Raw genomic sequence first — 57,671 nt, 5'->3', positions numbered from 1 at the left:
CTCTGCGCCAGAAACTCTTCTAGCAACAAAGCCCCATTAATCACGGGAATCAGAGTGCCACTTCCCAAAATAGTACAGCCAGAAATATAGTTGGGAGGAGTGATCATTGAGCCAAAGGGTTTGATCACCAGTTCTTGTTCAGCAACTAGATTGTCAACTTCTAGAACAAACATCTCTTGCTCCCGACGGATCAGCAGCAGCGGTTGAGTGCTGTTTTCTGTTGAGGAGACACTGACCGCTGGATTGCTAAAGGATTCTGGCAATGGACAGTTGTAGCCCAAAAGATCGACCAATCGATAAATAGGAATAGACTGCTCTTGCCAGGTTAAAAATTGCTGGCTATCAGCTTGGTGAGTCTGATCGGCTTGGGGAGTAATAATCCTGGCGATGCTGTCGATTGGTAGTGCTACAGTTGAGGAACCCACTGAGCAAACCAGTAATTTGGCGACCGTTAGTGTAAATGGCAGGCGTAAGGTAAAGGTTGTGCCCTGTTCAGGCGAGGAGGTTACAGTGATCGTACCTTTCAGCGATTGTAGCTCGGCCCTAACGACATCTAGCCCGACACCCCGTCCAGAAAGTTCGCTCACCCGACTTGCGGTTGAAAAACCTGGCTCGAAGATCAGTTCAAACAGCCCAGTCGTAGGAGTCACTGCCAATTGTTCTGGCGACAACAAGCCTCTTTCAAGTGCCCGAGAACAGATACGCTCCAAATTGAGACCCTGACCATCATCCCGTACTTCAACAACGGTTTGGTTGCCCTGGTGATACGCTCGAATTTCAATTTCGCCTTGCTCTGGTTTTCCTCGTTGACGCCGAATATCTGGAGGCTCAATGCCATGATCAAAGGCATTCCGAAGTAAGTGCAGAAGCGGGTCATAGAGCTTCTCCACAATGGCTTTTTCAACCTGTACTTCTGTTCCTGTTAGTTTTAAGCTGACGGGTTTGTGATAAGTGGTAGACATATCCCGCAATACTCTGGGAAAACGACTCAGCACGTTACCAATTGGCAGCATGCGAGACCACATGAGTTCATCCCGCAGTTGAGAGAGCATTTGACGCTCCTGTCGAATTGTTCGATTCGAGCGTCCACTAAATAAGGCAATATCATCCACTGCTTCTTTGAGCTGCGCTACTTCTTCCAGGACTCCCTGCAACGAGGAGTGTAGCGCTCCGTAGCGATCCATTTCCAAAGAATCAAACTCTGCCAAGGAGAATCCAGAAGCCGATAACTGAAGACTAGATGCAGAAGGATGATGTGCAGAGTCAAACGAATGAAGCCCTAATTCCCGGTTCCCGTTCCCTAACGCCACCTTCTTTCTCTGGTCAACAGATAATGATGCGACCACCATGGTGTCTGATACGTTTTGTACCTGCTTGATGAGTTCTTGAAAGCGATCAAAACGCGAGAGTAACTCTTCAATTGCTTCCTGAATTTGTTCATTTTCAAGAGCAAACATATTGCGGTTAATCGTTAATTCGCCCAAGAGATTATTCATCCGCTCTAACCGAGCGAGGTCAACCCGAACTGAAATATTGGCGGCATTGGGGGAAAACTGCTCCTGAGCCTGTTTGCGAATCTGAAATTCCTGCGTCGCAACGGGCTGAATTGAAAAAGGTTCTGTTACCTGCGAGACTACAATAGAGATCGACGGAGTAGGGCTAGCAAGATTTAGCTCGGGTAAGGTTGTAGGAGTGTCTTGAAAAGGTGGTAAGTTTGATTGCTCACAAGAGCGCGTAGGCGAAGTGATCGCAGGTGTAGCAATCGATCTGCCCACAATCTCCATGAGAGATGGTGGTTCTTCTGCTGCTTCAGGATCGTCGATGACGGTTGGGGTTACCTCTTCTATATCAGCCTCAAACAGGAAAACTGGGCTGTTCTCACTCGCTTGTGTCGCTGTAATTGGTTTCTTCCCACTTAACAAGTCCTCTAAGGAAAGGGGAAGGTCCTCTTGTGAGTGTTCAACCGCAGCTTGTGAGTTTAAGGAAGCGATGGCTGAGTCGAAGATACTTACGGGTGCTTCTTCGATAATTTCTGAGTCTAAGGAAGCGATGGCTGGGTCGAAGATACTTACGGGTGCTTCTTCGATAATTTCTGAGTCTAAGGAAGCGATAGCTGGGTCGAAGATACTTACGGGTGCTTCTTCGATAACGGTGGTTTCTGCCAAAGTCATCAGGGCGGCTGTTGGGCTACCTCCTTGGGTGCGATCGCCTGCAAGGACAGCCTCTCTGCTAGCCTGAAAATTAGCAAGTGCCAATTGGGCGATGTGCAGCGCTTGATCTGGATGAGCAAGTAGCGCAGCTAAAGTCGTTTCCGCGATTGCTTTAAACCCTGGAAGTTCTAGAAACTCAGCAAATCTGGCAAATAATTCTGCTTGTGCGCGTAATTCTCTTGCAATTTCAGAGTTTTGGGGGTTAGCAGCGATTGTGGTGGTAAGGTGCTCTAACCCATGAGCGACATCGACCTTAAAGACTGATGCGACAATGTCAACGTTTAGATCCCCAGAGTCAGGCATATAGTAGTTAGCCTGAGTGAGCGCATCTCCCAGTTGTTTTTCGATCTGAGTAAATATAGGGTCAGCAGCGGTTAGGGCTGACTCTAGGTCAAAGTAGCCGATTGTAATTTGCTCTGTTAGGGGAAGTCGGAGACAATCGTATGCTTGTAGCAGCAACCCTTCGAGATCGGCATCGATGACTACTGTCTCGTCGTAGAGTGCCCTGAAAATGTCCTCTAGTCGATGGGCAATGGTTATGATGCCCTCAAGTCCCACAATGGCAGCACCTCCTTTGAGGGAGTGAGCCGCTCGCATTAACTCGTGGAGTTTGGTTGTGCTGCGTTCAGACCTTAGGGTAAGCAGCCCTGTTTCGAGCACTTGCAGCAACTCAGGAACTTCTTCAATGAAAAATTGATAAGTTTGGTCACGAACATTGGGGGACATCGACATAATTTGCTTCTCCCTGATTCATCAGTGCAACGTTTGATGCTACTGTACTTTAAACTTGCTGACACTCCCTTGCAGCACTTTGGCGACTGCGACCAGTTCCTCAAAGGAAGCCGACACATTGGTAGCTGAAGTTGCCGTGTTTTCCGCGATTGTAGCCACCTCTGCTATCGTTTTGGTGACGATCTCAGAGTTTTGAGTTTGCTCAACTGTTGCCTGGACGATCGCTTCCACTACTTGATGGATTTGAGCATTGGCTGTGACGATTTCGTTTAACCCAAAAAGCGTTTCATCTACCAATTTGGTTCCAGACACGACCTGTTCAGTCCCGACTTCCATCGCAGCAACCACTTCACCAGTTGCCCGCTGAATGCTGGATATCAGCTTTTCGATATCATCGGTGGCTTTTGCCGATTGCTGGGCTAGATCTCGGATTTCCTCCGCAACGATCGCGAAGCCTCGACCTTCTTCGCCAGCGCGAGCAGCTTCGATGGACGCATTGAGCGCCAAAACGTTTGTTTGCTCCGCAAAATTCTTAATCAGGCTCACCACGGTAGATATCTTTTGGGAAGACTCCCCTAGGTACTTGACCTTTTTACCTGTTTCTGCTACTGTTTCTCGAATCGCCACAATCCCATCTACTGTTAAGTTCATCAGCTCATTTTCTAGTTCAACGGTTTCAGTAGCTTGTTGAACTGTTGCTTCTGCTGTTTTAGCGTTCATGGCGACTGCGTGGATTGAGTCAGACATCGCTTGAATCCGCTGCATGGCTGTCATAATTTTCTCTGACTGCTGCAAAGCGCCTTCGACTAATGTTTGAACCAGGCCCTCACTGTTGTTTGCGGTTGCTTCTACTTGGTTGGTTGCGGTTTGAACTTGCATGACAATCTTCCGCAAGCTTTCAATCACGTAGTTATAAGAGTCAGCGACCGTACCAACTTCATCGTCCGTCACATGGGCGTAGACTGTCAGATCTCCTTTACTGACAGGATCTACTTCCACCAGTAACTCGAACACCCGTTTTTGCAATAGTTCTTTCTCTTGCACGAACTGCTGTATTTGCGCTGCCATCTTATTGATGGTGCGACACAGCATGGCCAGCTCATCTTCCCCTTGTACATCCAGACGGGTATTCAAGTTTCCTTGACCCATTTTCTCCACGGCGAAGGTTGCAGCCAAGAGGGGACGGGTAGCCCGATTCGCTAGGATAGCCGCAATTGCCCCTATCAGTAGGGCTGCTGCTCCTATTCCAATGAGTAGAATGAGGCGTAGTTTCACCAAAGGAACGAAGGCTTCCTCCGTAGGGCGGGCAATACCGACTGCCCACCCTGGCTCTGGTACCCCCTTTAAGTCTGTTATGCTTGTGAAACTGACCAGGACTTCTTCCTGGTCATTCCTATCCATGGCAATTCGGCTGACTACTGAATTTCTATGTACTTCTTCCAAGACTTGTGCCCAGGACTCAGTAAATCCCTCATAATCTAGTTCAGCCGAGTGACCGAGCAAATCTGCTTCCGAAGCAGCAAAAATCTGCCCATCAGGATCAACCATCTCATATTCCCAACTGATGTCTTGAACAGATTTGAAGATTTCGCCCAGATGCTCTGATGACATTTGAACCAGAACAATGCCAAGGACTTCACCCGTTCCAACCTGTTTAATGGGTGCAGCTACTTCCAAGTGACTTCTGCCTGATGATACAGTCGTGTTCGGGTTGTTAATGGCTGGGGACTGAGTTGCGATCGCACGTTGAAAGTACTCTCGGTCACTATAGTTCTCATGGGGGTTCAAGTGCCGCGATGAATGGGACTGAAACAGTAATTTGCCCGTTATGTCAACTACGGCAATACTGTCGTATTTCCCGTTGCTAGCCTCAATAAAACTGTCCAGTAGACTTATCTTTTGCTCTTGTGTGGTTGTTCTGGTCAGATGCGATGTCACAAAAGCCGAGTCTGAAACCGTTGAGTTTAACTGTTGTGAATCTGTCAGCAAGGACGACTTAGCTATTGCTTCAGCGTCTTCAACGAATCGATTGATGGTAGCGCTAATTCCGCCTCTCACGCCAAGGATACGGCTTTCTTGCTCTGCAATAATTTGCCTTGTCAGAGAGCGACTCGCCAAGATATAAGTGATACCTCCAATGGTTGCTACCGGAATCACACCGATGGCAATTGCCAAAGCTGTTACTTTTGTTGGCAAACTCTTTGGTAGCCTCAGTTTTGGTAAACGTAACTCCTGCCACCAACTTGCTTTCCACCATTGGCGAGAAGGGTGTCGAGTCCTGAATGAGTTTCTACTGGTATTCGCTTTTTGGGAGTCACGCATCAAAGACTCAAGATATTTCTGAGCCATAGAATTTACCTCATAAGATCTGAGCATTTGGTTGCGGTTGTTTAAAGCCCAATGAAGGCAAAACAATCGTTTAGGATTTCTTCAGCTTATAACTGGGATATAGCGCTAACAATGAATTCATCATCCAAAACGGCTAACCGTTCACCATTAGATTTCAATTGGTATCCGCGCAAAAACGGCACCAACTGCGGGGCGACGACATCGGACGATGGAGATTCAAGTAGATCTGGGTCGCACCACTCGATCATTTCTGCTCGGTTTATCACCAGCCCTATCATCTGCTGGTTTCCAGCATTGGTGTCTAGTGTATTCCTAGAACAGACACGCAGTACAACTGCGGTATAGGTTGCACTCATGCCCTGTTGATGCCAGGGAGTGAACCCTATTAAGTGAGGCAGATCAATCATCCAGAGCACTTCACCCCGCCAGTTATAAGCGCCCATCACCCAAGCAGGGATCTGAGGAATTGGTGTAATCTGACCCACAGGGATTGTCAGCACCTCAATGAGCTGAGAAATTGGCAGCAATGCCGCTATTTCAGGCACAAGCTGAAACCGTAAAAACTGCTCTGCTGCCTTTGCGGAGGATAGGACGGTTGATGATGCTAAAGAGTCTGTTGTGAGTATAGACTCAGACGCCATTGGTGCATCTCCTTAACTATCGGACTTAACAGCCAAACAATTCTTGATAGCGCTGAGCAGTTCTTCCTCAGCGATTGGCTTAGATAAGTAGGCATCTGCTCCCTGCTTTAATCCCCAGAATCGATCAGCACTTGTTTTTTTTATTGAGCATAGGATAATGGGAATGTTAGTTGTCTCGGCAGTCGCCTTGAAATCTCGACAAAGGGCAAAACCGCTTCGACCCGGTAGTACAACATCTAGAATGATAATATTAGGTTTATATTTACTGATTTGTTCTATTGCTTCTTCCCCGTTACTAGCTGTCAAAACACGAAAACCGGATTGATGCAAATACTGCGTAATCACTTCTCGTGCAGGTGGGGAATCATCAACTACCAAGGCAACAGTTTGATCGCTCGAGGAATCCTCAGTAGCCGGGGCAATATTCATAGGCTTCTACCTCCAACAAATAACGGACAACCCAAAATTCAAAAATTTTTCTTTTCCTAAGTATAGGGGATCTTTCGCTGGTTCATAAATGTAAAAGTAAGGGTGAGTTTCACTGATTCATGAATGCAAGCTGCATTAAGCTTCTGCGAGACCTACACCCTCATAACTGAACATTTTTTAACTGGCTTTTTCCGATTTGATTCACAACAGGGTTAAGCCAGATGAATCTGTTTGAGGTGTTTATTGATGACACCCATGACTTGTTTGGTATCAACTGTTTCTTTACTGAGAAAATCTGAAGAGCCAACCATCTTAGCTCTAACTCGGTCGATGACCCCATCATTTCCCGTCAAAATAATAATTGGCGTATGGCGGAAGCAAGAAAGTTTGCGTAACTTGCCGCAAATTTCATATCCGTTTGTATTCGGCATCATCAAATCGAGAAAGACAAGATCCGGCTTAAGCGCCAACAAAACGCCGATCGCCCGCAGAGGATCGTTCAGACCAACAAACCGATAGTTGGCTGCTGTGAGAATTTTTTCCATCTCTTGGCAAACCCAAGGATTGTCATCCAAACAGGCAATTAAGGGTTCGCGAATCTCTGGTTGCGTCGGTGATGCAAAAATTGGACCCGGTAGGTCGGTAATAGTTCTTAATTCAACTAACCCTGATTGAAGATAGGGCAACAGTGAACGAGTGAGGGTCAACACGTCCTGCTTCATCTCCAGTGCCATTTCACGCAGGGTCTGCTGTTGCTCGAAAAGTTGGTTTAGCGTTTGGTAGACCGAGCTGGAGATTCGCTGTTGCAGTTCCCCCGCTTGACTGATGGCAGGCATCTTATTGGGGAAGCAATCAGCAACTTTTGCAGCCTTCCAAACTTGCCAAAGCCGATCCGCTTCTGCAACAGCTTGCCCTGCATCTATCAAAACAAGTCTCTTAGGCAACGAAATATTCGGTCTAAGTTCACAAGTCACCTGGTTTACTTGCGTGATATCAAACAACACCTCAACAATGGTAGACCAAACGACCCTGCCAGCTTGCTCGGTGGTGATTTTTTGTTGCTCTACCCACAAACACAATAGTTGGTACTGCCAACAGTCACCAAAATCTTCACAATCCGTATTAGCTAATTCATATTGTAGTGCTGAAATAGCACTAGGTTGCTCAGGCAGATAGATTGCTGAATTTCTCTTCCATCGCCTCACTGGATGATCTCCACCCGCAACATATACAATAAAACCGCGATGCAGATAGAAAACCCATCCTCGTCCCATGACATCGGTCAACACAAGTTGACCGCTGAACTGAAGCTGCTTCAATGTTACAAACAGTTCAGCCTGCTTTGAAGCGTCAAAATCCCTAATTAGGGGAGTGTCATTTCTCCGAGCAAGTAGGGCATCAACTGATTGGTAGAGACTGCTATTCATAGCACCTTTATGAAATTTGTCGCCATTTCTTGATCTGGTATCCATGAAGCATGACTAGAATCTGCTGTGCGAGTGAGCGAAATGTTTGCATCCGTTTTGCCTTTCTCCAGATGCCCCTTGCTGCAATGACGAAAGGAGGGATAAGGGAGGAGCGATCGCACCTGGTCTCTTTTCGTTTAAATTGTAGAGATGCACGCACGTAGACATAGTTGTTGTTAGGGTAAGCGTGTTCTGAAAAAGTTCCCTGTTCTCTCTTGAGCTAGCTCGCGGATTTAAGTTTTAATTGCAGCTTAGAGCCGCATATAAGCAAGAAAAAAGAACATCCACCTTTTAAGAACAATCTGTTTATATTTAAGTTAAGCAGCAGAAGCTAGACAAACTCGGGACAAAAAGGTGACAAAACCGGGACAAATTTTGGGGCAAGTGCTTCCACATGCCGCCAATTTTGCCGAAATAGATATTAGCCATAGTCTTATCCACCCATGACCATACTTCGGAGCGCTTGTCAACCCACATTTGCTGAATGATTTGCCTTAAATAAGTGTCATTCAATCCTACAGCTTATATACTCTCTCTGGCAACTGTTAGAGGTGCTACCCGAAACCACACAATTTATCTACGTCGCGTTCGCCCAGTGTGCCGCAGGCATAGGCGTAGCGTGTCCGTAAGGACTCAGGGACTTAGATTCATTTAATACTCAAACAACTTGCGTAACTCTCACAAATTTTCAGGCATCTTCTCAAAGAAAATTGGTCAAGCTAAAGTAGCAGCTATTTTTTCTATGCTGACGGGCTTAATATCTTATAGTTATTACTTTAATTAGAAGATTTAAAAACAACAACTCAGAGGGCTGTCGTTAATTTTCTAAGTTATGTTTGCTACAATTGCGGTCAAATTGACAATTGATAGGTCTTGTTGAGAATACAAGACCTATCTTTAATTTTACCATAATTAGGTTAAACCTTTACACCATAAGGGTTGTGGGTATCTTGTCGCCTTCTGGACCATTGAACCCTCAGGATTTTCTTCTTCGACAACCCTTACTTTATTATTTTTGCCAATATTAATTATCCCTTTTCAATTGATTCAATCATCCTAATTCCTGAGGATCGTAATTCCCTAATAATGGTGCTTTAACCCAAGAGGAATTTTGCCTTTCAAAAGTGATTAACTCCTCAACATTACGGAGCATCGTAGCGCAAATTAGATCCAAAGGTAAGTCATTTGGGTCGTGACCGAAAGGCTCTTCGATTTCAGCCCCAATCTCATCAATACCAAGCAAGATGAAGCTTATAAAGGCTACTATCGGACCTGTCCACCAACTCAAACCGCCGACCATTTGTAAGGGCAATAACAAGAAATAAATTGTCAGCAATAGCTTAAGGGTAATGGTGTATATCAAGGGCATTGGTGTTTTTAGAATTCGCTCACAACCGCCTAAAATATCTACCATATCGTCGAGCAACTCTTGTAAGGAATTCATCTGGAAAATATTTATGTTGTTCTGCTCATACTGAGCTTGTAAGAAATCCCCAATCCAGAAGGCAATCTCTAGTGGAGGATGATTAGTTTGTTTAAGCTTGGAGTATTGCTCTGGCGACATCAATGATGCTAACTCATAGCTGACAGGTTCCCGTCGCAGATGCAACTTCATTGCAAATGTAAAAGCCACTACTAGTCCCAGTACTGCCTCTTTGTATGCTTTATCTTTCGGCCCATCCTCACTAACTATGATCCAGATCCCACGGGTTAAGTTACGGACAGTATTGACTAAAGCTCCCCACAATTTCCGACCTTCCCAAAATCGGTCGTGTGCTGAATTCGTTCTAAAAGCTAATAGCAAACTCAGGACTATATTGAGAGTCAAAAGAACCTGGGGAAAGACTTTGCTGAAGTCAATTGAGGCAAAGAATCCGAAATAGTACAACAGTGAAACTAAAAAACCATATCCACCGCATAGGAGTATCCAAGGCAAAATTGCCCTTATAACTGAGATCTTAAGTCTAAAAATTACTTGAAGCCAGTGTAATTGCTCACCTGTGTAGATGTGGAACTTACCTTTAAATGACCTCGGAATAATTTTCTTGGACGGATCTTTTGTTTGAGCCATTTTACTAAATAACATTGGCTACTTCCTTGAGCGTTTAAACAAATCAACTATGGAGAATCTAATCAATATTTTAAGCCTATATGGCTGTGGGGCTGGCATCTCTTTCAGGGGTTTTTGATGCTACACCTGAACGTGCTGCCCCACGACGTAAAAGTACGATTTCGATCTCAAAAATTACCTTGCTGACTATCAGCAATAGATTGTTACATCCTCACCACATTCATCTGCAAGATAAGATAGACACCGGAAGCGAAGACCAACTAGCTGGTCGTAGAGAGGGTTGATATGGCACAGGGGTGGAATGTGAAATACAACGTGGCTAAAAAGTTTGATGTTCCGCTCAAAAGGACATTGAGCAGGGATGATTTTGCACAGCAACCGAGCCACGTTGGGATTTTGAATCTCTCGGGTATCAAGCCACTGTTGCACCAGAGTGAGTGGACGGCTCACAAAATGAATCTGATTTAAGCTTGACATATATGTCAAATTCCTCCTGGACGATTAATTTGCGAATTTGGAGAAAAAGGCGGGTTGGGGTACTTTGAGCCAAACCGACATTATCTTTGTTTGTGTTTTCACATTGACAGCGGCAAAGTCTACATCCACAGATAGAGGTTATTTAAACCTGCTCTATGATATGTTAACTAGAAATGATTAATTTGCGAATTTGTTGAACAATCCGGGTTGGACTACTTTAAGCCAACCCGAATTTTTTTCTTTGTGTTTTCACATTCAGAGCAACAAACTTTATCACCACATATGATGTGGTTGGAAATTGCGAGGTTATCCAATCCATCACCTAGTGTTCTCCTTCTTTGTGGTTTCCTAGGAAAGTAGACGAGATTACACTGCTTGGGGTATCGCTACTGACCACTCCTCGTTGTTAGAAATGACTTCCAATGCTTTTTGCCGATAGCCGTTAGCCAACTGGACATTGACGTGTACTACTGCATGATTAAGCCCTTTGAGGGCGTAATCGGGGGTAATCAGAGGCAAATTATCTGCGTCTTCTTGGGTTCTGATCACAGAACCAGCAGGAACGTATCGCCCATCGGGAACATTCACGCCCATCACTAAGGCTTTTGGCTCTAAAACACAGTTCTTGCCAATCTCAGCGCGGAAAACTAGTGCTTGCATACCAATAAAGGTGTCAGTACCAATTTTCGCTGGACCATGCACTTGACACTGATGGGCTAGGGAAACGCGATCGCTGATGTAAACACCGTAGAGATTACCTTCGACTTCGACAACAGCCTCCGGCACCAACTCACCGTTTACATGAGTTTCCAAGGCATGAATGACAACGCCATCTTGAACATTCACACCATTACCCACCCAGATGGGTTGCCCTTCATCGCCGCGTACAGAAGCTGCTGGGGCAACCATCACCTCTTTGCCTAGATGGACATTGCCAATGACAGCTGCTAGGGGGTGAATATACGCCGTTGGGTCAATTTCAGGTATCGCTTCTGTTTGATTAAAAGTTGCGAGAATGTTGGAGTGAATATTTTGCATGAAAGTCTCCTTCCTTTTCTTCTCAACACTGAGTTTGCTGGGGGCAGCGCACATGTGTGTGTTCTAATGGTCAACTACCACCCGTGTTATATCTGGAAGACTACACATATATGTTTTCCAGATATTTGTTATAAACAGTATATAAATTGGAAGGTGACAAACTCGGTCTGAAAAAGTGACAAAGTTGAGACAAATGAGACAATTTGGTAAAAAACTCGGTCTGAACAAAGTGACAAAGTTGAGCGGACTTTGGAATTCTTAGCCTGTGGAGCCAGACTGATACCAATTTTATGTGAGCTTGCGCTTTATTCACCGATTCGTGACAAGTTAAGATTGTGCCCCATTTATTAACAAGTAATATCGCTTAAGTATTTACTCTTGATTGGTCGAGAACCTACAATTGGGGACAGGGTTCGCATGATACAGCAGAATACAGAATACACAAGTAAAACAAGCTTTATCCCTGGTTTTGAGACTTAGATTGTGTACTTCACCAAATTGAAATCCGCTGTAACTTCTTGCGATCACCTACGGTCGGCGCTTCGCGCCATCGCAACTGACAAAGAATGGTTTGTAAAAGGCTGAAACGACCTATTTACCTAATACACAAGATGATTCGTTTGTACAGTGCGTCAGTCCTAGTTGCATAGAGCTAGGATTGAAGCCCTTACTACAAGCGAATCATGCTGGAAAAATGAATGACGATTAGCTTATAAGGGGAACACAAAGATGGAGACAGGAGCGAAGGTGGTTATCTTGGATGTCGCAATTCATCTCACCGTTACAGGCTTCGCCTTAACGGTGAGATGAATTGCGACCAATAAAAAACATGGCTTCGCAATACCTTGGTGTAGTAGAATATACTTGCCACCAAAAAAAGTTAGGGTTAGGCAAGATTGGTGTTTCTCCACCAGACAACTCGCATCACCAAAAAGAAATACCTGATTAACAGGGGGGTCGAATGTTGTGAATCAGACAAACGATACATAAGAATAAGTATTTTGTGACTGCGGTCGGGCAGCCCGTGGTGTAAAACAGATGCTTGTGGAGGGGAATCTGTCGGGGTCAGTGCCTGTGGGAGAGTTTTTAACTCGTTATACCACAGTGGGCTAGAAAAACCTGTTGAAGCAAGAATCTCCCTTCACAGGCGAAGCCTTGAAGGTGAGAGTGTCAAAAGTCCTCTGTCATTTTGATCGACACTACATATTTGTTTGTAAGTCAACTCATCAGAAGCTGGCAATCTTGAGCTAAAAAAGTGACAAACCTGAGAAAAAATGCTGTACCACTTTATGTATCAATTAATTGGCTCAACCACAGCTTTTAAACCGTTATTATTGAGTATTTTTAATATGCTATCGGCGTTATAGCGAGTGCTGAAGACACCTACTTGCATCACTCCCTTACCACGCCAGACAGTACGAAAAGCACTAGGGGCAAGGAATTGGACTAACTCCTGCTCCCTTTCATTTTCCACTTCTACCATCACTCGATAACGTAAATTGATTTGACCAACTCCCGCAGGCGATTGGGATGGACTTCCGATATATGCTGTAGTCGGAGAACTTTGAGTTACTGGCACTTGTCGCATATTGCCAGTATTGCCCAAGGGGATATTGGAATTGGGAACGGGCAAAAGAGCTGCGTCACCGACGGGAGCAGCTTCTAGTGTTGGTAAAGACGACTGTCCTTGACTTTGCGCTCTTTGTACGGGTACTGGTGCGACTTGGTCATATGAAGTTGCATTCCGTTGTGGTACTTGACGCCCAGATGCGAAGAGGGGAGGACGTGGAGAAAGTTGCTGTGAATTCACCGCGTCCCTGCGTCCCTGGGTTCTTGTATCAAGAGTGTTACCTGCTGCTTGGGGTGCAGTAAATTCTATAGTATTAGAAGAAATACTCACATAGTTTGCTTGTTGTGATGTATTAGATGTATCTACTGGTGGTTGAATTGACCTTGCACTTGGGGGATTTTGCCGAGTCGTTGGTCTTCTCGTAAAAGATTGTCCGCCATATCCTATTGATCTGTTAGGAGTTGGCAACCCAGGATTGCGAGGGAAGGGTTGTTTTTGATTAACCGTAGTTGCAGAAAGTGATGAAGTGACAGGCAATAATGGCTGCAGTTGGCTGTTCAATTGTCCAGAAGCATTGCTGGGAGACGCAGTCAGGTTTGCTAAAGAGTTTCCACGTCTTCGTGTCCCTAAGTCCTCGCCTCCGAGTCCCCCCGTTCCTGCGTCCGCTATTGCGGTTGTACCAGTAAAATCTACCTTGCCATTGATGCGGTTATTGGCAAGGGTGTTGCCAAAAGCAGGAAAGACTTGCTTGGCAGCGCTGGCGTTAATGTCGTAGCGAGCATTGTTGCGAAACTGATTACCGCCCGGGTTCGAGGCAATGCCTAAATTTGGCATCGCTTGGGAAATGGCCACCAACCCATCTTCTTTGCTACCCTGAATTAAATTGTTTCGTAATATTGGACGAGCATTGGCTTGTACGACAATACCACTTCTGTTATATTGGATAGAATTGCCAATCACCATCGGCTGGGCATTTTGGGTAATATTAATGCCAAAGCCCGTTTGTTGAAATACATTTTCCCGCACCTCAGGTCGGGAATTCCCGGAAATTGTGATTCCATTCGCCCCATTCTGATAAAAGAAATTACTACGGATGGTGGGCGCACTGTTGCCAGTGACGGCAATCCCATCTTGGGTACTGCCAGTAAAAATATTTTCCACAACCACTGGATGAGAGTGTTCAATCCATAAACCGTAACCACGAGGGTTGGTATTAGTCACCGTTACACCACTCAACTTCGCTTGGTTTGCGCCCACAATAGTGACATTCTGACCGCCAAAGATGCGACTGAGGTAAGCACCTCCTCCTTGGATCACAATACCACGACCTTTACTGCGCGATTCCCCTTGAATTGAAACAGTGGGCTTGAGTATCAAAGGAAAATTCTCCCCAGTTTCGGCACTGTAAGTGCCGCTTGAGAGCATAATAACTGTGTTGGAACCAGCGATTTGTAGCGCCTGAGTGATGGTTTTAAAAGGAGTGCCTTCATCACCATTGCCTACTTTGTCATCTCCGACACTTGGGTTGACAAAAAGTACGTTAACCTGAGACATTGTTTTGACACCGAGCTGCCCTGCATCTGTTGTTCTGGGCATCTGAGCAATGGCGGCATCAGGGCTTGCGCCAAGCACTGCCATGTATGCCACTCCTATGCCAGTGGTAAAAAACAAAACCAAGAAACGAAATACTGATAAAATTGTTACATTAAGGAATAAAGATGATTTGTGGTGTTTGGCAATTAGCTTTACTGGTAGATTGTACGCAAAATAAGACTTAGGAAAAACGTGGCGGTGAATCACTTTTACTGCACTCCTTCAATTAAAAAAAACTTTTTATACTCTCGTAGACGTAAATATGACGATAAGGTTACTTACATATTGACCTGTTCGCTCTTTTTGATACAAAGTTAAATTAGTTAAGAATCAATCGAGATGCGAAGAACATTGCCAATATGAAAGAGGCTGGCTGTTACGATGAAAGCACTAATGGGGTTGTTGTAATGGTCGAGCCATACAGCCAAAGAGCGCAAATACAGCAAGTTGTTTACCGCATTTTAGATGCCAATTTAGACCGCGCTCGTGAGGGGTTGCGAATTATTGAGGAATGGTGTCGCTTTGGGTTGAATAACTCACAGTTGGCGGCAGAATGCAAAAAAGAGCGACAAGAGTTAGCTCATTGGCATACTGCTGAACTGCGAGCGGCGCGGAATACACCTGGTGATCCTGGGACTGAGTTAACCCATCCTCAGGAAGAACAACGTACGAATATTAAATCGTTGTTGCAAGCTAACTTCTGCCGAGTGCAAGAAGCTGTGCGGGTGCTGGAAGAATATAGCAAGCTTTACAACCCAAACATGGGGAAAGCTTGTAAGCAGATGCGTTATCGCATTTATACCCTAGAAAGTAATTTAATGGGTTATCATCGGCAGCAACTTCTGGTGCGATCGCGTCTGTATCTTGTCACCTCCCCAACTGATAAATTGGTGGAAACTATCGAAGCTGCCCTCAAAGGAGGATTAACACTGGTACAGTACCGCGACAAAAAAGCCGATGATACTGTGCGTATAGAACAAGCTAAAAAACTGCGGCAGTTATGCCACGCCTATGGCGCTATTTTTATTATCAATGATCGGGTGGATTTGGCATTGGCTGTAGATGCTGATGGGGTGCATTTGGGGCAACAAGATTTGCCGATTGCTATTGCCCGACAATTACTTGGTCCTCACCGTTTGATAGGTCGCTCTACCACAAACTCCGAAGAAATGCAAGCAGCGATCGCTGAAGGTGCAGATTATGTTGGTGTCGGACCAGTATATGCAACTCCTACAAAAGAGGGTAAGCCAGCTGCTGGCTTAGAATACGTCAGCTATGCGGCTAAAAATTGTCCCATACCTTGGTTTGCCATTGGGGGAATAGATCCAAACAACATTAATGAGGTCATTAACGCGGGAGCAAACCGTGTGGCTGTAGTGCGTAGTCTCATGCAAGCCGAACAACCCACCCTCGTGACACAATTTTTCCTCTCACAGCTAATAAGTCGCATTCAACCAGAACCTGATATGTTTTATGTCTGACAGGATTACACTTGTTGTTAATGGGGAAGCTCGTAACTGCTTACCCCAAACACCTTTACCCGACTTACTCCAACAATTGGGTTTCAATCCCCGCTTGGTAGCAGTAGAGTATAACGGCGAGATTTTACACCGTCAGTTTTGGTCGCAAACAACAGTACAGCAGGGCGATCGCTTGGAAATAGTCACCATAGTTGGTGGTGGTTAAGTTAATAAACATGAGTCGCGATCAGCAACGTAAATTGAGCGGTGTAAGGTTTTGCGTTTTGCTAATTGTTTTCCTTGACGACCGAGTTGTTCGCGCAGCTTTTGGTCTTGACACAATCGCTTGAAAGCATGAAAAACCTCATAGCCGGAATTGGGATTAACGAGTATGCCATTTTCCTCGTGGTGAACTGTATCTACTACATTCCCCAAGCGAGATGCAATCACAGGTTTACCAAAGTAACCGGCTTCTAAACAGACGATACCAAAACCCCCAACTTTGGGAGCTTTATTGTCTCCCAAACTCAGCATTGCAAGTATGTCACATGCTGCATAGTATCCGGCTAATTCTCGGTCAGGGACATATCCAGCAAAATGAACTCGTCCCTGCACCCGCAAGCGACTGGCTAGATTTCTCAGTGCGGACTCATAAGGACCTTGCCCACAAAGTATATAGTGAACATCCATCCCCAGAGTCAACAGGAGTGTTAAATTCTCAATCACGCGATCAGAACCTTTCGACTTCACCAACCTTCCTACTGAGAGAATTACGACGGCTTTTTCCGGAATGTTGTATGCACTCCGAATTCGGACACGCAAATCATCCAGATCATCTTGATGAGATGAAACGCCAAATTTTTCTACTCTGACAGCGGGGTTAATCACATGGGTTGGCGTCTCAACATGGAAATGGGTAGTCAGGTAATCTTGAGTAAAGGAACTGTTACAAACAATCCCTTCAGCTCGTTTTAACGTGAATTCAAATAGAGAACACAGTATGGGGTTGCGTGACAACCCAAGAATATCCTTTCCGTGTAAATAGATAAAAAAGCGAATAGGTAGGAGGTAACTTAAGAGCAAAACAGAAAGAAAATGATAGCTGTGACCCCATTCAATATACCGATAGTGATAGCGAAAATAGAGTTGAATTGCGAGCACACATGAGCAAACCGTATTCAGGAAAGCTTGCAGCATAGCTCCCACAAAACTACCACGCCAGTGTCGAGAGAGAGGCCAGCGGTAGACCGGAAACTTTTGCCATTTGTCAAATAGTTTATCTCCTGAGCAACTAGCTGCCAAAACAATCACCCGCTCCGGATCTTGCAAACATCGATTATAGATATATTCTTCGATGCCACCTCCTTTTGGCTGGAAGGTTCGAGATATCACCAGGATATCTGGGTATGATGCGGTTTTGTCTCGTATTGTTGCTCTTATGCGTGAAATATTTTCCATCAGACATTTGATAACTAAACGTCAAAACAGCATAAAAAATCTACATGAATTTTTGTAACTTTTGCAATTTAGACTTTAAAATAAATTGAAGAAGTTACAAAAATTTTGTTCCAGGTTATGAGGAGCAAACAACAACATGACAAACTTTATTTTATACAATACTTACTAAATAATTAGTAAGTTGTAATGTGTTATTTACAATAATAACTGTGAATGACAAATTATCAATTTCTAATTAATCTAATTTACTTCTGTCAGTAACGTAACGTGTAAAGTATTTATCTTTTTAGAAAGCATTTTAGTTTGGAATTTTGAATGTTTCACGTCAGTTGCTAAAAACCAGAAAGCTCTCAACCTAACACCCTGATGACTTAAAAATGAAGCAAAAAAAGGAGAGAACAAAAGCTGAAGTTTAAAGAATGTATAAACCTGCTAGGTTAACTTAACGACAAGCTTTGATGAAAAAAATATACTTCATACTTCATACTTCAAATCACTCCTGTTGAGATTTCTACATCTGACTGCTGTTAGTAGATTATCTGAATCCCACTTAAAATGTTATGCCAAAATGGCAAAATTTTTTCTTTCTTTATTATCTCTTTTTAAAAAACTTAAAATTAACTTCTCACTAGGAGATGAGATAACTTTTGTTAAATAAGATACAGAAATTTAGAGTTTTTTTTGTAATTTATTAAAAATTATAAAAAGCTATTAAAAATAATTTATCTTGATATAAAAAATACTAAAACAGAAAAATTACTTGTATTATTTCAGACGTAAAAGCTGTGTTTCTCTTCTGTGCATACTTAATTTACATACAGGATTCAGGCAGAATAATTGGAGGAACTGGGTTGCCAAATTTTCAATTTGGAAGTTTCAATTGCTTATGAGGTACGGTTATCTACTCCAGAAATCCCCCCAAAGCGTGCTGCCCGTCGAAAATAAGAGACGATACATTTGAAATGTAGCCTGATACAAAAAAGCTACTGCCAATCAACCACTGTGTGGGGCTACGGGCTGGCGTCATTGACCAAGCACAAAACTCCTAAGCGCATTAGGAGATAAAGATAACCAATACTATTTTTCAGGCGACTGTGTCATGGGTAAAAAACTACAACAAGCTATCAAACCCCTGTTAAAATCTCTGTTCCTCCTATGCCTTGTTTTTACATTGGCATTTGGTCACACTGATGGAGCGCTAGCCGCTAGTGGCGGTAGAATCGGCGGTGGTTCCTTCAGAGTTCCCTCAAGCCGTCCTTACTCGTCTCCTCGCACCTACGCACCTCCTGGTGGAGGTTACGGTGGGGGATACTATGCTCCTTACCCTGGTGGCGGTGGTTTTGGATTTCCGTTCCTGATTCCGTTCTGGGGTATTGGGGGAGGATTTGGCGGTTTATTGGGCATTTTCGTTTTTATTGCGATCGCCAACTTCCTGGTGCAAAGCTTCCGTCGCGTTGCTTCTGGTGACAGTGGTGACAGTGAAATGGGCTACAGCAGCAATTCCCCTGTTTCCGTCACTCGTTTGCAAGTGGGCTTGTTAGCCAGCGCCCGTGATTTGCAAACCGAACTCAACCACATTGCCGAAACTGCTGATACAAACTCCCCAGAGGGTAGAGCAGAAATATTACAAGAAGCAAGCCTAGCTTTGCTACGCCATCCTGAATACTGGGTTTATGCAGGTGGTGGTACGCAACAAGCGCGTTTAAATTCAGCTGAAGCTCAGTTTAACCGTCTGTCACTGGCAGAGCGCAGCAAATTCACCGCAGAAACACTTTCTAATGTGAATAACCAGCTAAAAGCAGCCACACCCAAAAATGCTTTACCTGGGGCTGGTGAACTGGATAATCCAACCCGTTTAATCACAGAAGGACCTGGCGAATACATTATCGTCACCTTATTAGCTGCGACCTTGGGTAAATTCCAGCTACCAGAAGTTAACAACGCTGACGACTTGCGTCAAGCTCTACGTCAATTTGGTAGCATTCCTGGTGAGCAACTACTTGCGATGGAAGTTCTTTGGACTCCACAAGCTGAAGGCGACACTCTGACCTCTGATGATGTGTTGGCGGAGTATCCTGATCTGAAGCTGGTGTAAGCGATCGCACAGTAAAAGGATAACTCTTGTGAGGTGGGCTCGAAAGCCTGTTACTACGAGAAGAAAAATGTAGAGACGCACCATGATGCGTCTCTACAGCGTTTTTGTGTATGATTTCAAATAGAGCAACTCGCTACAACTCGAAAGCCACATATCCTAAGTCCGCCATCCGGTTCGTTCCAGCTACGACTAGCGCTACGGCAAAGCACAGAACTGAAACTCCAAGAACCACCGCGAAGCACGCGACGATTATTGTCGCCGCCAACTTCCCAAACTGATCCATCTGTGGGTGCGCCATCGTAATTTTTGTGCCAAGGGTCAGCACACCATTCCCAGACTAACCCGTGCATATCATACAAGCCAAAGGTGTTTGCTACCTGAAAACTACCTACAGGTGTTGTTTCTTTTCGGTATTTGGCTTTTTGTTCCCAAACATGAGTATCGCTTCCACTACAGTTTGCTAACTCAGCGGTAATTGTTTCGCCAAAGTGGAAGGGTGTCGTAGTTCCAGCGCGACAAGCATATTCCCATTCGGCTTCACTGGGTAAGCGATACTGTCGTCCAGTTTTTTTAAATAACCTAGCACAGAATTCGACTGCTTCATGCCAAGAGACATTTTCAATTGGTCGATTTGCACCTTTGAATTTGGATGGATTAGGATTCAATGATTGTTTAACTTTGGGTAAAGCTGCGACTGCTTTCCATTGTGCTTGAGTGACGGGAAACTTTCCCATAAAAAAAGGTTTGATAGTCACTTCATGTTGTGGACGTTCATCACCATCTCCCTCATTGTCTTTTGAACCCATCATAAAAGTACCGTCAGGAATTGCTACCATTTCCAGCGTGACTTCGTTACCCAAGTTTTCTGCATAAAACTTTGCACTGCGACAGTGACGGTTCTTTTCATGAGCCTCTGCGTCTACTATCACAACGTCAAATTCAAAAATCTGTAAGGAGGGGAATTCTGAGGAAGCTTCTAGTTCAGGAATTGGTGTTGTCACTTCATGTTGTTGAGGCGGTGACTTCGGTTGGGAAGTCAGCAAAATAGTTGGTGTAGCAGATGTTGTTGCATTTAAGTCTTGCAAAACTTCTGTTGCTGATTGATACCTGTCTTTTGCCAAGTGTTTTAGCAATTTATCCAGAATTTGCCCTAAGTCGTCGCGGATAATCACCCCTTTTTCTTGTAAATACTCTCGCCACAACCATTTACCGTTCATCGGGTCGTAAAGGGTATCTTGAATCTGTCCATGAGGGTCTTGTATGGGCAAACATTGAGTGAGAAGACGCACACAAGTCACTCCCAAGGAGTATAAATCACTTGCTTGACAGGCAAATCCAGCCATTTGCTCGCTTGGTGCATAACCGATTGTATATAGCACCGTGGCTTGTCTTGATAGACTAGTTTGCGTCACCTGTTTAGCACCACCAAAGTCAATTAAGACGAGTTTGCTATCACTTTGGCGGCGGATAATGTTCTCTGGTTTAATATCTCGATGAATGACGTTACGCTCGTGAATGAATTGGAGAACAGGTAACAAATCAACTAAAAGTTCGCGAATTTGCTCTTGAGTAAAGTTTTGTTGCTGAAGTTCTTGTAACAAAGTTTGCCCTTGAATAAATTCTTGCACCAGATAGAGGCTAGAACCTTGTTCAAAGTAAGCAAGTAATCTGGGAATTTGCCAGTGATTTTCTCCCAGTTCATAAAGTCGCTTTGCCTCTTGCTTGAACAATTCTGCGGCTTTGGTACGTTCTGAAGTCCCCTGAACTTGTGGGAAGAATTGTTTGATGACGCAAGGAGCATCGAGTCTATCAACATCTTCCGCTGCATATGTTCTGCTAAACCCGCCTTCGCCTAATAATCTTAAAACACGATAGCGGTTTCTCAGGAGGTTGCCAAAGTTGCTTTGTCCGCAACTGGTGCAAAATCTATTGCTGTCAAGGTTGAGGGGATTGGAGCAATTGGGATTTTGACAGATTTGCATAGTGAGCCATGTATCGCATCTTGTCCAAAGTTGGCTCTAATCTGAGCTATTTAAATACAGATATATGTATATTTACCTGCATATAAAATTTTATTCATCTGCTTACACACATGACACGAGCAAATACAGATGAAAAAATTCTGTGTTTCCGTTTACGTGGGGTTAGAAGTTTCTAAATTAGAAGTTTCTAAATATGAGTACCTATGAGCGCACAGATTCCCATTATAGATTTAATAATATGATGAAGCTGCTCATGTTGTCAAGTGCCTTGGAAGAGTGGAGTTGGGGGAGTGGAGCAGCAATCACCAATGACTAATGACTATTCATTTTCTGTCCTGAAGCGCGAATTAATTCAGCGACAAAAGCAACGATCGCCGAGACTAAAATCAAGATAACACTAAGAGCATTGATATCTGGTTTTACTCCTGTCCTGATGCGGCTAAAAATCTCCATTGGTAACGTGTTAGAACCACTACCAGCAGTGAAACTGGCAATGAGAAAGTCATCTAAGCTGAGGACAAAAGCTAGCAGACAACCCGCTACAATACCAGGCATTAACTGAGGTAATAAGACTTTGATAAAAGCTTGTACTGGTGTTGCGCCTAAATCTAGTGCTGCTTCTTCTAAGTGGGGATCTAAGTTGGTCAGTCGAGAAGACACAACAAGACCAACGTATGCTAGACAAAACACGACATGAGCTGCAACAATTGTCCAGATGCTTAAGGGAATGGCAAATGCTGCGAGAAAAACTAGCGTAGCTACGGCGATCGCAATATCGGGAATAATCAATGGTAGGTAAGAAATACCGAGATACAATGTCTTACCTGGAAATTGAAAACGTGTCAACCCCACCGCCATCAAAGTTCCCAATACTGCTGAAATCCCTACTGCACAAAAGGCTACTATCAAACTGTTTTGTAAAGCCGATAAAATACGCTCATCGCTGAACAATTGGCGATACCATTCTAGGGTAAACCCTTGCCAAGTTGCACTGTAGGGCGATTGGTTAAAACTATAAAAGGTAAGTACCAGTATGGGCAGGTACATGAAAACAAACATTAGCACCGAGAAAACCGCTTGCCATCTAAAGACACGCGGTTTTTTACGGGATAGATTTATATTCACGTTATTTTTTTCCTTATCTTATATAGAAGATCATTAGGCGTTGCATAATCTAGAAAAGAAATATCTCACAATCGAATCATCCCGCAAATATACAACACCGCTAATTGCACCATTACAGCGCTTCTTCTGATGATTAAACCACAACTCGTAGGGTGGGCATTGCCTATAAAAGCTCATGTGATAGACATTTGAGATGTTAGTACGCAATGCCCACCTTACAGAAAAGCGCTGTAACAATTAGTAAATAACTAGCAATTTTATTTGGCAAATTCCGTACGGAATTGATTCACCACTCTATCTAGTCCTACTGAATGCGCTGCCTTGAAAAGGATTCTATCTCCCTCTTGGACAAAACTCTTTAAAGAGGCAACTAAATCTGCATGAGTTGTAAAGAACTCAGACGGAATACCCTTGGCACTGTTGGCTATCGCTTTTGCGTCTTCTCCATCAACCAAAACCAATAAAGCATCTAAATTCAACTTTTGCACCGTTTCCCCCACTCGCTGATGCAACTGGTGCGATCGCTCTCCCAATTCCTTCATTGCACCCAACACCGCAATACGTCGCTTTCCAGGCGTGTCTGCTAACAATTGCAACGCCGCCTCCATAGCTTCTGGTGCAGCATTATAAGTCTCATCTAAGATTACCACATCATTGGGCAAAGTAAAACGCTGCGCTCGTCCTCCTGGCATATCGACAATCACACCCGATTTGAGGCATGACCAATCAATGCCCAACACCTGCGCCACAGCTAAAGCAGCCAAGAAGTTAGTTGCATTATGTCGTCCTGATAAGGGTAAAGGCAATTGCACTCCTGCCACTTCCAACGTGTCACTATCAATCAACTTTCCTTGGATATCGCCACCAGACAAGCCGTAAGTCAAAACTTTCCCTTGCCAGACTTTTGCCGCTGTTTCAATCAATAGCTGATTATCATGATTGAGAATTGCCACGCCATCAACAGGCATTTGTGCTAATAATTCACATTTTGCTTGGGCAATAGCTTCTTCTGAACCCAATAACTCTATATGCGCCGTTCCCACATTGGTAATCACGCCAATTGTCGGACGGGCTATTTGCGTTAATTCGGCAATTTGCCCTTTCCCCCGCATCGCCATTTCAATGACGGCGAAATCGTGTTCTGCACTCAATTGTAGCAGAGTTTTCGGCACTCCTATTTCGTTATTGTAATTTCCATAAGTCTTGAGGACTCTTCCTTGTGTTGCCAAAACTGCAGCAATGAGTTCCTTGGTTGTGGTTTTGCCCACAGAACCCGTGACTCCAATCACTGGAATCTGAAACTGATTACGCCACCACCTGCCAATTTTTTGATATGCTTCTAGCGTGTCTTTTACCTGCAACACAGGAAATTCAGAATAGTCGTATTCAAAATCTACTATCGCAGCCATTGCACCTTTTTCTATTGCCATTCGGACAAAATCGTGTCCATTAAACTTTTCACCGCGTAAAGCCACAAACACTTCACCCGGCTTAAGGATACGGGAATCGGTCTGTATACCGCTGCTCAAACTTGCTAGCGCAGCTTCAGATAAGTTTGCTGCTCTTGCACACAGAACTTCAACCAGTTGGCTTAGGGTGGCAGAATAAGGCATAAGACTAGAGTTTTTGGATTCCAAAATTTGTTCTTGGATTTAAGGAAATACCTCGTCTGTAAGTGCGGCGAGGACAAAATTCCTTAAATGCTATATTCCTTTTGCTGGCAAAATAAAGTGATGAGTTTAATATTTTTACATATATTGCAATCTTATGTAAGACACTCCTCACTCCACTTAACAGCATTTTTCTCCCAAATTGGGAGAGAGGCAAGATTAAAGGTAAAAAATGATACTTATAAACTAAGATCTTTCAGGTAAGATAATTTGCCTATCAATAATATGTGTAGAGACGTTGCATTGCAACGTCTCTACATACCAGAAAATCCCACCAATAGCTATAAATGAATGATATTGCCCCAGACTCCAAACCTGATGTTCCCAGGAGGGGCTTTTGATAATTGGCAAGTGCTATCCTCGATTTTTGATCAACATCACTTGCACAATTTTTATGGCAATATCACCAGAAATTCCCAAGGCTTGATACAAATCGGTTAAGAAGTCTTGCTCCTCTTGAGTCAAAATACCATCAGCTAAAACCAAATCCGTGGCTACCGCAAAAGCAGCTTCCCGTAACTCGTAGGGTAAGGACTCTTTAGCTAAATTAAACAAAGCATCTATACCTTGCCGCCTCAGAATAATCAGGAGTTTATCAAACATCCTGTTCATCACATCATTAGAATAACTTCTGAAAAGCTTCATACGAGACAGCGCAGACGAAATACCACGCGCCTGCCCTTCAGAAAGATACCCGTCTGAGGCTGTTGCCGCCAAAGTCATTGCAGCAAAAGCTTCCGCTGGACTGAGTGCTTCTTGAACTTGGCTTTGTAAGCCGAAATTTTTGTCGAATAGACCCATTGTAGTTTACTCCTTCGCTTGCATCTCAGCAGCGGTACACTCTCTCGTGCCTAGGTCACTTTCAGGTCTTTGTACAACGCTGTGAGATTTCTCAGCTTTAGTGTTCCCAAGATTTTTCGCTAGTGAACACCTAAACTCCATGGTCTTCGACAATATGCAAAGTTTCGGTTTGAAGTGGGCAGAACTTTTACCCTACGGTCAGCCCCCGTATCATATATCGAGTGTCGCAGAGGCTAGGCTTAGTCAAGACGCTTCGCGTCTACGCGAAGACCTGTTTTGTCAATGGTTTCGATGACTGCCAGACCTAAGCCAGAACAGGCAATGAGCAGCAATACTGAAACCAAGAAAGCTTTTACAAGCATCCGGAGGGCGTCGTCAAATAAAATGTAACTGGTCATGGTTTTGTTTACTCAACTCAATAGTGCTAGTACTCATTTATTTCTCCACACCCTGATTGGCACTTTTCGTCGATGGAATACCAGCATTTGCATCTTAACAAAACTTTAGGTGTTTCATGACAAAACTTAGATGTTTTCTTGTTGAAGTTCAGATAAACTTGTACCACAGTTTTGTCAAATAAAATACTCAATCTCTTTTTAAATAAAAAATAATCTCAATAAACTCTCATATTAGTATTGATTTAATTGGTAAACTTGGTTATATATCAATACCGTTCAGTTAAGGGGTACTTGTGACAAATGTATAGGTGTTGTGCCTAAAAATAATCTTATCTCAACCGTATTTGCTTATCTATTTCCAGAGAATTACAGACTATGGAACTGTCTCAGATAGAAATACATACAAATCGGCTTTTGTTGCTGCCAATATCACAGAAATACAAAGAAGATATTTTTAGAGAATTTACCAAAGAAATTACTCTTTATATGTATCCTCGTCCACCTAAAGATATTACTGAGACAGAAGAATTTATTAACGATTCTCTAGGCGAAATCAAAACGGGAAATCATCTTGTACTTGTTATTTTGAAAAAAGACTCCCAAGAATTTTTAGGATGTACTGGAATCCACGAAATTCGCAGTATAAATCCAGAAATAGGTATTTGGCTAAAAAAATATGCACAAGGAAAAGGCTATGGATTAGAGACTATTACTGCACTTAAAATATGGGCTGATGTGAACTTAGATTACGATTTTCTTATCTATGACGCTGATAAGGCAAATATCCCCAGCCGAAGAATCCCAGAAAAACTTGGTGGGCAAATTGTTAGAGAGTATGATAAGACGAACTTAAGTGGAAGAGTTTTGCATATAGTAGAATATAGAATTTCAAGAAAAGAAAACTTGCTTGAAACTCGTTACAAGTGAGTTATTGATGTCTCTAAATAAGAGAGACTGGAAAAAAACAGTAGACCACAAAAAAGGGCTGAATGTCATGTCGCCTGAAACTATCGGACTCACAAAGAAGCAGTTCCCGTAAACGTCTTGCAGATCGTTTAGGGGAACTGGGAGAAAATCCATAGCTACTGTAACTGAAGACTGTTAACAAAGAGCATTCAATTAATAATATTTCCTATTAATCATTTAGTATCATAGTAAACCAAAAAAAATAGGTGGAACAAAGATGCAGTTAGCATCAGACAATTCCACCCGTCATACTGTAAATTGAAACTTAACGCTTTTCGGTTCCCTGATTGCCAGCGCCTTCAGTCAACTGGTCGCTGTTGCCGGATTCTGGTACAGCAGATGGCTTTGCATCAGTTCCGGTAGTCATGCCAGTATGGCGTTTCTCTTCATCAACGGGGGTTTGATAGTCACCGGAAGCAGCAGCGTTTTGTTCGTCGGATTGTCGGTCTTGTACTTGGTCGTTTTCTGGATAAGCCATAACTAAAACTCCGTTTTTAACACTGGCATCATTCTAGGAAGTGTGGGGATGTCATTTCTTCTCTCCAGGATGTAGTTATGCTTAATCACTCCATCTGTCTTCTGGATGAATTCTCACTCAGCTATAGTGTCAAAGCTAGATGGTATCCTCTTGTGTTAGCAAGAGCGTTCTAAATAGCTGTTCCACACTAATTTTGCGCTCATTCGCAAAATTAGTGTGGCAATTGCAACCGCGATGATCGTGCTTACGGCTATGGCTAGATCTACAGTAGGGATTCATCGCTTAATTATTCGCCTAACAAGTTAAGAATTTGTTGTGCAGCACGTTGACCACTGCGAATCGCGCCCTCCATGTAACCACGATACTCCACAGGGGCAGTATGCTCGCCTGCAAAGAAAACCCGACCAGCAGGTTGCATCAGATGTGGGTCAAAACGATGCAACTCCCCCGGTCTAAAGTAGCAGTAGGCACCTCGTGTCCACTCATCAGCACTCCAGTCATATGAACGAGAGGAGATAACCCTGGGTGCATCAGGATAGAGGGTGTTTACTGCTGCCATTGCTCGGTCAGTTGCTCGGTCAGATAACTTTAAACTTGAATTGCCCCCACTGAAACAAGAAAGAATTTTTTCCGCTCCCATTTGAGCGAAGGTCGGCTCCCAGATAGCCTGATACTCGCCCTCAAGCAACACAATTCCAAAGTTAGACTTTGACCAAAAACAGTGCGGGTATTGCAATAGCGTCTTAACGACACCACCGTAAGGCAAACTAGAAATCGCCTCTCGCTGTATATCTGTCAGTGGTGCCTCTATCAAAGTGTGACGCAACACGCTCCAGGGAATCGTTACTATCACGCTGTGAGCCACTACCTCAACTAAACCGTTTGCTGTCTCTACACTGACGCTAACAGAGTTATCAGTCTGCTGGATACGGCGCACGGGAGCATTAGTATGAACTCGCTCCCCCAGATATTTAGCCAAAGCATCCACCAAACGCGAAACACCGCCTTGAACCCGCATATTGTAAGCTCTGTTGCTGATCCCTGTAAAATAAGCAAAGAAACCTATGCTAATCAGGTCTGCATCGGTAGCAAATAGTGAAGAAGCCAGCAAACGAGCAATTCGGCGTGCAAAGGGAGCGATTGGGTGTGCATCCAACCATTCATCTAAAGTCTGTTGGGGGTCTTGTTGTTCATCTAACAGACTTTGGAGCTTTACATACAGATTGTCCAAATCCGTACTTTGTTCTGCTGTCAGCGACATACCATTGCGAAGTGTTCCGTCAATGAACCAGTAGAGGTCATCAGAAAAATGGCACGCTGGGTCAAGCTGAATACCAAATTGAGTTGCATAAGTCATCAGAGCAGTATGATTATCGTCCACAAACTCGGCACCTAACTCTCCGTATTGTCCTGCACTAAGTTGAACTGTATAAGCCCGCCCACCTACACGCTCCTGTGCTTCAAATACTTGGACATCCATGCCTGCGCGTACCAGTTCATAAGCCGCACTCAGCCCCGCTAGTCCTGCACCAATGATAATAGTTTGAGATGGCATCGCTTAATTCCCTAAAAACATCAATAAGAACCAAATTATCAGGCTAAATCTGTTCCTTCATGACTGCCATTTGCCGATAAATAAGAACAACTGTGTAAAGCTTGCTTTTGTCAGCATTCTCACATTTGGATCTGCATTTTAATTCATTTGAGAAGTGCTAAGCTAATGAGCATTCAAGTTGCATAGAGCTAGGGCTGAAGCCGTTACTACAAGCGAATCATCCAGGAAAAATGAATGACGATTAGCTTATAAGTCTTCAACCGGACATGATTATGATATGAGACCCCCGCCACGGATAAATCCGGGGGCTTGTTACTCGTGTGCTACCTACTCGCCCAAAATCCATTCTGGATTCTGGCGACTGACGTCACAACTACTTTCAAAGATTAACAGAGCGCATTCTGACTGTGCCATTGATGATAGCTGCGGTCTTATCCCTCTTGTGTCACTTTCCGAGTATTGTGAATAAAAGAATCAAAAGATAAAACTCTACAAGGTAAGTAGGGCAATGAATGTAGAATTACAAATCCTGAAACATTTGGCAAGAGATGCTAACCCAACAGTTGCGATCGTAATTGAGAGCTGGTGAGCCAGCGCGTTCCGGGGGCCCCTCCGGGTATGCCTGCGGCACGCCTGACGGCGTTGGCGTACCCTGTCCGCAGGACTTACACCAGTCGCCTGGGTCGGGAAACCCTCCTGCATAGCGCTGGTTCACCGCAAGGCGCTGGCTCGTCCATCTGTGGTTCATTATTTCTTTGTGTACTTCACCCAATTGCAAACCGCTATAGTTAGCTTTATTTGTGCCGACCTACTTAGAACATTAGCAAATCTATTGTTATTTAATTAGGAGATTATGTCATGATATTTAACTACTGTGTCATGTTAGTTAACTAGTAGCTCAACGAAATATTTTGCTAAAAATTATTTTTTGTATTTTCTTTATTTAAATAACAAATTTACTTTATTCTTTATTCCGCTATAAAAAATTAGTCTCTTTAGCAAGAGATTGCATTATGATATTATCAAGCTAATATAAACTAAGGTCTGTCTTGAAAGTCCAAAATGTCATGTTGTTAGCGAAGCTTCTCTAACAACATGACAAAATGTCTAGTTTGCAGATATGCCATAGCAATCTACTTATAATTGAATTGCTATTTTCGTTAAAAATGCCTTATTCATATCTCTTCTATAGAGAATGATTCATTAAGTTTTGATTGATGAAAATTTCTATTTTTTGATTAATTTATGTGTAACAGTTACTTTTTTTCTACCTACAATGTATAATCAGGATAACGTTTATGCTGGAAAGACAATATAACCCTAATTCTTTTACCAGGCAAGCATCGTCAAATAATGTTGTTAAGTGTTTGCATAATTTGCAATGGAACATATTAGACCACATTAGTGCTTGTAGTTAGTAGGAGTCACTCTTGAAAGAGGTTGACTTGAATCACGCTTACACGTTAAATTCTTAACAAATCTACATCAGTCTGCCTAATCCACGGTTTGCCCTAAACATTCTGTTTAGTTGGGGTATGCCAGGAGCGGAGGAACCAAGTTTGGGGCTTATTTCATAAAAGAGTGAAAAATGAAGAATGAAAAAAGACAAAATTACTGAAATTTTTGCTTATATCTTCTTTGTTCCTTCTTCTCTCTTCTGTGAGGGGGACATCTCTCAGTCCTAGCCCGTCAGCTAACTTCGTCGGCATTGAGAGGAGACTGAACGAGCAGCATTCTGACAAGTAATGCCTTGTTCGCGTCAGTGTCCTTGGCTGGTATCTGTGCGCTTCGTTGTACCTGCCCTCGACCTTGAGGATGAGGATAGTATTATCTTCTCCTTGGTATATGAGGCAGGAAAAGTTGCCATATGGTGAAGTTGAACTATGTTACCGACCAAAAAACATCGCATAGCTCTGATTTCTGTTGATGGAGATCCTGCTGCAGAAATTGGACAGGAAGAGGCTGGGGGACAAAATGTCTATGTGCGTCAAGTAGGTCATGCGCTTGCTCTGCAAGGTTGGCAAGTGGATATGTTCACTCGCCGAAGTAGTGCAGAGCAGGTTGCGATTGTGCAACATGAACCTAATTGTCGAACTATTCGGTTAAAAGCTGGACCTGCTGAGTTCATAGGGCGAGATCGCTTATTCGAGCATCTGCCTGAATTCATTGCAGAGTTCCAAGCATTCCAGCAGGAGCAAGGATTCCAGTACTCTCTGATTCATAGCAACTACTGGCTGTCCTCTTGGGTAGGTATGGAACTGAAAAAGCAGCAACAGTTGATTCAGGTACATACCTATCACTCTCTAGGAGCCGTCAAGTACAGCGCTGTTGCTGATATCCCGGCAATTGCTACCAAGCGACTAGCTATTGAAAAAGCCTGTCTGGAGAGTGTGGATCGAGTTGTTGCAACTAGTCCTCAAGAGCAGGAACATATGCGAAGACTCGTTTCCACTCAAGGGCAAATAGAACTGATTCCCTGTGGGACTGATGTCGATAAATTTGGTCCAATTCCACGAGTTGCGGCACGGCAGGAGTTAAGAATTGCACCTGATGTCAAGATGGTTCTCTACGTTGGTCGCTTTGATCAGCGCAAGGGGATCGAGACACTGGTGCGAGCCATTGCAAGGTCTAGTTTGCGGGATCAAGCTAACCTACAACTAGTTATTGGGGGTGGAAGCCGTCCCGGTCACAGCGACGGGATCGAGCGCGATCGCATCGCAAGCATCGTGGCTGAACTTGGACTGGAAGATTGCACAACCTTTCCAGGTCGCTTAAATGATTCTGTTCTTCCCTTCTACTATGCAGCCGCAGATGTGTGTGTTGTACCCAGTCACTACGAACCTTTTGGTTTAGTTGCAATTGAGGCAATGGCTAGTCGGACTCCAGTCGTGGCTAGTGATGTTGGAGGGTTGCGGTTTACAGTCGTACCTGAAATCACTGGATTACTCGTTCCTCCTAAAGATGAAGTTGCTTTTGCCAATGCTATTGACCGCATTCTGACCAACCCAGATTGGCGAGAGCAATTAGGTGAGGCTGGTCGGCAACGTGTAGAAATTGCCTTCAGTTGGCATAGTGTGGCATCCCGATTGACTCAACTCTACAATCATCTGCTGGCTCAAACCATACCCACAAAGGAGACCAAATCTCAAGTGGCAGCTTAATTTCTACAGCTTTGACCAAAACAGTTCTGAGGAGCCAGCCGCGTGCGGAGGTTCCCTCTGAAGAGAGAGATTCTGCCATTTGCCACAGCCATCAGGCAGAATCGCCCCCAAACATTACAAAACAAGCCTCTACCCTTTTACATTAGGGAGTTATCAATATGCTAAATATCGGAGATTACGCACAGCATCAAATGACGGGGCAGATAGGTCAAGTTATCGGTTATGGGCATCAAATACTTCATGGAGTCTATCTAACGACCCTAAAAGTACGAGCAACCAACAACAAGGGAAGTCGTAATCGGAGCAGATTCATTGAGGATGTGCATTCCGCATGGGTGTTAGCAGAGCCAACAGAAATTTCTAACATTCTTTGCCCACAGTCAGCCGAAAGCGGATTGGCACTGCAAGCTTAATGAGCTTTTACAGCGTTTTTCATATATTTGAACCACAATCTTTGGTAGGGGCGTAAGCGCAAAGCGCAGGCTCCTTCATGTGTGCAGCGTGCCCTTTGGGCATACAGCCGTTCGCCCTTACAGTGTGGTCTTCTATTTACCCGGAAATTGCTGTAAGATACCAGCATTACTAAAATAGCAGGCAAAGCCCTTGGGCTTTGCCTGCTATTTGTATAGTTGCTATGTTAACTCTTGCACTGATGGCACTTGTCACCAAATCGGTGTTATCCCTCTTGTGTCACTTTCCGAGTATTGTGACAAGTTATTGCTGGGATTCAATCATTTAATTGCTGCAATGAATCAATTTAAACCCGGTTTTGCTTCTGGATAATTTAACTTAACGTGAGTTCGACGAACTAAAAAACGGCAGGAGGCAGAGCAGGCAAGTCTTTTGGGTAAATGTCAAGTGAGGGTTTTTTCGGTAGATAAGTATAAGCAGCCAAACCTGCCATCAAATTGACTAAGAAATTGAAGACACTACGGTGCCGAGAGCATTCTATTTGGCACAAATTGCTGTTCAAAAAGTTTTTGGGAGATATAACCTCTATCTCCAAATAGTTTACCAATCAAGTCCTTGGTCATGTCTGGAACTGGTTCTCGGTCAAAGTCCTTCGGACACGCTTCGCGAACGACATTTGCCGGAGTTAGTTTGAATGCCAGCAATTGTCCCTGGTCGTTGATAATCAAATGGAGTTTAAAGCCGAAGTGCCAACCCACCGAATTTTTGCCCCATTTAACTAATCCTTTAAAGACCTTGTGTGCATGAGCACGGCATCATTCGTCAGTAGGTTGTTAGATTTGAACAAGCTTGGGCAGTGTGATACACTTTTAAGTACTTACTTAGCGTTCTTAATATTGATTAAAATTTGAGAATAATCTCTTTTACAGAACTCTATTACTTCGTGGTATATTATTGATTGATTAATCAATCAATAAGTTTGAATATGCCTCCACGTGATGAGCAAGACTTTGAGAATCGGCGACAGCAGATTATTGACGGTGCTTTGCAAGTCTTTGCTAGCAAAGGCTTCGAGAAGGCAACCAACAAGGATATTGCTGTAGCAGCGGGAATTGGCTCACCTGGTTTGATATATCACTACTTTAAGGATAAAGGCGACTTGTTTCGGCAGGTGGTTGAGCAACGCTTACCAGTGTTGCAATTGCTGACTCATAGCCAGGAGGACATAATGAGCAAACCACCACAAGATGCGCTCACTATCTTTGGACAAGCCTTTCTCAAAGTCTTGGAAAACCCTACCTCTATCGCACTGATGAAGTTACTGCTTTCTGAAGCTTTCCGGCAACCTGGGATTGCCGAGATGTTTAACACTATTGGACCAAGTCGTGCGATCGCTTTCTTAACTCGCTATCTGGCAAAGCAAATGTCGGCTGGAGTACTCAAACCAATGGACCCTGCTGCTGCAGCCCGTTGTTTCACTGGTCCTCTGATTGCGTATATGATTACCCGTGAAGTCTTTCTACAGCCTGATGCTCAACAGATCAGCTCTGGCACGATGGTAGCAACTGCTGTCGAAATTTTCCTACGAGGCATGGCTTCAATTCCTGATAGGGATTCAGGCATAATAAGCACTAGCACCTCAGATATAAGACCACATTCCACGCCGCAAGGTGTATTTGATTTGCATGAAAACGGCTACAAACAAGCTTGAAAACAAAATTTTTTAGGCATAAAGTTGATTAATCAATCAATCAATTTAAAAATTTCCAGAGTTCATCACCACCCATGGAGTCGTTATGACACAAACGCAGACAGAACCTTCCAATGACTCTAAACAGGCTAGCAGCAGTCTTGTGAAAGAGAAACAACCCTCCCAGCAAGAGCCGTCACCACAGAAGCCTCGACGACATATTCCCAAACCAGTGCTGATTTTGGGTGCGATCGCACTCCTTGGAGGAGTAGGATACGGAATTCACCGTGTCTTTTTTTATCAACCTGAGCCTAGTGGTCTGTTTTTAAGTGGGCGGATTGAAGGCTACGAAACCGATGTATCTGCCAAAATCGGTGGCAAAATTGCCAACGTAGCCGTCAGAGAAGGAGATTTGGTCAAACCCGGTCAGTTATTAGTGCAAATTGACGATGCTGAGGTGAGTGCCCAACTGCGGGAAGCCGAAGCTAAAATCCGTTCAGCCCAGGAAAGTTTGAAGCGTTACCGCCAGCAGCTACCTGTGTTGGAAGCCCAGTTGCAGCAAGCTAATTTGACCACGCAACAGGTCAAGCTAGAAAGTCAGGGTAAAGTGACGGAGGCTGCGAACTCTCTAGCTGCATCTCGTGCTGACCTAGTTCAAGCCCAAGCTAACCTGAAGCTGGCACAAGCAAGACAAAGACGGTACAGCGACTTATATGCCCAAGGCGCGGTATCAGCAGATACACGAGATGAGTATAACAATAGCGCGGCAACAGCCCAAGCCAGCGTTAATGCTGCTCGTCAGAAAGTTCAGTCCGCACAGGGAACACTGACTCAAGCTCAAGCGACCCTAGCCAATACACCGATTAAAGCTGCCGCAGCATTAGAGATTGAGAAACAGATTGTCCAAGCCCGCACTGATATTGCCAAAGCGCAGGAAGATGTCAACGATTACCAAGCACAAAAACAAGAGATTCAAGCAAAATTGAATTACTTGGTCATTAATAGTCCACTGGCTGGTAGCGTCATCACTCGTTCTGTCGAACCAGGCGAAGTGGTTGCAGATGGCGCGGCGTTGCTGACAATAGTGAATCTCAACAATCTTTACCTGCGTGGCTTTATCCCAGAAGGAGAAATTGGTAAAGTCAGACTTGGTCAGCGCAGCTTGGTTTATTTGGATGCCTTTCCCAAGCAGCCCCTAGAGGCAACAGTAACTCGGGTAGACCCCAAAGCCAGTTTCACTCCAGAAAACACTTATTTTAAAAAAGACAGGGTAACTCAGGTCTTTGGCGTAGAAGTTACCCTGAAAAATCCCCAAGGTTTTGCAAAACCGGGAATGCCTGCTGATGGTCAGATTCTCCTACCAGAAACACAGCAAAAGCGTACTTCTAATCCGTTACCTCTGGCGTGGAAATTCCAGAAATAAGCCCACGCATATCTAATTTGCATATTGCAAATGACATATTCTCCTCTTTTTGTGTGTGCCTAGTTAGTTAAAAAAGTCTTAAATACCCTCCCAATAAACTTATGACAGCAACTCTCCAGGCAGGTAATAAACAACAGCATACCAATGCCCCTGTCATTTCCATCCGGGATCTACGGCATTGCTACGGCAAGGAAATTGAAGCTGTAGCAGGCATCAATTTAGACATTTATAAAGGAGAGATTTTTGGACTCATTGGTCCTGATGGAGCAGGCAAAACCACAACATTTCAGATTCTCTCTGGTGTAATGCAACAAACAAGCGGCATTGTCGAAGTCTTGGGTTCAAATCCCAGGGATGCGCGCTTGCAAATGGGCTATCTCACCCAGCGCTTCAGTCTTTACTTAGATATGAGTATTGCTGAAAATTTGCGATATGCTGCGGGTTTGCGCGAGGTGAGTGACGCGGCGTTCAAAACCCGCAGCGAACACTACCTAAAATCGCTGGATTTGGCACAGTTCAAAGAGCGTTTAGCGGGACGACTCTCAGGGGGAATGAAGCAGAAACTTGGTTTGTGCTGTGCCCTAATTCATCAGCCGCAAATCTTGCTATTAGATGAGCCAACAACAGGTGTAGATCCAGTTTCGCGGCGTGAGTTCTGGGATATATTAGCAGAACTCGCTGTGACTGAAGGGATGACAACAGTCGTTGCCACACCCTACCTAGATGAAGCAGAGCGCTGTTCGCGCATTGCTTTGATGTATGAAGGCAAAATTCAGCAGTGTGACACACCTACTCAAGTGAAAGCAAGTTTGGGTGTACAACGCTTAGAAGTTTACTTGCCTGTAGCAGAGCTTGACAAAGCAGCAGACATACTGAATAGTCATGCCGATATACGGGATTTAGTTTCTGACGTGCAACGCTTCGGCGATCGTTTGGACGTGCTGACGGCACAGCCGAAAGAAACCACTAACAGAATTCGACGCATCTTAGAGCAGCAACAGATTCAGGTTGCAAATTTTGCAACCGATAGCCCAACTCTAGAGAACACCTTTGTTGCCCGCCTGCGGGAACTCAAAGGTGAAAATTCTATAGATGACTACCCGCAGATTTACAACACAGGAAAATCATCACAGACGGCAATTGGGGCGGAAAACCTCAATAAAGTCTTTGGGAAATTTCAGGCAGTCAAGGATGTCAATTTAGATATCAAATATGGCGAAGTCTTTGGTCTATTAGGGGCGAATGGTGCTGGGAAGACAACCACAATCAAAATACTTTGTGGTTTGCTGCCAGCCAGTTCTGGAAAAGTAAGCCTAGCAGGGGAAACAGGTCAGTTGCGTAGTGCCGAAGTTCGTCAAAAAATCGGCTATATGTCCCAAAAGTTCACCCTCTATGACGACCTAACGATTGGACAAAACCTGGAGTTTTACTGCGGTGTTTATGGCATACCCCGTCGCTATCGACGCGCAAAGAAAAACTGGGTACTGCAAATGAGTGACTTAGTGGGTCAAGAGGATAAACTGACAGGTGACTTACCAGGCGGTTGGAAGCAGCGGGTGGCTTTTGGCGCTGCGGTGATGCACGAACCGAAAGTTGTGTTTCTCGATGAGCCAACATCCGGTGTTGACCCTCTAGCACGTAGACAATTTTGGCGCTGGATTAACCAATTTGCCAGTGAAGGCATGGCGATACTGGTAACGACCCATTACTTAGAAGAAGCCGAACAGTGCCACCGCTTGGGGTTCATGGTGGCGGGAGAACTCGTGGCACAGGGAACTCCGCGCCAAGTCAAACAGCAGCAACCTGGGCAATTGGTGGAATGGGAGTGCAGTCCACTACAAAAGGCTTCGGATCTGCTCAAGCAGAAGTTGGAGCGCAGGCAGGTGTCTATTTTCGGTTCGCGTCTACATACTATCTTGGATGAGCCGCGCACAGAGATTCCTCAAGTTGAAAATTGGTTGCAAGAGGCTGGGGTAAAAGTGCAAAACCACCGAAAGATTGGGTTTTCTCTAGAGGACGTGTTCATCAATGTGGTGGAACAGGCGCGACAGCGCGGTTTAGATACACCAGCTTAGGAGAAGAGCTTATGACGGTACGACCAAAACGCATCTTTGCTCAGACTATCAAAGAACTCACCCAACTCGGACGCGATCGCCTGACATTGACACTGGCATTGGGGTTGCCATTGATACTGTTGCTTCTATTTGGCTTTGCCGTGTCGCTGGAGGTGAACAAAATTAACCTTGCCATTCAGGATCTAGACCGTACACCCAGCAGCCGCGAGTACATTGCTACCTTTGAGCGCACCAACAAGTTCAACTTGGTGGCACAAGGACCAGAGATTGATGTTCCCCGATTACTGGATCAAGGCAAAGTATCGGCTGGTTTAATTATCCCCCTAAAGTTTGCCCGCGACTTGCAGCGCTCAGGAAGCAACGTCGAAGTGCAAGTTTTGTTAGATGGTACTGATAGCAACACTGCTAATATTGTCAGGGGCTATGCCAAGTCGATCAACAATGCTTTTGTAGAAAATCTGCGCGGTACTACTTCGCAAGCCGTAAATCTTCAATCTCGGTTGTGGTACAACCCCGGTCTAGAAACTTTGGAGTATATTGGTCCAGGAGCGATAGCTATTACTGTCACGCTGTTTCCGGCACTTCTCTCTGCCTTGGCAACGGCAAAAGAGCATGAACAGGGGACTATCCTCCAGGTTTACTCATCTAGCCTAACAGGTACAGAGTACTTACTGGGGAAGGCAGCTGCATTTTGGCTAGTAGGCATGGCGGAGGTGTTGTTAGTCAATTTGGAGGCTTGGCTGTTCCTTGGTCTGTGGTTTGCTGGCGACCCCACACCTATGATCATAGGTTCAATGCTTTACATTGCTTCTGGAGTGTTTTGGGGCACCTTTGTAGGCAAGGCGACCCAAATGCAGAGTGCAGCTATCCAGGCTGTTTCTTTCACCGCCTTCTTGTTGTCACTCCAGTTATCTGGCTATATCTATCCAGTAGCTAATATTCCTATAGCCATCCGTTGGATTTCCAGCATTATCCCAGCTCGATACTACATTGAGTTAACTCGCGATGCCTATGTTCGCGGTGTAGGCTGGATGGGAGTCTGGGTTGCAGTGTTGGCTTTGGCACTCCTGACAGGTTTATTTTTCTTCTTGGCTTGGCGCAAATTTCAGAAAATGCAATTGGGGTCGTAGATGAATGGTAAGTACTTAGTACAGCTTTGCATGAATTCGTGGAGTTTTAATTTGTAGTAAGTGCTTTAGCACTCTTCGTGCTAACTACAAACGATATGCATCATCTTCATTTCGTTACTAACTTTTGCAATCTTGTACTTACTCAGGACAGCAACGGAGACTAAAAGACCGAATGACGTAGAGCAGTTTTATGATTCATTATTCAACAAAATTGATATGAGAGACAGACTTGCAGGTCTTTTCGACAAAATATTGAGCAGCCGCTTCTGGGCGTTATTCCAAAAAGAATTCGCTCAGATATTTCGTAACCGTCGGCTCGTCATTCAATTGTTGGTGCCGCCCACCGTCTTTTTGATGTTATTTGGTTTTGCTCTCAGTCCTGACTTTCAAGACCTCAGGGTTGGCATCACTAACTACAGCAATAGCAATGCTTCTCGTGAATTTATTGAAATCTTTCACCAAACGGATGCTTTTGTTATTAAACAGTACTATGCTGACCAAGAGGAGATGATTACCGATCTAGCAACAGGTAAACTAACAGTCGGCATCATTCTTCCTCCAGAATTTACTGATGACATTGCTCGTAGGCGTACAGTCGAAGTTCAAGCGCTGTTCGACGCTGTCGATGCCAACACCGCCAACGTTGCCTCTGGCTATCTTAACCAATTAGTCAATGACTATAACTCGCGTCAACGAGATCAACGTAGCGCTACTTCTACGACTTCTAGCACTGCACGAACTAAGAATCAGGTAGAGCTTCAAACAACGGTATTCTACAATCCTGGACTGGAAACTACTTGGTTCATTGTCTCGGGAATGTTCGGGGTTTTGCTAACGGTTATTGGTTCCCAAGCTGCTGCATCTTTGGTGGTACGAGAAAAAGAAGCAGGGACTATTGAGCAGCTAGTCATGACTCCAGCATCCAACATAGAAGTTATCCTAGCTAAGGTCAGTCCATTACTTATTTTGCTCACCTTTGATTTTTTCATAGCTCTTAGTATAGCGACGTTGGTTTTTGGTTTGCCACTTAGGGGTAATTTAATATTTTTCTTAATTGTTGCTGTGCTTTACTTCTTAGTAGGTATTAGCATTGGCATCTTGATTGCTTCCTACTCAAAAAGCGAACAGCAGACACAGTTAACAGCATTCTTTGTCAACCCACCACTCGTTCTCCTATGTGGAGCAACCTCCCCAATTTCTTCTATGCCCACAGTCGTGCAATGGCTCTCTTATTTAGATCCTCTACGCTATTTTGTCGAAGTTAGTCGCGGAATCTTACTTAAAGGGGTCGGCATGGAAATGCTTTGGCATCAAGTGCTAATTTTGCTGATTTTTGCGACAGTACTGATGAGCTTGAGTATCCGTCAGTTCCGACGGCAGTTAGGTTAAGGCATTAAGTATTTTTAACTCTTAGTACAGCTTTGCATTAATTCGTGGCGTTTTAATTTGCAGTAAGTGCTTTAGCACTCTTCGTGCTTACTCCATAAAGTTTGCATCATCTTTATTTTGTTACGAACTTTTGCAATCCTGTACTTAGTAAAAACACAATACGTTACTTTTGATGAGATTTGTGGCAGCATTTTTACACTCATCAGCCGCAAGGTTGAGGTTTTTTTATTCCTAAAACTCCTATAAGTTTAGGAGTTTTAGATATCACATTAAATTGAAAAGCCCTGCTTCTGTAAAAGAGGCTAGGTATTTGTTCTCTAGGGAATTCACCCAAAAAACGGGTTGAATTACCCAAAAAAATTTAATTTTCACCGCATAATTGGTTAAATTTGAGAAAATTAAATCGGAATCGAGATCACCTGATATAAGCGCTATGCCTACAACGCACACTTAAATTTTTGAGCTTCATACTGTAGGTGACTTAAACAAGGGCTTTACAGACCAGTGTTTTCACTGATGCCTGCGAGGCTCTCACGTTAGTCTATCTCTTGAAGCTGATTTCCATTTGCCAGTGCTTTACTAAGAAATATTATAAGTTTCAATCAATCTGTGGAATTTGGTTGTTTGGATGTTGTCAATCTAAGGCGCAATATTGCTACGTATCTTGTGGCATATGAGCAGTGAAGTGGCGGAACTTCCAGCAATCGGACACTCGCTTAAACAAGAATCTGGGAGTGCAAGCCACACAGCCTTTTTTAAGTAATTCTTCAGCCTAAGAACGTTCTTTGGAGGAACGTATGAAGGGAGAAAATCCGACAGCATCAGAAAGTTCCATCGCGACGCTCACATATCACGTCACGGCACTTCAAATAACGATTTATTTCAATAAAGAAGGAGATCACGATCACAACGGCCTCATCTTCGCACTCAGCGACAACGTCCCGATTCTGAAATATATCCGGGCATTGGGAAAAGCCGACTTGCTCCAGGGAGCAGGCGACCATGGCGGACACGAAGATACACCGGAAAAATGGTACGAGCAAGCGAGGGCGCGCGCCGAGAAGATCTGTGTTCCCCTGCCATCTAGCCCTCAGGAAGCGCGCCAGCCGCACCCCCTCGTGCGTCCGCTCGTGCTGCGCGCACGGAAAGGAGACCGCCTCCAGGTGGAGCTTCACAACGAGATCCAGGGACGTCGCGTGGGCATTCACCTTGTTGCAGACGGCTACGACGTGAAGACGGACGATGGCTCTCACGTCGGGAAGAACACCTCCAGCCTGGTGGCACCAGGCGATTACCGCACCTACACCTGGCAGTGCCTGCACGAGGGCGTCTTCCCCTTCCATGACGGTGGAAACTACTCCGGTGGCGAAGAGGGAACAAACGTCCACGGTCTCTTTGGCGCACTGGCGGTGGAACCGGAAGATTCCATCTGGCGCGATCCGGTGACGAACCGCTGTTCCGTAGACCAGAACGGGAGATTCCAGGAACTGGACGGACTCTACTTGGACATTCTTCCTCCAGGAATACAGGCGAACGAGACCGCCCCCTCCAACACCACTCTGGACAACCACAAATGGCCCGCGCCCGTAGAATATCCCAATTTTGATTGCGAGGCACATCGCGAGTTCGTCATCTTCTTCCATGACGAGCCGGAGTTCCAGCCGCCCCACGGGAATCTGGAAACTAGCCCGTGCGAAGAAGGCGGTTCCTTCAGGGGCGGTGGGCACGCGGGCGGTCATGGCGGGCATACTGACAACCTTCCGATTATGCCCATCTCCTACCGCTCCGAGCCAATGATCAACCGGGAGCGCATCCTTTGGCAGCTTCTGCGCGAAGGGCATTTTCTGAAGCGACCTGTCCTCAATGAGGAACAGCATCATAGTTCCTGGATGTTCGGGGACCCCGCCACACCCATCCTCAAAGCCTACATTGGCGATCCGATCCGCATCCGACTCTTGCATGCTGGGGTCAAAGAAACCCACGTCTTTCACCTTCACCTTTACGAGTGGCATGCCGTGCCGCAGGATAAGTGTTCCCCGCGCATCGACGCCATCTCCATCAGCCCCCAGACTGGGCACACTATCGAGCTAGTGTGGGGCGCGGGCAACCGCCATCAAGTAGCCGGGGACGTTATCTGGCACTGCCACCTCTACCCCCACTTCCACGAGGGAATGTGGGGCATGTTCCGCACGTTCGAGACGCTGCAGGAAGGAGAGGGCGGTGACGCTCTCCAAAGCAGCAGCCCGATCTACGCCGACCGCCGCATCGGCCGCTATCCGGACGGTACGCGAATCGAAAAGTTGTTGCCGCTGCCAGGTCGCAAACCACCACCCCGACCCACACCCACCAGACCGGGCTACCCGCTCTACATCCCCGGGGAAGTACAACAGAAGTCACCGATACCGCCGTGGCCGCTTCGTAACACGCCCATGCCAGCAGATTTCGATTACCGACCTGTGCCCACAGACCTGGAGCAGAACGCCTTCAACAATCAACCCGTACCAGGGGAAATCTTTACTCGCAACCCCTTCGCTAAACAGCAGGACGAGGAGTGGAAGGAGAATCCGAACTTCGAGTGGAACGATTCGCGCGAAGTCAGCCATGACGTCGTCGTGAAACGGAAGAGAATTGAGTACAACCGACACGACTGGCACGACCCGGACGGTCATCTTTTCTACCTGGCTGCAGAAGGAGACCCGGATACCCGCCCCGGACCGAAAGAGCCGCTCTTCTTCCGAGCGCAGCACGGCCAGATCCTAAACCTCACACTGACCAACCGACTGCCGCGAGCGATCGCGGGCACGCCGTTCGACCCGCCGTTTCCTCCTTGCCCAAGGCTACCATGGGAAGGTGAATGTGCCATGCACGTGCATATGGTTAAGTTCGACCCCATTTGCGGCGACGGCGCAAGCGTGGGCTGGAACTATATAAGTGGTCCCCGCTTTGACAAAAAGATGGTCTACCGCTGGTGGACAGATCAGGAATTCGGCACCATCTTCTTCCACGACCACCTCTTTGCCAATTACCGACAGAAGCACGGTCTCTTCGGCGCCCTGATCGTGGAGCCGAGCGGCGCAAAGTTCTATGACAACTTCTCCAACCGCGAGATCGTTAGCGGCTTGCAGGCTAGGATCAAACTCCATGAAAGCGTGCAGACCAGGGTCTCACGTGCGGAAGGACTTCCGGACACGAACTGGTTCCGCGAGTTTTGCATCGGTATCGGGGACTTCATCCCGATGTTCAACCGCGCTGGAGAGCCGCTCAACCCGCCAGACCACCCGGGTGGTCACGGGGACCAGGGGGTGATGGCACTGAACTACCGCAATGAGCCGATCCGTGAGCGCGGCGGCGACCCGGCGTTCTGGTTCAGTTCCTGGCACCACCCCGATCCAGACACCACGAGGTTCGCAACGTTTGCCAACGACCCGATCTGGATTCGGCTGGTGCAGGGTTCCCATGAAGAGCAGCACAGCTTCCAGATTCACCGGATGCGCTGGCGGCGGTTCCGCGTAAACGTCGATTCGCCTATCCGGAATCAGCAGACACTTGGCATTGCGGAGGCGTTTACCTTCATTAACCACGAACAGTTCGGTCCCGGAGACTACCTTTACAAGCTCTCTGGGGCGGACGACCTGTGGCTGGGCTGTTGGGGTCTGATTCGCGCCTTCGGGGAATCCGCACCGCCATCGGAGACCGGGGGTCTGCGTCGGTTGCAAGATGAAGATACAAGAGCAGGGGAGGAGACAGCTGCCGCTACAAAAACGGATACCGTGACAGCCGGGGCGGAGGCGTCCGATCCGGTAGCCGCCGAGGTCGAAGCTGCTCCGGAAATGGAAGTCCCGCCCGGTGCTAGTGTTCGCTCCTTCCACGTAGTTGCAGAACCCCGACGGCTGGTCTATCGGGAGCCGGATCTGGTAGACCCGTTCGGGCTGGTCTACCGACTTGTCTCAGTAACCTCTCCGGACGGAACCCAATACTCTGTCCCAACTCTAACTACTCCCGAACCCCTCGTGCTGCGCTGTCGCGAAGGGGAGTGGGTGAAGGTGAGGGTGGAGAACCGTCTTCCCGAACACCTGCGACCGGAGCCGTTTGCGCCGGAAGTTCCGGTGGAGGAGCGTGACCCCCGTACCTTCCGTCCGGAGCGCCCCGTCTCTAGCCACGTCTCCCTGCACGCGGATCTCCTGGAGTACGACGTCACCCAGGATGATGGCGCCAATGTGGGCTTTAATCCGCAGCAGACAATCGCACCAAAAGATAGCCGCACCTACACCTGGCACGCCACCCGACCCCCCGGCTCCAACGCCGATGAGCCACTCGGTCCGGTGCTGCTACAGGATATGGCGGACTTCCGCAACCACCGCCACCATGGTTTGATTGGCGCGCTCATCGTGGAGGCCAAGGACGCCACACCGTTGGCAGTGGGCGAGAACGAGGCGACCGCCGGTGAAAATGCACCGGAAGCATGGCATGGCACGCGGGCAACAATCCTTAGCGGCAAGGAGCGGAGCGAAGAGATCGTCCTCTTGCTCCAGGATGGGTTGCGTCTTTACCTGAACGGTAACATCAACTTCCCGATTCCTGATATTCCGGCAGATCCCGGCGAAGACGAACCTGACACCGAAGACCAAGGGCAGAAGGGGTTTAATTACCGCACCGAGCCTGTGGGGCCGAACGACAATCTGGGTTGTGGTTCCGGAAACTCTAGGGATTGGCTAGCGATCGCCAACCCTGCCACACCTTTGTGGCGCGTGCCTGTGGGGAAGACGATACGCTTCCATCTGGTAGGCGCGTGCGACAAGCCGCGTAACCACAGCTTCACCATCCATGGCGTCACCTGGCGAGAATGGCGGTTCCTCTCCCCTCAGAGGCAGCCGAGGGTTGCCTCTGAGTCGGCTATCAGCGGCGGCACAGTCCGCACCTTTGAGTTCATCCCCGAGTATACGGGCGACCACGCCTACCGCAGCGGCGTGCTGAAGTGGGCTGTCTCGCAAGGACTCTGGGGAATCCTACGAGTCGTAGGGGATACCGATATATCTCGATAGGATTAAAGCGCTAATTCACAATTGCTCGTTGAGAATCTCATCAAAATTATCTATTTTTTAGCTTGATTATCTATTTTTTAGGTTCTTCATCTTTAGAGAAAAAAATTCTTTCAAGCATACTAGTTATATGCAAAAATAAAGATTATTAAAAGAGATAATCTTTATTTTTGGCACTGAGATTTGAGCTAAACTCCTGTGCAGAAGCTGTTCTCAACGCCTCTAAAGATTGAAAGCTAAAACCCAATCAATAGGTTAAAAATTCTTGGGGGGAACTCAGATTTCGAGTTAGTTGGAACAGCCGATGCCCATCGCCTACGATGTCTGGACTGTCATATTCTCGATACTGCCTGCAATTGTCGCTTCTGGAGGCGCGCTTTTCCTTGCCAGTCGCCGAGTCTTGGATGTGCAGCAATTGCTTATAGGAGGTGTGTTGATGGGTCTTGGGATTGCGTCGATGCACTACATTGGCATGGCAGCAATGCGGATGGACGCAAACACCGAATATGTTTCTGTTGTCTAGTTCTTTACAACAGACTGTCGAAGTCACCCAGCAGTTGCAAGCTTCTGTTGCTGTCTTCAAAACTGAATAGGCACTGCTACAAGATGTCAGAAAAGTTGGTTAGCTGCAATCTAAAAGTATCAGATTGCGGTTTTTCCTATTAATAAATAAGAGTTCTTTTAATAAAAATTAACTAAATATAAAGCAACATTTCTTTTGTTTTTTGGAGTTATTTTCCTACTTTACCAGATTAATTGGAATAGAAGAGAGGATAAATTCTACTTTTCCTAGTTACTAGAATTCGTAACCTTTTTGATATAAAATTTATAGTTGAGAGTTCAAATGGGGATATAAGCCGTTAAACCGCAGCAAGGAGAGTTCCGGGTGCGGTTTTTTCTTATTTTAAGAATCCATGGCAAGAAAGTTTTATCAACAAAATGGATTTATGCCTAAATGATATTTAGGAAAAAAATGTCAACAATAAGCCGCAGACAAGAGCCAGTAACATTTTGCGTAAATTCTAGTAGAGGTTCAGAGAAAACACAATGGAGAAATTCAAGCCAGATTATGGGGATAATTCCTCAGATGAATTTGTTGCTGACTTAACCAAAGAATTAAGATTTTTAGGGTTTTCCTAGATGGAAAACCCATTACACTGATAATTGTTTTACATTACTAGATTAACGAGAACCCAGTAACCGACAAGCACGAGAAAAACGCTTAACCACAAAATTGGTCTGTTCATAAGCAGATGTTTTAGAGTAGATTTTTACTGCTTTGGAAAATACACGGTGTAGGAATTAGGCAATAGTGCAGAGCTTTTTCCCTACGATTCACTTGCTTGTGATATTAAAACCACAAGCTAATCGCTATTTCCGAGTTTTTATCAAAGTTTCCTCAAACACTACCAGTATCCGTAGGACTTCTAGCCTTGGGTTCTGGCTCATCAACCACAATATTCTCAGTGGGTAATACTATATTAGCGACATTAACTATATTTTGCAGGTAAAAAAAACTTTATATGTGTATATGTGTCAATAGTACAAGTTTCAAAATTCTTTAAAAAAGGTTATTGACAAAACCGTAGATAATGAAACACAAACCTTTTTCTATTTCTCTTGATGTATTCTCTTAGAAGTAGAAATCCTATTTATGGCAATATCTACTTCTCTTGGATAAACTGTAATCGTTCAATAGAAAGAAGAAGTTAAATTATTTGTTACTCATTAAAGACATAATTTCATTGGGTAGATAAGAACTTCCCTACTTAAGATAGACAGAAAACTTCTAGATAAACATATAAAGTTCTTATTGAATTCTTACTAGAATTTGTCTGCTTTGTTTGCAAAATTAGCTCTCATATTAAATAGCTGGAAATGCTTAATTAGTAAGAGAGTATCCACTTTTAATTTAAAACTTACTTGTTAGGAGGTTTTTGATGCGGATTGCCCAAGTTGCTCCACTCTGGGAAAGAGTACCACCTCCAGCTTACGGTGGTATAGAGTTAGTTGTTGGACTTTTAACTGATGAATTAGTAAGACGTGGACACGAAGTCACGCTATTTGCATCGGGAGATTCCATCAGTTTGGCAAAGCTTGAATCAGTTCATCCCTGTGCTCTACGCCTTGATCGGACTGTGAAAGAGTACAGTGTATATGAGATGCTGCATTTAGGTCGTGTGTATGAACAGGCTGAGGAGTTTGACATTATTCATTCCCACATGGGGTACACTGCATTGACCTACGCCCGTCTGGTAAAGACACCCACTGTTCATACGTTGCACGGGATTTTTACCCCTGACAATGAAAAAATGTTTAAATTTGGAAAAAATCAACCCTACATCAGTATTTCCGACGCACAGCGAGAGCAAAGGCTAGGGCTGAACTGTATAGCGACAGTTTACAACGGGATTGATGTCAGCAGCTATAAATTTTATGCCCAACCGGAAGAGCCGCCTTATTTGGCGTTTCTAGGTCGGATTTCTCCAGAGAAAGGAACGCACTTGGCAATAGAAATTGCTAAACAAGCAGGCTGGCGTCTGAAGATGGCGGGTAAGGTAGATGTCGTTGATGTGGAATACTATGAAAAAGAAATTAAACCTCTAATTGATGGCAAGCAGATTGAATATTTAGGTGAAGCCAACCATGAGCAAAAAAATGCATTAATGGGCGGTGCGGTAGCAACCCTATTCCCCATTACTTGGCGGGAACCGTTTGGATTGGTGATGGTTGAATCAATGGCATCTGGTACCCCAGTGATTGCGATGAATTTGGGGTCTACACAAGAGGTCATTACCCACGGCAAAACAGGTTTCCTCTGCAACAGCGTTGAAGAATGTGTGAGTGCTATTAGCAAGGTTGAGGAACTAGACCGTTCTACTTGTCGAGAGAATGTCTGTAACCGTTTCAGCGTTCAGAACATGACGGATGGCTATGAAGCAGTTTACCGAAAGATTCTGGCTGAACGGTTTGCTCGGAGTAACGGACATTTCCGCAAGCCAGCTATTTTAAGCAACAGCTCCCTTTAGGGGGATTGGAAGCAATAAGAGCGTACAACAAAGTCATTTTTGAGCGTTGCATATTTGTGGGGTGATTGACAGTGAGGACATTTCTTCCCTCTATCATGCAACGCTTGAGAATCAATCTTTTATCTGCCCTCTTCCATCTTCCTAATAAACAATTAAACTCGAAGCTCAGATATCTGAGCGTAGTATCTTTTAAAGAGAATTGCCCCTAAATTAGTAAGCAAACAAGTTATTGCCAGCCACAGCAAAATATAGGTGGGAGCCATCACCACACCAATCATAAACCAAGTATATACATGCAACACCATCATTAATGCAAAGATGCTAGCAATTCCGGCTGCTTGCCATATGTGATGTGACGGACGACGGAGTGCGACAAAAATTATGCTCAACAATGTGGCAAGCAAATTGGCTGGCACCAGAAATGCACAAATACTCACACAGTTGGCGCGGGAGAACTCAGCTAAGCTGTTAAGGTCAAGCATCAATTCTTGGGGATAATGTCAACATTTTGTAAGACAGTTAACACACTTATTAAATAGCGAAACATACCTTAGTATACACATTTAATAAAATAACGACTAAATTAACATAAGTTTAGACAAGTAAACTATTTTTATCGTTCAAGGCGGAGAAAGTACAGCTAAATCCGTAATACATAAGCTTTCATGAAAACTTCTCCTATAATATTTTAAGTTAAATTTCACTCTCACAAGTTTAAAAAAGTGTGAAGTAAGAAATCAAAATTCTGATCAGCTTTGATGTAGGATAAGCGCAGAAAATATGCTTGATTTCCTCCATGTCCGATCGCACATACGCCATTCTGGGAACTGGTGCATTAGGCGGATTTTACGGTGCTAGACTGCAAAAAGCTGGGTTAAATGTCCACTTTTTGCTGCGTAGCGACTACGAATACGTCAGCAAGCACGGTTTAGTTGTTGAGTCTGTTGACGGCGACTTCACCTTAGGGCAAGTCAATGCCTACTGCGATGTAGAAAAGATGCCTCAATGTGATGTCGTAGTCGTGGCGCTCAAGACAACGCAAAACCATCTGCTGCCAAAGTTGTTACCCCCTATTGTTAAGGATGATGGGGTTGTACTGGTGTTGCAGAATGGACTGGGAGTGGAGGCGGAAGTCGCCCAAATTGTCGGTAGTGATAGGCTTATTGGTGGGTTGTGCTTTCTGTGTTCAAATAAAGTAGGACCAGGACATATCCGCCACTTGGACTATGGACAAATCACCTTAGGCGAATATGCCGCTGACTATTATGCAGCTGGTATTACAGAACGGATGCGGCAAATTGGCGAAGATTTTGAAAGTGCTGGTATTCTTATTGAATTAACTGAAGACTTGCTGCTGGGGCGTTGGAAAAAACTGGTATGGAACATTCCCTACAATGGGCTTTCTGTCATTCTCAACGCTACGACAGCGGAATTAATGACAAATGTTCACACCCGCAAGTTAGTGGAACAGCTGATGTATGAAGTGCTGACAGGGGCGAAGAATTCAGGGCGCATTATCCCTGATAGCTTCATTCAAAAAATGCTCGATTACACCGTAAAGATGAAGCCCTACCGTACCAGCATGAAAATTGATTATGACGAACGCCGCCCCTTGGAGGTAGAAGCAATTTTCGGCAACCCGTTACAAATGGTACAAGCCGCAGGTGTGAATTTACCGCAAATTTCTTGTTTATATCGGCAACTCAAGTTTTTGGATGCTAAGCAAAAAGGGGAATAAAGGAGATGGAGAGAATTATCCTCACTCCAAACTCCTCAACCTTTAACGGGCGTTGCTAATGAACACTACCAATCGAGTTTCAAAGTAAAGGCGCAGAGAACTAGTGAGAGAACTAGTGTTAGTTGTTGATTTTTTTCACGACGAAAATTCTTCAGCAACGCCCTTTAACGCAATGACTCTGAAATCACAGCTACTGCTAGCAAACACATTGACACTCTCACCTTCACAGGCTTCGCCTGTGAAGGGAGATTCTTATATGACAATGAAAAAATATTTGAGACACTGAAAAGAGCACTTGAGAAGGCGACAGTGGTCATCTGTGGTGATTTTCATAAGATGAGAATAGGTAAATATGTGCTTTTTTATATGCTCAAGGGCTTGGAGGAGTCGGCATGGAGACAGTTTTTTGCCAGTCGCAACATTCTAATCCTGATTCAGCAGCGCTGTGTGAAATATGCAGCGCCTATGGAGGCAATGCCAAAGCAATGCGAATCATCAGCGGTGTCATTCGCGCAGATTTTGAATGTGATATAGATGCTTATTGGAATGTCACTCAGAATGATTTGTTGATTGAACAAGAGTTAGAAAATCTAGTTGTCAGTCAGTTTAATCGCCTGCAAGAAATTGATCCTGAAGCATATCGGCTCCTCTGTCGTTTGGAATGCTACCGTTATCAAGATGTGTCTCGTGTACCTATTGACGGGCTTGTTTGTTTGCTGTGGGATTTGCCAGAGTCGCAACGCCGGCGGGTGGTTAATAGCCTGCGCGCTCGGTCTTTAGTAGAATGCCGTCAAGGAGAATACTGGCTGCATCCAGTCATTTTGGAGGAGGCGATCGCACTTTTTCAAAAAATGCAACCCCCCAACAAGTTGAGAAAGTACAAACAGCAATGGGGTGTTTTTAGAAATCAGAATAATCACCACCAGAACCATACTTCCAGCCATCACTCCAGCGATTCCAATAATATTTTTGTATACTAGGTAAATTTTTCTTCCACGGTTCTAGTATTTGACTGAGCCAAAATAAAAAAGAGTAAATTCCTAGATTCCCGTAATGCACTATCCAATCAAGTAAAGTTGCTAAACCAACGTGCGGAATCACCTTAATAACCAATCCTGGATGTGTTAAGAAAGTTTTTATGAGTGTTTGTGTTAGTGCTGGAAACTGCACCACATCTTGCAAAAAGGGTTTGAGTACGGGTTCACCTAGTTGTTGCATTTGTTGAAACACCGCAGACAGCAGTTGGTTAATTTGATCTGGATCAATTTTTTGATTGATACCAACACTCATTGCTCTTTGAAATAGCCAAGTGGCAGCCAAACTAGGTTGATATGGTTGCAGTAATGCCAGCGCCTTTGCTGATAACTGATCCGTTTGCAGCGCCTCATGAACACCTAATGTTAAACGCTGCAAGTGACGCACCATTGCGCCAAAACCGCCAAAACTCAAGGGAGATTGGCTACCACTGCTATCTCCCACGGGTAAAATGCGACTCCAAGGTGTCTTCAGTGGATGACGATAGGAGGGAAAAAAGCCAAATAGCGCTCGTTTAAATGTCAACTGGCTCAACTCCACGCCTTGATATTTTGGCATCAAGCGCAGATATTCCTCGAAAAGAGCTTCTAAACGCAAGCGTTGTGGAGCGGTATCCATGTATGTAAACAGGTAAGTGGTTCTGCCATCTCTTGCTGGGAAAGCTTCCCAAAAGTACTGGCATTGATTTTGCACGGGTGTGAATGATAACAACAAGTCGCCTGTGTGGTTTTCCTCAAAACCTTGAGCACAAGTTCCAACCACTAAACAAAGCGCATCTGGTTTTTGTCCCTGACGTGCTTGCTGGATTATGGGAGAAAGATGTCCCATCGCATCAATTAACAATCTGCTTTTGAATTGGTTATTTACTATTACTCCATCAGGATGAACGACTGCTTCTGTAAATGGAGTGTTTTCAAATAATTTTCCGCCAGATGTCATAAATCGCTGCTTTAAAGTTTCCAGCAAATAAATTGGATCTACACCGATATTCAGGACATCGCTTACCCAAACTTCTGTACCACCAAAAAAGCTCACTCTTGCTGGATTGTATTGTGTGGGGATCGCCTGCTCTAATTCCTCTGCTGTAAGCAAGTTTAATTCCAAAAAAACTTGTAATTCTTTGCGGGAAATATTCCATTCTTGCTCTCTACCACGCAGAATTCTCCGTTCAATCAAGGCTACTCGCGCTCCCTTCAAAGCCAAGGCGCAACCAATTAAAATGCCTAATGTACCACCGCAGATAACAACATCCCAATCCACACTCCCTAAAGGCTGCTGAGTTTCTTTCACTACGATTGGCACAGCAGTGTTATCTTCTCTGAGTAATGTTAAGATGCGATCAGCCTGACGTAACCCTCCCAAAACATCGCCTGGTAATTGTGAAAGAATATTTTCAGTGAGAGACATGACGCTAAATTCCGCCAGAGTAACTAGTTTTTATCGTACTAATAGAATTTGACACTTTAAATAAATATCTAAATAAACAATTTCTGTCCCAGGATAGAGGTACAGAAAATAAAATTTTCTTAAAATATGGAACTTAAGTCACGAAAAAACTAAGCTTCTTTTTCAAAATATTCAAAACTCAAGATATTCAAAACTTATTAATAATAAGCAACTTTGTCATCTCAAAAAAAATATACATACATTAATAGTTTAGTATGTGCTATGGCAATCTTGATATAGACGTAGCACAATAGCTTTATTACAGGTAATAGTGATGAACCGTGGAAAAATAGTTGCAATTATCACTGGTGCGATTTCCATAATTTTGGCACTTGCGTACCTCCTCCTTGTACAACTGCTGGACTTTCGGGGTGAAATGAAACCTGCTCCTATTAGTCAGTTGTCGCAGTGGTTAGCAATGGTTGCATACAGCTTTCAGTGAAAATGGGCGCAGTAGGAGAAATAATTTATTAATTTAAACGAAAAACATAAGAGAGGCAATTCATTGCTTCTCTTATGTTTTCTCTTAATATACGGAGCCAGGAAACGAGAGAAGTAGCCTATATGTGAGCAACAATCTCTAGATTGAGTGTCACAACTTTTTAGGCTTGAGTAACATCTTCCTGATTTAGCTGCTGTTCAACACTACTAATGGCAGCATTCAGACCAGCCAGCCTAGTTTCTAAATCATCTCGTATTGTCCTGAGGAATCTCAGCTTACGCTCCAAACGGGTTTTGCGAGAAACAGGCTCGCTACCGTAGCAGTTGCTATCCCAAAAAGGAAACGGAAATGGAAACATAGTTTGCTTTTCTAAAAATCACCCTACTTAAATTGTGGCTAAATCCTAGGCGAGATAAGGGATAAAATAGTGGGGGATAACCGACCTAGTAAGTGGGGTACTTCACTAGTTTACGCCTTACACCCCTAGAAGTTAGCCGCTTTAACATAAGCAACTGCTAAGAGTGCTATTTTGCCTTCCACTTGTGTGACAACGGCGCGGTCAAACGCTGACCAAACTCGTTTACTCCCGAAAACACAGGGTTGCAAAATTCCCCATAGTTGACCGTTCCAGACAAGGTGGGAGTGAATTAACGCTTGATGTCCAAACTCCTTGCGCTCAAACTCCCGGTTAACAACCTCTGGACTAGCGGTTTCTACATCTTCAACATAAATAGAAGGGTCAGTTCGCAAAGCCGCAGCAAAGAGGGGGTCTTCTTCAGATAGAGATTCTGGTTCTGGTTTGCAGTCGGGGTCTATGATTTCTGGAATGTCTTGATTTCGCCGCCAGCAATAGGGGACTTGGCCCAATCTAGTTTGAGGGTTTCTCAGGTACAGGAAACAGCGATCGCACTGCAATACTTCTCCAAGCACAGGAAGCAAGGCAGTAAAGACGGCATCCGGCTGGCTGTAGGTGTCTAAGATATTTTGTATGGCTTCTGGGAGAGTTACGGCACTCATAAGCTGTTACTTACTTTAATTTATAGACACTTAGCAGGCAGGATGTTTACCAATAGTGGGTTTTCTGTTTTTCAATTTTGGATTGCTATAACGAAAATATCTGTCGTGGCTGTTCCACTAAATGTGTTTTAGTTTACTAATCTAATAAAGTTTTAACATTCTCCCATGATCACAAATCTTTAATGACTCTAATCACAGCACATATTTTCAGTTTAAAAGAATGCCATGCCCCATAGCCTCGTCCTCAACCTACTCCCTCAATCTCGCATTCCACCACAATTCCTCACCGGTAGACATCTCCACGCCCTGTTTTTAAACCTCGTCAGTTCCGTGGATAAACAACTGGGCGATCGCCTCCACGACTCTTGGGCAGACAAAGCCTTTACCATAAGTCCCTTGCTAGCTAAAGTTAACCATGCTAACAGGAGCAGAATTTTAGAGCACACCTTGCAATGGGAGCATGAAAAATCCGTCCCCGCAGGAACTCCTTGTTGGTGGCGCATTGCTCTACTAGACGACACTCTCTTTGGCAAACAAACTTACTCAATTGTGGCTAAATCTTAATCCTGATCATTCTTGGCACTTGGATCCTGCTGATTTGTATATTACCAGCATTCTCGGCGCTCCCCAGTCAACGCAACCTTGGGCAAATGCAACAACCTACACTCAATTCTACGAGCAAGCTTCTGATTCAGAACGCCAAATTGCTTTTAGTTTTTGTACTCCTACTAACTTCCGCCAAGGTCATTTTGATACTGCTTTACCAACAAGAGAATGACTATTTAATACTCTACTACAGCGGTGGAACAAATACAGTGGTATTTCTTTAGAACCCTATTTGATGGAAGTTATTTTTCCCAGTTTTTTTAATATTCGTACTGCTATAGCAGCCGACTCTCGCAGTAAATTTATCGGCTGTATTGGTGAAATTAACTATCGAATTTTGGAGCTGATTTTGCTCTCTAGTGTGGTGCAGGACGCAAAACTACGATGGGTATGGGAATAGTACGACGATTAAAAATGACCAAATAAAGTCTTGAGCGATGCTGCTCGCTGTGATTTCTGTCGAGTGCTGCTGAGAGTTTTTCCGTCAATCGGAATCACTTGCACGCCGACCATTTCAACGGGGAATTTCTTAAACTACCCCAGGCTGCCTGACGGCTGAGCTTGGGGACTGCCACGAGTGGTTCATACCAATTCTGTATGAAGATGCGCCAAAATAAGAGGAGGTGGGAGCATTTGGTAAAAGCGTTATGGGTCTTAGATTGCAACTCGAGATACAACAGAGCCAAGAAGAATTGGAAAAAGCCTTTAAACATGCCACACAGGCAAGCAGTAAAGAGCGCTTACAAATGCTCTACTGGCTTAAAAGCGGTCAACTAACAACTAGGCAAGCGATTGCCCAAGGGGCAGTGCGCTCCGCGCAATCGCACAACGTTTAGGACGTGACGAAGCAACTATAACTCGAAGGTTTACGAAAGTATAAAGATGGGGGACGAAGAGGCTTAGTGGAAGTAAAACACGCACCAGGTAAAGAACCGAGCGTCAGTGGACAAAACTTGGAACGTTTGAAGCAGCGATTGCAGGAACCACAAGGATTTCACAGCTACAATCAGATTCAAAAATGGCTTAGCAGCGAATTGGGACTTAACATTGCCTATAAAACGGTCTATCAGCTAGTTCGCTACCAACTCAAAGCCAAACTGAAAGTTCCTCGTCCTCAAAGCAGCAAACAACACCCAGAAAGTCAGTCCCACTTTAAAAAAAACTTCCCCTAGCGTTCAAATTCTTACAGGATGAATTTGGGGATGGAAAAGGATTCAGGTATATGTGTCAAGACGAGACACGTTTGGGACTCAAGACGAGAACGGGACGTTTAATCACCGCTCGTGGCGTAAAACCCGTAGGGTTAAGCCAGTGGCAACGTGATAATTTTTATTTGTACGGTGTTGTGGAACCTTTGAGTGGGTACAGCTTTTTCTACGAGTTCTCCCACCTCGATGGTGATTGTTTTCAGCGGTTCTTAGAGTTGCTATCTGCTGAACTTGGGGACGATACTGCGGTTATCCAGTTTGACCAAGGGTCATTTCACACAGTTAAAACCCTCGATTCTCCAGAAAATATTATTCCAATTTTTCAACCACCCCACTCTCCAGAACTGAACCCGATTGAGAGGTTTTGGGAGTTTCTCAAAAGCAAACTTCAATGGGAAAATTGCAAAACCCTTGCTCAACTACGTCAAAAGTTAGCTGAGGTTTTGGAAACTATTACACCTGAGGTGATAGCTTCTCTCACTTCTTACGACTTCATTCTTGAAGCTTTATTTAGCGCAGCTTCATAAAGAATTGGTATAAGTCCTGAGGATATTAGGTTCTCAAGTTTGAAAGGCGCTGACTCATGCTGCCGTGATTGAACGGCCAGAATTGCTTCAAGATGGGCAGCTTGAGCAAGAAATTAGCTAGATGTTGTTGTCTTACTCTGCTTAGTAGTGCCACAGGGGTGTGTGATTACTCCATAGCACTTTCGGTGGGCAATACTAGCACTTCGTGGATCGCTGTAGCTGCATTTCCGCCTGTTTGGGTTGCGCCACCAAAAACAAAAATTCGATTACCAACAGCCGACGCCCCCAATCCGTGTCGTGGGGTTGGCAAGGGCGGCAATGCTTCCCAGACATCGGTTTTCGGGTCGTATACCCAACTTTCGGCGAAAACTTTCTGCTCTGGAACCCACTGTTCGCCGCCAAAAACGTAAAGCTTGCCGTTGAGCGAGGTCGCAGCCAGACCACCTTGAGCTTGAGGCATAGGCGATCGCGTCTCCCAACGATCAAGCTTCGGATCGTAAGCCTCAAGATTTGGCACATTCACCTGCCGCGTAGTGCCATCAGCATTCTTGAAAAACTGGCGACCACCGACTACGTAGATCTTTTCATCAATTACAGCCGACGCTGCACTATTTCGCGGTGTCGGTGCATTGGCACGAACCGACCACCGCCTGGTCGTCGGATCAAATACTTCGTTTCGCACGCTGTCGATGTGGTCATTGAAAAGCCGAGCGTCCTCAGTGGCTCGAACGCGCCCGCCAATCAGGTATATTTTATGATTGACCACTGCGGATACGCCCTCTGCGCGAGCCACTTGCAGGTCAGTGCCTTTAGTCCAAGTATTAGAGGCAGGATTGTATACAAACATCGTAGGCTGTGCGCGCCAGTCCGGAAATCCACCTGTGAAACCGCCAATACCATAGAGCAAACCATTTACTGCCGACAGCGTGATGTGATGGCGTGCTTCAGGTAGCGGTCTCAATACTGTCCATGTATCCTTGACAGGATCGTAAGACTCGAAATGATCTGAAAACTCAGTGGCTGGATTAAGTATACCACCGACCACGTAAATTTTTCCGTTCAAAACTTCTGGATAAAGCTCTTGCCGAGCGATCGTTGGCGGTGCAGCTTTAGTCCAATACGGTAGCTGGCTTTGCACTTGACTTAGTACGGGCGAACATAGGGCAATGACCGCAAAGATCGGGATCGACAGGGAAAGCAGATATCTAGGTGGCATAATACAGACTCCATTACTCGAACATTTTTAAGCTGAGATCTTGCACCTGAGCTGAAAGCTTATTAGTTGACAGATTATAGTAGGTAAGTAGTTAGACAAAGTTAACTACATAGTTCTCGGCAAATTTCAATACCTTTTCGACATATTTGACTTAGCTGTGCCAACTTCGATAAGCACCGATCTCAATCCAAGATGAAACAAAGTTGAATGCACCAGAAACATTTCACCATCTCAACCGATTGGACGTGGATTTGGCAGGCGAACCAACCCGTTAAACTTCTTGCCAGGATACCAGGGCGTTTGGAGAAGTTTGTCAAAACCGGGTAAGCTTTCCATATGGTTGACCATCCGGGCACGCATTGAATTATCGGGTAACGATCCTCTTAATGCCCCCATATTCTCAGCAACGTGATCTGGGTTTGTGGGCGCGGGAATCGCGCAGGTTAGAGCAGGGTGAGAAATCACATACTTGAGAAAAAACTGTGCCCAGTTCTCACAGCCAATCTCGCTGGCAAAATCAGGGAG

The 57,671-nt window shown here is 44.8% G+C and carries 43 protein-coding genes, 4 pseudogenes and 1 riboswitch (2 of these 48 cut by a window edge); of the genes and pseudogenes, 21 read left to right on the top strand and 26 right to left on the bottom strand.

Annotated features, from left to right (window positions below; all coding sequences use genetic code 11):
• The 9 genes from MAS10914_RS0123815 to MAS10914_RS0123770 all read right to left on the bottom strand — a co-directional run.
• A protein-coding gene (locus MAS10914_RS0123815) for a hybrid sensor histidine kinase/response regulator (RefSeq protein WP_026082772.1) crosses the window boundary here: on the bottom strand, positions 1 to 2,942 show its 5' portion. 496 nt of this gene lie to the left of the window's left edge; 2,942 of the gene's 3,438 nt are visible here — the first part of the coding sequence; the start codon lies at positions 2,940 to 2,942; the stop codon falls past the left edge of the window.
• A gap of 39 nt (positions 2,943 to 2,981) precedes the next feature.
• Positions 2,982 to 5,291, bottom strand: coding sequence for a methyl-accepting chemotaxis protein (locus MAS10914_RS0123810; protein ID WP_017318452.1), 2,310 nt, complete (start codon positions 5,289 to 5,291; stop codon positions 2,982 to 2,984).
• Positions 5,292 to 5,377: 86 nt separating this feature from the next.
• Positions 5,378 to 5,932 carry a chemotaxis protein CheW gene (locus MAS10914_RS0123805; RefSeq protein ID WP_017318451.1) on the bottom strand — a complete coding sequence of 185 codons (555 nt, stop codon included), beginning with the start codon at positions 5,930 to 5,932 and terminating at the stop codon, positions 5,378 to 5,380.
• Positions 5,933 to 5,944: 12 nt separating this feature from the next.
• Positions 5,945 to 6,361 carry a response regulator transcription factor gene (locus MAS10914_RS0123800; protein ID WP_017318450.1) on the bottom strand — a complete coding sequence of 139 codons (417 nt, stop codon included), beginning with the start codon at positions 6,359 to 6,361 and terminating at the stop codon, positions 5,945 to 5,947.
• Positions 6,362 to 6,573: 212 nt separating this feature from the next.
• Positions 6,574 to 7,833 carry a response regulator gene (locus MAS10914_RS0123795; RefSeq protein ID WP_017318449.1) on the bottom strand — a complete coding sequence of 420 codons (1,260 nt, stop codon included), beginning with the start codon at positions 7,831 to 7,833 and terminating at the stop codon, positions 6,574 to 6,576.
• A gap of 1,045 nt (positions 7,834 to 8,878) precedes the next feature.
• Positions 8,879 to 9,835 (bottom strand): bestrophin family protein, encoded by a 957-nt coding sequence (locus MAS10914_RS0123790; protein WP_332248841.1) that lies wholly within the window; start codon positions 9,833 to 9,835, stop codon positions 8,879 to 8,881.
• Positions 9,836 to 10,087: 252 nt separating this feature from the next.
• Positions 10,088 to 10,375, bottom strand: coding sequence for a Mo-dependent nitrogenase C-terminal domain-containing protein (locus MAS10914_RS33155; protein WP_071599851.1), 288 nt, complete (start codon positions 10,373 to 10,375; stop codon positions 10,088 to 10,090).
• A gap of 366 nt (positions 10,376 to 10,741) precedes the next feature.
• Positions 10,742 to 11,413, bottom strand: a complete 672-nt coding sequence (locus MAS10914_RS30950) for a gamma carbonic anhydrase family protein (protein WP_017318445.1) — start codon at positions 11,411 to 11,413, stop codon at positions 10,742 to 10,744.
• A 1,294-nt stretch (positions 11,414 to 12,707) separates the two neighbouring features.
• Positions 12,708 to 14,621, bottom strand: coding sequence for a DUF1565 domain-containing protein (locus MAS10914_RS0123770; RefSeq protein ID WP_017318444.1), 1,914 nt, complete (start codon positions 14,619 to 14,621; stop codon positions 12,708 to 12,710).
• A 314-nt stretch (positions 14,622 to 14,935) separates the two neighbouring features.
• Here MAS10914_RS0123770 and MAS10914_RS0123760 point away from each other — a divergent pair, with 314 nt between their 5' ends.
• Both MAS10914_RS0123760 and thiS read left to right on the top strand, forming a co-directional pair.
• Positions 14,936 to 16,057 carry a thiamine phosphate synthase gene (locus MAS10914_RS0123760; RefSeq protein WP_017318443.1) on the top strand — a complete coding sequence of 374 codons (1,122 nt, stop codon included), beginning with the start codon at positions 14,936 to 14,938 and terminating at the stop codon, positions 16,055 to 16,057.
• Positions 16,050 to 16,262 carry a sulfur carrier protein ThiS gene (gene thiS, locus MAS10914_RS0123755; protein ID WP_017318442.1) on the top strand — a complete coding sequence of 71 codons (213 nt, stop codon included), beginning with the start codon at positions 16,050 to 16,052 and terminating at the stop codon, positions 16,260 to 16,262. The genes MAS10914_RS0123760 and thiS overlap by 8 nt, the downstream gene beginning before the upstream one ends.
• On the opposite strand, the gene MAS10914_RS0123750 is transcribed toward thiS, so the two are convergent.
• Positions 16,259 to 17,494 (bottom strand): glycosyltransferase family 4 protein, encoded by a 1,236-nt coding sequence (locus MAS10914_RS0123750; protein ID WP_017318441.1) that lies wholly within the window; start codon positions 17,492 to 17,494, stop codon positions 16,259 to 16,261. The two genes, thiS and MAS10914_RS0123750, sit on opposite strands and share 4 nt — an antisense overlap.
• Positions 17,495 to 18,593: 1,099 nt before the next feature.
• Between MAS10914_RS0123750 and MAS10914_RS0123745 the strand changes: the two genes are divergently transcribed.
• Positions 18,594 to 19,589: a DUF1517 domain-containing protein gene (locus tag MAS10914_RS0123745; protein ID WP_017318440.1), complete on the top strand. Its 996-nt coding sequence runs from the start codon at positions 18,594 to 18,596 to the stop codon at positions 19,587 to 19,589.
• 116 nt (positions 19,590 to 19,705) lie between these two features.
• Here the strand turns inward: MAS10914_RS0123745 and MAS10914_RS0123740 are convergent, their stop codons facing one another.
• The 5 genes from MAS10914_RS0123740 to MAS10914_RS35050 all read right to left on the bottom strand — a co-directional run bounded on the left by MAS10914_RS0123740 (position 19,706) and on the right by MAS10914_RS35050 (position 25,565).
• The gene (locus MAS10914_RS0123740) at positions 19,706 to 21,571 is read right to left on the bottom strand and encodes a bifunctional serine/threonine-protein kinase/formylglycine-generating enzyme family protein (RefSeq protein WP_017318439.1); all 1,866 of its coding nucleotides are present in this window, start codon (positions 21,569 to 21,571) and stop codon (positions 19,706 to 19,708) included.
• 312 nt (positions 21,572 to 21,883) lie between these two features.
• Positions 21,884 to 22,630 carry an ABC transporter permease gene (locus MAS10914_RS0123735; RefSeq protein WP_408605898.1) on the bottom strand — a complete coding sequence of 249 codons (747 nt, stop codon included), beginning with the start codon at positions 22,628 to 22,630 and terminating at the stop codon, positions 21,884 to 21,886.
• Between the two features lie 323 nt (positions 22,631 to 22,953).
• Positions 22,954 to 24,309, bottom strand: coding sequence for a UDP-N-acetylmuramoyl-tripeptide--D-alanyl-D-alanine ligase (locus MAS10914_RS0123730; protein ID WP_017318436.1), 1,356 nt, complete (start codon positions 24,307 to 24,309; stop codon positions 22,954 to 22,956).
• A 411-nt stretch (positions 24,310 to 24,720) separates the two neighbouring features.
• Positions 24,721 to 25,167 (bottom strand): tellurite resistance TerB family protein, encoded by a 447-nt coding sequence (locus tag MAS10914_RS0123725; RefSeq protein WP_017318435.1) that lies wholly within the window; start codon positions 25,165 to 25,167, stop codon positions 24,721 to 24,723.
• Between the two features lie 239 nt (positions 25,168 to 25,406).
• Positions 25,407 to 25,565 (bottom strand): hypothetical protein, encoded by a 159-nt coding sequence (locus MAS10914_RS35050; RefSeq protein ID WP_017318434.1) that lies wholly within the window; start codon positions 25,563 to 25,565, stop codon positions 25,407 to 25,409.
• A 375-nt stretch (positions 25,566 to 25,940) separates the two neighbouring features.
• On the opposite strand from MAS10914_RS35050, the gene MAS10914_RS0123715 reads away from it, so the two are divergent.
• Entirely contained in the window at positions 25,941 to 26,492 is a 552-nt protein-coding gene (locus MAS10914_RS0123715) for a GNAT family N-acetyltransferase (RefSeq protein ID WP_017318433.1), read from the top strand.
• A gap of 304 nt (positions 26,493 to 26,796) precedes the next feature.
• Here the strand turns inward: MAS10914_RS0123715 and MAS10914_RS0123710 are convergent, their stop codons facing one another.
• From MAS10914_RS0123710 to MAS10914_RS34615, 3 genes are all read right to left on the bottom strand, one after another.
• Entirely contained in the window at positions 26,797 to 27,009 is a 213-nt protein-coding gene (locus MAS10914_RS0123710) for a hypothetical protein (protein WP_017318432.1), read from the bottom strand.
• A 286-nt stretch (positions 27,010 to 27,295) separates the two neighbouring features.
• Positions 27,296 to 28,564, bottom strand: a complete 1,269-nt coding sequence (locus tag MAS10914_RS0123705; protein WP_017318431.1) for a flavin monoamine oxidase family protein — start codon at positions 28,562 to 28,564, stop codon at positions 27,296 to 27,298.
• 520 nt (positions 28,565 to 29,084) lie between these two features.
• Positions 29,085 to 29,312 (bottom strand): hypothetical protein, encoded by a 228-nt coding sequence (locus MAS10914_RS34615; RefSeq protein WP_156818230.1) that lies wholly within the window; start codon positions 29,310 to 29,312, stop codon positions 29,085 to 29,087.
• Between the two features lie 749 nt (positions 29,313 to 30,061).
• Positions 30,062 to 30,287: riboswitch (cyclic di-AMP (ydaO/yuaA leader) on the top strand.
• A 160-nt stretch (positions 30,288 to 30,447) separates the two neighbouring features.
• Here MAS10914_RS34615 and MAS10914_RS0123700 point away from each other — a divergent pair.
• A complete protein-coding gene (locus tag MAS10914_RS0123700; RefSeq protein WP_017318430.1) occupies positions 30,448 to 31,725 on the top strand; it encodes a glycosyltransferase family 4 protein in 1,278 nt (425 codons plus the stop codon).
• A gap of 158 nt (positions 31,726 to 31,883) precedes the next feature.
• A complete protein-coding gene (locus MAS10914_RS0123695) occupies positions 31,884 to 32,138 on the top strand; it encodes a hypothetical protein (protein WP_017318429.1) in 255 nt (84 codons plus the stop codon).
• 398 nt (positions 32,139 to 32,536) lie between these two features.
• Here the strand turns inward: MAS10914_RS0123695 and MAS10914_RS36780 are convergent.
• A pseudogene (locus MAS10914_RS36780) lies at positions 32,537 to 32,951 on the bottom strand (transposase); the annotation flags it as partial.
• A gap of 170 nt (positions 32,952 to 33,121) precedes the next feature.
• Between MAS10914_RS36780 and MAS10914_RS0123685 the strand changes: the two are divergent.
• The 8 genes from MAS10914_RS0123685 (at position 33,122) to MAS10914_RS0123645 (ending at position 47,911) form a co-directional block, all read left to right on the top strand.
• Positions 33,122 to 33,847 (top strand): TetR/AcrR family transcriptional regulator, encoded by a 726-nt coding sequence (locus MAS10914_RS0123685; RefSeq protein ID WP_017318427.1) that lies wholly within the window; start codon positions 33,122 to 33,124, stop codon positions 33,845 to 33,847.
• An 85-nt stretch (positions 33,848 to 33,932) separates the two neighbouring features.
• Positions 33,933 to 35,249 carry an HlyD family secretion protein gene (locus tag MAS10914_RS0123680; protein WP_017318426.1) on the top strand — a complete coding sequence of 439 codons (1,317 nt, stop codon included), beginning with the start codon at positions 33,933 to 33,935 and terminating at the stop codon, positions 35,247 to 35,249.
• 101 nt (positions 35,250 to 35,350) lie between these two features.
• A complete protein-coding gene (locus tag MAS10914_RS0123675; RefSeq protein WP_017318425.1) occupies positions 35,351 to 37,324 on the top strand; it encodes an ATP-binding cassette domain-containing protein in 1,974 nt (657 codons plus the stop codon).
• Between the two features lie 11 nt (positions 37,325 to 37,335).
• Positions 37,336 to 38,454 carry an ABC transporter permease gene (locus MAS10914_RS0123670; protein WP_017318424.1) on the top strand — a complete coding sequence of 373 codons (1,119 nt, stop codon included), beginning with the start codon at positions 37,336 to 37,338 and terminating at the stop codon, positions 38,452 to 38,454.
• Between the two features lie 216 nt (positions 38,455 to 38,670).
• Complete coding sequence (locus MAS10914_RS0123665) at positions 38,671 to 39,843, top strand: ABC transporter permease (RefSeq protein WP_017318423.1); 1,173 nt, start codon at positions 38,671 to 38,673, stop codon at positions 39,841 to 39,843.
• Between the two features lie 797 nt (positions 39,844 to 40,640).
• Positions 40,641 to 44,885, top strand: a complete 4,245-nt coding sequence (locus MAS10914_RS0123660; RefSeq protein ID WP_017318422.1) for a multicopper oxidase domain-containing protein — start codon at positions 40,641 to 40,643, stop codon at positions 44,883 to 44,885.
• Between the two features lie 301 nt (positions 44,886 to 45,186).
• The gene (locus tag MAS10914_RS0123655; RefSeq protein ID WP_017318421.1) at positions 45,187 to 45,405 is read left to right on the top strand and encodes an MHYT domain-containing protein; all 219 of its coding nucleotides are present in this window, start codon (positions 45,187 to 45,189) and stop codon (positions 45,403 to 45,405) included.
• A 1,417-nt stretch (positions 45,406 to 46,822) separates the two neighbouring features.
• Positions 46,823 to 47,911 (top strand): glycosyltransferase family 4 protein, encoded by a 1,089-nt coding sequence (locus MAS10914_RS0123645; protein ID WP_017318420.1) that lies wholly within the window; start codon positions 46,823 to 46,825, stop codon positions 47,909 to 47,911.
• A 152-nt stretch (positions 47,912 to 48,063) separates the two neighbouring features.
• Here MAS10914_RS0123645 and MAS10914_RS0123640 read toward each other — a convergent pair whose 3' ends face one another.
• On the bottom strand, positions 48,064 to 48,393 hold the full coding sequence (locus tag MAS10914_RS0123640; protein ID WP_017318419.1) for a hypothetical protein: 330 nt from the start codon (positions 48,391 to 48,393) through the stop codon (positions 48,064 to 48,066).
• 314 nt (positions 48,394 to 48,707) lie between these two features.
• Between MAS10914_RS0123640 and MAS10914_RS0123635 the strand changes: the two genes are divergently transcribed.
• Positions 48,708 to 49,649, top strand: a complete 942-nt coding sequence (locus MAS10914_RS0123635) for a putative 2-dehydropantoate 2-reductase (RefSeq protein ID WP_017318418.1) — start codon at positions 48,708 to 48,710, stop codon at positions 49,647 to 49,649.
• Positions 49,650 to 50,041: 392 nt separating this feature from the next.
• On the top strand, positions 50,042 to 50,629 hold the full coding sequence (locus tag MAS10914_RS34610; protein WP_156818229.1) for a hypothetical protein: 588 nt from the start codon (positions 50,042 to 50,044) through the stop codon (positions 50,627 to 50,629).
• On the opposite strand, the gene MAS10914_RS0123625 is transcribed toward MAS10914_RS34610, so the two are convergent.
• Positions 50,550 to 52,091 carry an FAD-dependent oxidoreductase gene (locus MAS10914_RS0123625; protein ID WP_017318416.1) on the bottom strand — a complete coding sequence of 514 codons (1,542 nt, stop codon included), beginning with the start codon at positions 52,089 to 52,091 and terminating at the stop codon, positions 50,550 to 50,552. The genes MAS10914_RS34610 and MAS10914_RS0123625 overlap by 80 nt on opposite strands.
• Positions 52,092 to 52,404: 313 nt before the next feature.
• Here MAS10914_RS0123625 and MAS10914_RS30940 point away from each other — a divergent pair, with 313 nt between their 5' ends.
• The gene (locus MAS10914_RS30940) at positions 52,405 to 52,572 is read left to right on the top strand and encodes a hypothetical protein (protein ID WP_017318415.1); all 168 of its coding nucleotides are present in this window, start codon (positions 52,405 to 52,407) and stop codon (positions 52,570 to 52,572) included.
• Between the two features lie 160 nt (positions 52,573 to 52,732).
• Here MAS10914_RS30940 and MAS10914_RS0123615 read toward each other — a convergent pair whose 3' ends face one another.
• Both MAS10914_RS0123615 and MAS10914_RS0123610 read right to left on the bottom strand, forming a co-directional pair.
• Positions 52,733 to 52,930, bottom strand: coding sequence for a hypothetical protein (locus tag MAS10914_RS0123615; protein WP_017318414.1), 198 nt, complete (start codon positions 52,928 to 52,930; stop codon positions 52,733 to 52,735).
• A gap of 125 nt (positions 52,931 to 53,055) precedes the next feature.
• The gene (locus MAS10914_RS0123610; protein WP_017318413.1) at positions 53,056 to 53,589 is read right to left on the bottom strand and encodes a GAF domain-containing protein; all 534 of its coding nucleotides are present in this window, start codon (positions 53,587 to 53,589) and stop codon (positions 53,056 to 53,058) included.
• A 225-nt stretch (positions 53,590 to 53,814) separates the two neighbouring features.
• On the opposite strand from MAS10914_RS0123610, the pseudogene cas6 reads away from it, so the two are divergent.
• Positions 53,815 to 54,555 (top strand): annotated as a pseudogene (gene cas6, locus MAS10914_RS31755) (CRISPR system precrRNA processing endoribonuclease RAMP protein Cas6).
• Here the strand turns inward: cas6 and MAS10914_RS36315 are convergent.
• Positions 54,552 to 54,683: a hypothetical protein gene (locus tag MAS10914_RS36315; protein ID WP_269635076.1), complete on the bottom strand. Its 132-nt coding sequence runs from the start codon at positions 54,681 to 54,683 to the stop codon at positions 54,552 to 54,554. The pseudogene cas6 and the gene MAS10914_RS36315 overlap by 4 nt on opposite strands.
• A gap of 159 nt (positions 54,684 to 54,842) precedes the next feature.
• Here MAS10914_RS36315 and MAS10914_RS34605 point away from each other — a divergent pair, with 159 nt between their 5' ends.
• The 3 genes and pseudogenes from MAS10914_RS34605 to MAS10914_RS0123595 form a co-directional block, all read left to right on the top strand.
• Entirely contained in the window at positions 54,843 to 55,031 is a 189-nt protein-coding gene (locus MAS10914_RS34605) for a hypothetical protein (protein ID WP_017318412.1), read from the top strand.
• Positions 55,032 to 55,076: 45 nt separating this feature from the next.
• Positions 55,077 to 55,367, top strand: a pseudogene (locus tag MAS10914_RS34600) (IS630-like element ISAcma28 family transposase); the annotation flags it as partial.
• A 47-nt stretch (positions 55,368 to 55,414) separates the two neighbouring features.
• Positions 55,415 to 55,930, top strand: a pseudogene (locus MAS10914_RS0123595) (IS630 family transposase); the annotation flags it as partial.
• Positions 55,931 to 56,096: 166 nt separating this feature from the next.
• Here the strand turns inward: MAS10914_RS0123595 and MAS10914_RS0123590 are convergent.
• Together MAS10914_RS0123590 and MAS10914_RS0123585 are read right to left on the bottom strand one after the other, a co-directional pair.
• Positions 56,097 to 57,146 carry a Kelch repeat-containing protein gene (locus MAS10914_RS0123590; RefSeq protein WP_017318410.1) on the bottom strand — a complete coding sequence of 350 codons (1,050 nt, stop codon included), beginning with the start codon at positions 57,144 to 57,146 and terminating at the stop codon, positions 56,097 to 56,099.
• Between the two features lie 231 nt (positions 57,147 to 57,377).
• Positions 57,378 to 57,671 carry the end of an aldo/keto reductase gene (locus MAS10914_RS0123585; RefSeq protein ID WP_017318409.1) on the bottom strand. It continues 894 nt past the right edge of the window, so only the last 294 of its 1,188 coding nucleotides appear in the window; its start codon lies off the right edge, out of view — the gene reads right to left on this strand; the stop codon is at positions 57,378 to 57,380.

The sequence above is a fragment of the Mastigocladopsis repens PCC 10914 genome (genome assembly GCF_000315565.1).
Lineage (GTDB): Bacteria > Cyanobacteriota > Cyanobacteriia > Cyanobacteriales > Nostocaceae > Mastigocladopsis > Mastigocladopsis repens.
The sequence above is the reverse complement of the archived record's forward strand: the minus strand, read 5'-3'. Positions and strand labels throughout refer to the sequence as shown.

Excerpts from the sequence above, each read along its gene's own strand:
- MAS10914_RS0123810 (WP_017318452.1), bottom strand. The coding sequence starts at position 5,291 with ATGGCTCAGAAATATCTTGAGTCTTTGATGCGTGACTCCCAAAAAGCG.
- MAS10914_RS0123805 (WP_017318451.1), bottom strand. The coding sequence starts at position 5,932 with ATGGCGTCTGAGTCTATACTCACAACAGACTCTTTAGCATCATCAACC.
- MAS10914_RS0123800 (WP_017318450.1), bottom strand. The coding sequence starts at position 6,361 with ATGAATATTGCCCCGGCTACTGAGGATTCCTCGAGCGATCAAACTGTT.
- MAS10914_RS0123795 (WP_017318449.1), bottom strand. The coding sequence starts at position 7,833 with ATGGATACCAGATCAAGAAATGGCGACAAATTTCATAAAGGTGCTATG.
- MAS10914_RS33155 (WP_071599851.1), bottom strand. The coding sequence starts at position 10,375 with ATGTCAAGCTTAAATCAGATTCATTTTGTGAGCCGTCCACTCACTCTG.
- MAS10914_RS30950 (WP_017318445.1), bottom strand. The coding sequence starts at position 11,413 with ATGCAAAATATTCACTCCAACATTCTCGCAACTTTTAATCAAACAGAA.
- MAS10914_RS0123770 (WP_017318444.1), bottom strand. The coding sequence starts at position 14,621 with ATGGCAGTGCTTGGCGCAAGCCCTGATGCCGCCATTGCTCAGATGCCC.
- MAS10914_RS0123760 (WP_017318443.1), top strand. The coding sequence starts at position 14,936 with ATGAAAGAGGCTGGCTGTTACGATGAAAGCACTAATGGGGTTGTTGTA.
- thiS (WP_017318442.1), top strand. The coding sequence starts at position 16,050 with ATGTCTGACAGGATTACACTTGTTGTTAATGGGGAAGCTCGTAACTGC.
- MAS10914_RS0123750 (WP_017318441.1), bottom strand. The coding sequence starts at position 17,494 with ATGGAAAATATTTCACGCATAAGAGCAACAATACGAGACAAAACCGCA.
- MAS10914_RS0123745 (WP_017318440.1), top strand. The coding sequence starts at position 18,594 with ATGGGTAAAAAACTACAACAAGCTATCAAACCCCTGTTAAAATCTCTG.
- MAS10914_RS0123740 (WP_017318439.1), bottom strand. The coding sequence starts at position 21,571 with ATGCAAATCTGTCAAAATCCCAATTGCTCCAATCCCCTCAACCTTGAC.
- MAS10914_RS0123735 (WP_408605898.1), bottom strand. The coding sequence starts at position 22,630 with ATGTTTGTTTTCATGTACCTGCCCATACTGGTACTTACCTTTTATAGT.
- MAS10914_RS0123730 (WP_017318436.1), bottom strand. The coding sequence starts at position 24,309 with ATGCCTTATTCTGCCACCCTAAGCCAACTGGTTGAAGTTCTGTGTGCA.
- MAS10914_RS0123725 (WP_017318435.1), bottom strand. The coding sequence starts at position 25,167 with ATGGGTCTATTCGACAAAAATTTCGGCTTACAAAGCCAAGTTCAAGAA.
- MAS10914_RS35050 (WP_017318434.1), bottom strand. The coding sequence starts at position 25,565 with ATGACCAGTTACATTTTATTTGACGACGCCCTCCGGATGCTTGTAAAA.
- MAS10914_RS0123715 (WP_017318433.1), top strand. The coding sequence starts at position 25,941 with ATGGAACTGTCTCAGATAGAAATACATACAAATCGGCTTTTGTTGCTG.
- MAS10914_RS0123710 (WP_017318432.1), bottom strand. The coding sequence starts at position 27,009 with ATGGCTTATCCAGAAAACGACCAAGTACAAGACCGACAATCCGACGAA.
- MAS10914_RS0123705 (WP_017318431.1), bottom strand. The coding sequence starts at position 28,564 with ATGCCATCTCAAACTATTATCATTGGTGCAGGACTAGCGGGGCTGAGT.
- MAS10914_RS34615 (WP_156818230.1), bottom strand. The coding sequence starts at position 29,312 with ATGAACCACAGATGGACGAGCCAGCGCCTTGCGGTGAACCAGCGCTAT.
- MAS10914_RS0123700 (WP_017318430.1), top strand. The coding sequence starts at position 30,448 with ATGTTACCGACCAAAAAACATCGCATAGCTCTGATTTCTGTTGATGGA.
- MAS10914_RS0123695 (WP_017318429.1), top strand. The coding sequence starts at position 31,884 with ATGCTAAATATCGGAGATTACGCACAGCATCAAATGACGGGGCAGATA.
- MAS10914_RS0123685 (WP_017318427.1), top strand. The coding sequence starts at position 33,122 with ATGCCTCCACGTGATGAGCAAGACTTTGAGAATCGGCGACAGCAGATT.
- MAS10914_RS0123680 (WP_017318426.1), top strand. The coding sequence starts at position 33,933 with ATGACACAAACGCAGACAGAACCTTCCAATGACTCTAAACAGGCTAGC.
- MAS10914_RS0123675 (WP_017318425.1), top strand. The coding sequence starts at position 35,351 with ATGACAGCAACTCTCCAGGCAGGTAATAAACAACAGCATACCAATGCC.
- MAS10914_RS0123670 (WP_017318424.1), top strand. The coding sequence starts at position 37,336 with ATGACGGTACGACCAAAACGCATCTTTGCTCAGACTATCAAAGAACTC.
- MAS10914_RS0123665 (WP_017318423.1), top strand. The coding sequence starts at position 38,671 with ATGAGAGACAGACTTGCAGGTCTTTTCGACAAAATATTGAGCAGCCGC.
- MAS10914_RS0123660 (WP_017318422.1), top strand. The coding sequence starts at position 40,641 with ATGAAGGGAGAAAATCCGACAGCATCAGAAAGTTCCATCGCGACGCTC.
- MAS10914_RS0123655 (WP_017318421.1), top strand. The coding sequence starts at position 45,187 with ATGCCCATCGCCTACGATGTCTGGACTGTCATATTCTCGATACTGCCT.
- MAS10914_RS0123645 (WP_017318420.1), top strand. The coding sequence starts at position 46,823 with ATGCGGATTGCCCAAGTTGCTCCACTCTGGGAAAGAGTACCACCTCCA.
- MAS10914_RS0123640 (WP_017318419.1), bottom strand. The coding sequence starts at position 48,393 with ATGCTTGACCTTAACAGCTTAGCTGAGTTCTCCCGCGCCAACTGTGTG.
- MAS10914_RS0123635 (WP_017318418.1), top strand. The coding sequence starts at position 48,708 with ATGTCCGATCGCACATACGCCATTCTGGGAACTGGTGCATTAGGCGGA.
- MAS10914_RS34610 (WP_156818229.1), top strand. The coding sequence starts at position 50,042 with ATGGAGACAGTTTTTTGCCAGTCGCAACATTCTAATCCTGATTCAGCA.
- MAS10914_RS0123625 (WP_017318416.1), bottom strand. The coding sequence starts at position 52,091 with ATGTCTCTCACTGAAAATATTCTTTCACAATTACCAGGCGATGTTTTG.
- MAS10914_RS30940 (WP_017318415.1), top strand. The coding sequence starts at position 52,405 with ATGAACCGTGGAAAAATAGTTGCAATTATCACTGGTGCGATTTCCATA.
- MAS10914_RS0123615 (WP_017318414.1), bottom strand. The coding sequence starts at position 52,930 with ATGTTTCCATTTCCGTTTCCTTTTTGGGATAGCAACTGCTACGGTAGC.
- MAS10914_RS0123610 (WP_017318413.1), bottom strand. The coding sequence starts at position 53,589 with ATGAGTGCCGTAACTCTCCCAGAAGCCATACAAAATATCTTAGACACC.
- MAS10914_RS34605 (WP_017318412.1), top strand. The coding sequence starts at position 54,843 with ATGGGTCTTAGATTGCAACTCGAGATACAACAGAGCCAAGAAGAATTG.
- MAS10914_RS0123590 (WP_017318410.1), bottom strand. The coding sequence starts at position 57,146 with ATGCCACCTAGATATCTGCTTTCCCTGTCGATCCCGATCTTTGCGGTC.